This is a genomic window from Clostridium sp. UBA7503 (assembly GCF_002477055.1).
GTDB lineage: Bacteria > Bacillota > Clostridia > Clostridiales > Clostridiaceae > Clostridium_J > Clostridium_J sulfidigenes.
The window spans coordinates 57672-115342 of record NZ_DLNT01000050.1; the positions used below are offsets into that span (position 1 = coordinate 57672).

General features: G+C 29.1%; 53 protein-coding genes (2 of these 53 cut by a window edge). 50 read left to right on the top strand and 3 right to left on the bottom strand.

The features are described 5' to 3' along the window. Both B3630_RS15215 and B3630_RS15220 read left to right on the top strand, forming a co-directional pair. On the top strand, positions 1-467 hold the final stretch of the coding sequence (locus B3630_RS15215) for an ABC-F family ATP-binding cassette domain-containing protein (protein WP_346899624.1). 1459 nt of this gene lie to the left of the window's left edge; 467 of the gene's 1926 nt are visible here — the last part of the coding sequence; the start codon falls outside the window, past its left edge; the stop codon is at positions 465-467. Between the two features lie 41 nt (positions 468-508). Further along, positions 509-2827 carry an ATP-dependent DNA helicase gene (locus B3630_RS15220; RefSeq protein ID WP_346899626.1) on the top strand — a complete coding sequence of 773 codons (2319 nt, stop codon included), beginning with the start codon at positions 509-511 and terminating at the stop codon, positions 2825-2827. An 84-nt stretch (positions 2828-2911) separates the two neighbouring features. Here B3630_RS15220 and rbr read toward each other — a convergent pair whose 3' ends face one another. Beyond that, the gene (rbr, locus tag B3630_RS15225; protein WP_346899628.1) at positions 2912-3451 is read right to left on the bottom strand and encodes a rubrerythrin; all 540 of its coding nucleotides are present in this window, start codon (positions 3449-3451) and stop codon (positions 2912-2914) included. Positions 3452-4651: 1200 nt separating this feature from the next. On the opposite strand from rbr, the gene B3630_RS15230 reads away from it, so the two are divergent. The 22 genes from B3630_RS15230 (at position 4652) to B3630_RS15335 (ending at position 29089) form a co-directional block, all read left to right on the top strand. Further along, complete coding sequence (locus B3630_RS15230; protein ID WP_346899752.1) at positions 4652-5758, top strand: DegT/DnrJ/EryC1/StrS family aminotransferase; 1107 nt, start codon at positions 4652-4654, stop codon at positions 5756-5758. Positions 5759-5825: 67 nt separating this feature from the next. Beyond that, complete coding sequence (locus B3630_RS15235; protein ID WP_346899630.1) at positions 5826-6422, top strand: sugar transferase; 597 nt, start codon at positions 5826-5828, stop codon at positions 6420-6422. Between the two features lie 15 nt (positions 6423-6437). Further along, positions 6438-7124 carry a YveK family protein gene (locus B3630_RS15240; RefSeq protein WP_346899632.1) on the top strand — a complete coding sequence of 229 codons (687 nt, stop codon included), beginning with the start codon at positions 6438-6440 and terminating at the stop codon, positions 7122-7124. Next, positions 7124-7852: a CpsD/CapB family tyrosine-protein kinase gene (locus tag B3630_RS15245; RefSeq protein WP_346899634.1), complete on the top strand. Its 729-nt coding sequence runs from the start codon at positions 7124-7126 to the stop codon at positions 7850-7852. Before B3630_RS15240 ends, B3630_RS15245 begins: the two co-directional genes overlap by 1 nt. Before the next feature lie 87 nt (positions 7853-7939). Beyond that, positions 7940-8617 (top strand): acetyltransferase, encoded by a 678-nt coding sequence (locus B3630_RS15250; protein ID WP_346899636.1) that lies wholly within the window; start codon positions 7940-7942, stop codon positions 8615-8617. Further along, complete coding sequence (locus B3630_RS15255) at positions 8583-9731, top strand: glycosyltransferase family 4 protein (protein WP_346899638.1); 1149 nt, start codon at positions 8583-8585, stop codon at positions 9729-9731. Before B3630_RS15250 ends, B3630_RS15255 begins: the two co-directional genes overlap by 35 nt. A 76-nt stretch (positions 9732-9807) precedes the next feature. After that, the gene (locus tag B3630_RS15260; RefSeq protein ID WP_346899640.1) at positions 9808-10914 is read left to right on the top strand and encodes a glycosyltransferase; all 1107 of its coding nucleotides are present in this window, start codon (positions 9808-9810) and stop codon (positions 10912-10914) included. 57 nt (positions 10915-10971) lie between these two features. Next, positions 10972-11868: a glycosyltransferase family 2 protein gene (locus B3630_RS15265; RefSeq protein ID WP_346899642.1), complete on the top strand. Its 897-nt coding sequence runs from the start codon at positions 10972-10974 to the stop codon at positions 11866-11868. 13 nt (positions 11869-11881) lie between these two features. Next, a complete protein-coding gene (locus tag B3630_RS15270; RefSeq protein WP_346899644.1) occupies positions 11882-12967 on the top strand; it encodes an EpsG family protein in 1086 nt (361 codons plus the stop codon). Positions 12968-12987: 20 nt separating this feature from the next. Continuing rightward, positions 12988-14148, top strand: a complete 1161-nt coding sequence (locus B3630_RS15275) for a glycosyltransferase family 1 protein (protein WP_346899646.1) — start codon at positions 12988-12990, stop codon at positions 14146-14148. After that, complete coding sequence (locus B3630_RS15280; protein WP_346868672.1) at positions 14120-15310, top strand: glycosyltransferase; 1191 nt, start codon at positions 14120-14122, stop codon at positions 15308-15310. Before B3630_RS15275 ends, B3630_RS15280 begins: the two co-directional genes overlap by 29 nt. Positions 15311-15398: 88 nt before the next feature. After that, entirely contained in the window at positions 15399-16511 is a 1113-nt protein-coding gene (locus B3630_RS15285; RefSeq protein ID WP_346868671.1) for a polysaccharide pyruvyl transferase family protein, read from the top strand. 10 nt (positions 16512-16521) lie between these two features. Next, positions 16522-17712 (top strand): glycosyltransferase, encoded by a 1191-nt coding sequence (locus B3630_RS15290; RefSeq protein WP_346899648.1) that lies wholly within the window; start codon positions 16522-16524, stop codon positions 17710-17712. Between the two features lie 50 nt (positions 17713-17762). Beyond that, positions 17763-18953, top strand: coding sequence for a glycosyltransferase (locus B3630_RS15295; RefSeq protein WP_346899650.1), 1191 nt, complete (start codon positions 17763-17765; stop codon positions 18951-18953). 23 nt (positions 18954-18976) lie between these two features. Further along, a complete protein-coding gene (locus B3630_RS15300) occupies positions 18977-20170 on the top strand; it encodes a glycosyltransferase (protein WP_346899652.1) in 1194 nt (397 codons plus the stop codon). A 13-nt stretch (positions 20171-20183) separates the two neighbouring features. Next, on the top strand, positions 20184-21083 hold the full coding sequence (locus B3630_RS15305; protein ID WP_346899654.1) for a glycosyltransferase family 2 protein: 900 nt from the start codon (positions 20184-20186) through the stop codon (positions 21081-21083). Between the two features lie 10 nt (positions 21084-21093). Further along, the gene (locus B3630_RS15310) at positions 21094-22068 is read left to right on the top strand and encodes a glycosyltransferase family 2 protein (RefSeq protein ID WP_346899656.1); all 975 of its coding nucleotides are present in this window, start codon (positions 21094-21096) and stop codon (positions 22066-22068) included. After that, positions 22065-22886: an ABC transporter permease gene (locus B3630_RS15315; RefSeq protein WP_346899658.1), complete on the top strand. Its 822-nt coding sequence runs from the start codon at positions 22065-22067 to the stop codon at positions 22884-22886. The genes B3630_RS15310 and B3630_RS15315 overlap by 4 nt, the downstream gene beginning before the upstream one ends. Positions 22887-22896: 10 nt before the next feature. Continuing rightward, positions 22897-24177, top strand: coding sequence for an ABC transporter ATP-binding protein (locus tag B3630_RS15320; RefSeq protein WP_346899660.1), 1281 nt, complete (start codon positions 22897-22899; stop codon positions 24175-24177). A gap of 102 nt (positions 24178-24279) precedes the next feature. Further along, a complete protein-coding gene (locus B3630_RS15325) occupies positions 24280-25197 on the top strand; it encodes a phosphodiester glycosidase family protein (protein ID WP_346899662.1) in 918 nt (305 codons plus the stop codon). Positions 25198-25380: 183 nt separating this feature from the next. After that, positions 25381-26610 (top strand): nucleotidyltransferase family protein, encoded by a 1230-nt coding sequence (locus tag B3630_RS15330; protein ID WP_346899664.1) that lies wholly within the window; start codon positions 25381-25383, stop codon positions 26608-26610. A 91-nt stretch (positions 26611-26701) separates the two neighbouring features. Beyond that, positions 26702-29089 carry a right-handed parallel beta-helix repeat-containing protein gene (locus B3630_RS15335; RefSeq protein WP_346899666.1) on the top strand — a complete coding sequence of 796 codons (2388 nt, stop codon included), beginning with the start codon at positions 26702-26704 and terminating at the stop codon, positions 29087-29089. A gap of 52 nt (positions 29090-29141) precedes the next feature. On the opposite strand, the gene B3630_RS15340 is transcribed toward B3630_RS15335, so the two are convergent. After that, a complete protein-coding gene (locus tag B3630_RS15340; protein ID WP_346899668.1) occupies positions 29142-29384 on the bottom strand; it encodes a hypothetical protein in 243 nt (80 codons plus the stop codon). A 306-nt stretch (positions 29385-29690) separates the two neighbouring features. On the opposite strand from B3630_RS15340, the gene B3630_RS15345 reads away from it, so the two are divergent. From B3630_RS15345 to B3630_RS15360, 4 genes are all read left to right on the top strand, one after another. Then, positions 29691-29921, top strand: a complete 231-nt coding sequence (locus B3630_RS15345) for a hypothetical protein (RefSeq protein WP_346899670.1) — start codon at positions 29691-29693, stop codon at positions 29919-29921. A 101-nt stretch (positions 29922-30022) separates the two neighbouring features. Next, positions 30023-30964 (top strand): hypothetical protein, encoded by a 942-nt coding sequence (locus B3630_RS15350; protein WP_346899672.1) that lies wholly within the window; start codon positions 30023-30025, stop codon positions 30962-30964. 76 nt (positions 30965-31040) lie between these two features. Then, on the top strand, positions 31041-31367 hold the full coding sequence (locus B3630_RS15355; protein ID WP_346899674.1) for a lasso peptide biosynthesis PqqD family chaperone: 327 nt from the start codon (positions 31041-31043) through the stop codon (positions 31365-31367). Next, complete coding sequence (locus B3630_RS15360; protein WP_346899676.1) at positions 31342-31803, top strand: lasso peptide biosynthesis B2 protein; 462 nt, start codon at positions 31342-31344, stop codon at positions 31801-31803. The genes B3630_RS15355 and B3630_RS15360 overlap by 26 nt, the downstream gene beginning before the upstream one ends. 79 nt (positions 31804-31882) lie before the next feature. Here B3630_RS15360 and B3630_RS15365 read toward each other — a convergent pair whose 3' ends face one another. Continuing rightward, the gene (locus tag B3630_RS15365; protein WP_346899678.1) at positions 31883-33673 is read right to left on the bottom strand and encodes an ABC transporter ATP-binding protein; all 1791 of its coding nucleotides are present in this window, start codon (positions 33671-33673) and stop codon (positions 31883-31885) included. Between the two features lie 236 nt (positions 33674-33909). On the opposite strand from B3630_RS15365, the gene B3630_RS15370 reads away from it, so the two are divergent. The 22 genes from B3630_RS15370 to htpG form a co-directional block, all read left to right on the top strand. Continuing rightward, positions 33910-34584, top strand: a complete 675-nt coding sequence (locus B3630_RS15370) for a hypothetical protein (RefSeq protein WP_346899680.1) — start codon at positions 33910-33912, stop codon at positions 34582-34584. Between the two features lie 19 nt (positions 34585-34603). Further along, positions 34604-35260 (top strand): zinc dependent phospholipase C family protein, encoded by a 657-nt coding sequence (locus B3630_RS15375; RefSeq protein WP_346899682.1) that lies wholly within the window; start codon positions 34604-34606, stop codon positions 35258-35260. A gap of 237 nt (positions 35261-35497) precedes the next feature. Then, complete coding sequence (locus tag B3630_RS15380) at positions 35498-36565, top strand: nitronate monooxygenase (protein ID WP_346899684.1); 1068 nt, start codon at positions 35498-35500, stop codon at positions 36563-36565. 132 nt (positions 36566-36697) lie between these two features. Beyond that, positions 36698-38206: a DUF1846 domain-containing protein gene (locus tag B3630_RS15385; RefSeq protein ID WP_346899686.1), complete on the top strand. Its 1509-nt coding sequence runs from the start codon at positions 36698-36700 to the stop codon at positions 38204-38206. 186 nt (positions 38207-38392) lie between these two features. Continuing rightward, positions 38393-39781 carry an MATE family efflux transporter gene (locus tag B3630_RS15390; protein WP_346899688.1) on the top strand — a complete coding sequence of 463 codons (1389 nt, stop codon included), beginning with the start codon at positions 38393-38395 and terminating at the stop codon, positions 39779-39781. A 182-nt stretch (positions 39782-39963) separates the two neighbouring features. Next, positions 39964-40959, top strand: coding sequence for an asparaginase (locus tag B3630_RS15395; RefSeq protein ID WP_346899690.1), 996 nt, complete (start codon positions 39964-39966; stop codon positions 40957-40959). Between the two features lie 111 nt (positions 40960-41070). Beyond that, a complete protein-coding gene (locus B3630_RS15400) occupies positions 41071-41841 on the top strand; it encodes a copper homeostasis protein CutC (protein WP_346899692.1) in 771 nt (256 codons plus the stop codon). A 150-nt stretch (positions 41842-41991) separates the two neighbouring features. Further along, on the top strand, positions 41992-42795 hold the full coding sequence (locus B3630_RS15405) for a polysaccharide deacetylase family protein (RefSeq protein ID WP_346899694.1): 804 nt from the start codon (positions 41992-41994) through the stop codon (positions 42793-42795). A gap of 222 nt (positions 42796-43017) precedes the next feature. Then, complete coding sequence (locus B3630_RS15410) at positions 43018-43689, top strand: GntR family transcriptional regulator (protein WP_346899696.1); 672 nt, start codon at positions 43018-43020, stop codon at positions 43687-43689. A gap of 239 nt (positions 43690-43928) precedes the next feature. Next, a complete protein-coding gene (gene citD, locus B3630_RS15415) occupies positions 43929-44213 on the top strand; it encodes a citrate lyase acyl carrier protein (protein WP_346868644.1) in 285 nt (94 codons plus the stop codon). A 12-nt stretch (positions 44214-44225) separates the two neighbouring features. Next, complete coding sequence (locus tag B3630_RS15420; RefSeq protein ID WP_346868643.1) at positions 44226-45134, top strand: aldolase/citrate lyase family protein; 909 nt, start codon at positions 44226-44228, stop codon at positions 45132-45134. Then, on the top strand, positions 45127-46677 hold the full coding sequence (citF, locus tag B3630_RS15425) for a citrate lyase subunit alpha (protein WP_346899698.1): 1551 nt from the start codon (positions 45127-45129) through the stop codon (positions 46675-46677). The genes B3630_RS15420 and citF overlap by 8 nt, the downstream gene beginning before the upstream one ends. Before the next feature lie 118 nt (positions 46678-46795). Then, the gene (citS, locus tag B3630_RS15430) at positions 46796-48142 is read left to right on the top strand and encodes a citrate/sodium symporter CitS (protein ID WP_346899700.1); all 1347 of its coding nucleotides are present in this window, start codon (positions 46796-46798) and stop codon (positions 48140-48142) included. Positions 48143-48253: 111 nt separating this feature from the next. After that, the gene (locus B3630_RS15435) at positions 48254-48457 is read left to right on the top strand and encodes a hypothetical protein (protein WP_346868640.1); all 204 of its coding nucleotides are present in this window, start codon (positions 48254-48256) and stop codon (positions 48455-48457) included. 39 nt (positions 48458-48496) lie between these two features. Beyond that, the gene (citC, locus tag B3630_RS15440) at positions 48497-49534 is read left to right on the top strand and encodes a [citrate (pro-3S)-lyase] ligase (RefSeq protein ID WP_346899702.1); all 1038 of its coding nucleotides are present in this window, start codon (positions 48497-48499) and stop codon (positions 49532-49534) included. 122 nt (positions 49535-49656) lie between these two features. Continuing rightward, positions 49657-51036: a triphosphoribosyl-dephospho-CoA synthase CitG gene (gene citG, locus B3630_RS15445; protein WP_346899704.1), complete on the top strand. Its 1380-nt coding sequence runs from the start codon at positions 49657-49659 to the stop codon at positions 51034-51036. 315 nt (positions 51037-51351) lie between these two features. Further along, on the top strand, positions 51352-51828 hold the full coding sequence (locus B3630_RS15450; RefSeq protein WP_346868637.1) for an NAD(P)H-dependent oxidoreductase subunit E: 477 nt from the start codon (positions 51352-51354) through the stop codon (positions 51826-51828). Position 51829: 1 nt separating this feature from the next. Further along, positions 51830-53704, top strand: coding sequence for an NADH-quinone oxidoreductase subunit NuoF (gene nuoF, locus B3630_RS15455; protein ID WP_346899706.1), 1875 nt, complete (start codon positions 51830-51832; stop codon positions 53702-53704). A 4-nt stretch (positions 53705-53708) separates the two neighbouring features. Further along, the gene (locus B3630_RS15460) at positions 53709-55397 is read left to right on the top strand and encodes a [FeFe] hydrogenase, group A (protein WP_346899708.1); all 1689 of its coding nucleotides are present in this window, start codon (positions 53709-53711) and stop codon (positions 55395-55397) included. Positions 55398-55402: 5 nt separating this feature from the next. Then, the gene (locus B3630_RS15465) at positions 55403-55651 is read left to right on the top strand and encodes a (2Fe-2S) ferredoxin domain-containing protein (RefSeq protein WP_035133546.1); all 249 of its coding nucleotides are present in this window, start codon (positions 55403-55405) and stop codon (positions 55649-55651) included. A 231-nt stretch (positions 55652-55882) separates the two neighbouring features. Then, complete coding sequence (locus tag B3630_RS15470; RefSeq protein ID WP_346899710.1) at positions 55883-56305, top strand: hypothetical protein; 423 nt, start codon at positions 55883-55885, stop codon at positions 56303-56305. A gap of 116 nt (positions 56306-56421) precedes the next feature. Beyond that, positions 56422-57671: the 5' portion of a molecular chaperone HtpG gene (gene htpG / locus B3630_RS15475; RefSeq protein ID WP_346899712.1), read on the top strand. 607 nt of this gene lie beyond the right edge of the window; the window shows 1250 of its 1857 coding nt (coding positions 1-1250); it begins with the start codon at positions 56422-56424; the stop codon falls past the right edge of the window.

The window sequence follows — 57671 nt, forward strand, 5'->3', positions numbered from 1 at the left end:
ATGGTACGGTAATAGCCATATCCCACGATAGATACTTCCTAGATAGAATTGCCAATAGAATTTTTAGCTTTGAAGGACAAGGAAAGATTTTAGAGCTTGTAGGAAATTATAGTGATTATAAAGAGTATAGGGATATAAAGGCTGAAGAAGAAGTTGCTACATCAAGTACTAACAAAGAAAAGAAGTATGGTGAAAATAAAAATCGTAAAGAAAAGTCAACTAAATTAAAATTTACATTTAAAGAGCAGAAAGAATTTGATACCATAGATGATGAAATTGAAAAAAAAGAGGAAGCTATTGCCTCAGTAGAGACAGAGATAAACCAATGTGGAAGTGATTTTGTAAAGCTACAACAGTTATTGGAAGATCAAAATAGATTAAAAGATGAATTGAATTTTTTATTAGAAAGATGGGAATATCTAAATGAAATTTTTGAAGAGATGGAAACCCAGAAACAAAATAAGTAAGTCCTAGGTTTAATCATGGATATAACTTTTAGGAGAAGAATATGATAGAAAATAATATGAGAGTATCTGTTAGAAATTTAATAGAATTTATTTATAGACAAGGGGATATTGATGATAGAATAGGGGGTATTGCATCAGCTCAAGAGGGTACTAGGCTTCATAAAGTCATACAAAAGGAACTTAAAGAGCAATGTGATGAATCTGAAGAGAAGACTTATATTAATGAGATGTATTTATCAAAAGAGTTATGCTATAAGGAAATAAATATTATTTTAGAAGGGAGAGCCGACGGTGTTATTATTAGTTCACAGGAAGGTAGTAACACTAGAGTTAAAATAATAGAGATAAAGACTACTATGAAGGATTTACTTACCCTTGAAGAAAATGAGAACTTTCTTCACTGGGCCCAAGGAAAACTATATGGGCATATATATTGTGAAGAAGAAAACCTAAGTGAAATAGATATAGATCTTATATATTGTCACAGAGAAAGTTTGCATACAAAGACTTTTTCAAAAACTTTTTTAAGGGAAGAACTAAAGGGATTTTTCAATGAAGTGATGGGCAGATATACAAGGTGGATTCATCTTCAAAGTAGTTGGATAGAAATAAGAAACAACTCTATTGAGAAGTTAGATTTTCCTTTTAAAAATTATAGGAAGGGTCAAAGGGAACTAGCTGTAAATATATATAGAACTATTAAGGAGAAAAAAGATATTTATATAGAAGCGCCTACAGGGACAGGAAAGACTATTTCAACAATTTTTCCTGCAATAAAGTCTTTCACTATAAATAATTCAGCTAAGCTTATATATCTTACAGCGAAGAATATTACTAAGGGAGTGGCTGAAAATACCTTAGACATATTAAGAGACTCTGGTATGAGGCTTAGAACTTTAACCATTACTGCAAAAGATAAGATTTGTTTTCTTGAGGAAAGAATATGTAATGGCGATGCATGTGAATATGCAAAGGGACATTTTGATCGAGTTAATGACGCCATATTAGCTATGATAGAAAACAATGAAGTTTTTAATCAACAGATTATTGAGGAGTATAGTAGGCAATTTAAGGTATGTCCTTTTGAACTTTCCTTAGATTTAATTGCTTGGTGTGATTTTATAATAGGTGATTATAACTATTTCTTTGATCCTAAAGCTATGATAAAGAGAATGGCCTTTGATGATACACCATATATGTTTCTTATTGATGAGGCACATAATTTAGTAGACCGTGGAAGGGAAATGTATTCTGCTGAGATAAAAGAAAGTGATTTGAAAGAATTAAAAAAAGAATTTAAATATAAAAATAAAAAACTAATAGGTATAATAAATAAAATAATTAAGCTGCTAAAGGAATATACAATAGGTGAAAAGGGCAATATAATAATAGGTGAAGGACCTGGAGAAATGCTAGTTCTTTTCAGGCTTTTTGCAACAGAAGGTGAAAATTACTTGAAAGAACACAATGGTGAAACTATAGATGATATATTTTTAAATGTATATTTTTCCTTCTTAGATTTTATTAGAATTGGAGAGTTATTTTCAGAGGATTTTGTACTATACTGTAATAATGAAGATATAGATATCTGGATAAAAATATTCTGTTTAAACCCAAGCAATGTAATAAAACAGTGTATAAAAGGTAATATAAGTAATATATTTTTTTCAGCCACTTTGTCTCCAATGAATTATTTTAAAAATCTACTAGGTGGAGATGATAAAAGTTACAGCATAAAACTTCAGTCGCCCTTTCCCCGAGAAAATAGAAATTTGATTCTAAAATATGACATTGATACTAGATACAAGTACAGGGATAAAAGTTATTACCCAATCTGTAAATATATCAATGAAACTCTAAATAATCATGAAGGAAACTTTTTAGTATTTTTTCCTTCCTATGAATATATGACAAAAGTATATGAAGTTTACTGTAAGAATTTTAGTGGACATAATATATACTTACAAGAAAGTGTTATGACAGAGGAAGAAAGAGGAGAATTTTTAGAAAGATTTTCTTTGATGGATGTAGATAAAAATAGCAAGGAGAGAACTATTGGTTTTGTAGTTCTAGGAGGGGTATTTTCAGAAGGAATAGATTTAATTGGGGATAGACTTAAGGGAGCAATTATAGTGGGAGTTGGATTGCCTAAAATATCCTTTGAAAGAAAATTAATAGAAGAATATTTTAACGAAATAGGGCAACCAGGATTTCACTATGCGTATACATTTCCAGGGATGAATAAAGTTATACAGGCTATGGGAAGAGTTATTAGAACTGAAGAAGATAAAGGTACCATAATGCTTTTAGATAAGAGGTATAGAAGTGAAATATATCAAAAGTTAATGCCTATAAAATAAGACTTTAATATATATTAAAACATATTAAATAAGGGTATTAAATCCAGAATTAACTCTAGATTCAATACCCTTGTTATTTTAATATTAATAGTTTTTAGCTAATAATTGGAAGTAGCTTTGAGGATGTGAACATACAGGACATGCCTTAGGTGCTTTTTCTCCTTCATAGATGAATCCGCAGTTAGCACACTGCCATACCACTTTTTCTTCTTTTTCAAATACTTTTCCATCTTCAATGTTTTTTAATAAAGCTAAATATCTTTCTTCATGTTCTTTTTCAATTTTAGCTACACCTTCAAATAAGTTTGCAATTTTATCAAAGCCTTCTTCTCTAGCTTCTTTTGCAAAAGTAGCATACATATCAGTCCACTCATAGTTTTCACCAGCAGCTGCATCTTTAAGGTTTTCCATAGTATCACCTATGCCATCATGAAGAAGCTTGAACCATATTTTAGCATGTTCTTTTTCATTATTTGCAGTTTCAGTGAAAAGAGCGGCAATTTGTTCATATCCTTCTTTTTTAGCTTTTGAAGCATAAAAAGTATATTTATTTCTAGCTTGAGATTCTCCTGCGAATGCCGTTGCTAAATTAACTTCTGTTTTAGTTCCTTTTAGATTTCCCATCTTTATTCCCCACTTTCTTTTTTATAACATTACCATTAAAAGTAAGTTATTATTTAATAATTATTATTATCTAACAATTTGAATATAGTGTACCATATAAAAAATGGAATGTAAATAATTATAAATAAATATTAACATTTATTTATAATTTCCGTAATATTTACACTTATATATTATCATTATGAAATTATATATGAATTTTAACAATAGTTAAATGGTACAATTCTAATGAAAATCTCATACTATACAGAGAATCTATATGTATATCTTAATAAAATTATAAGTTATTAATAGAGGAAATGTAGAGGTTACTAATATTATACTAGTTGATAAATTGGATAAAAGATTAGAATTAGTTCCAGAGTGATAGAATATCATTGGTTAATTTTACTTTTTTCAAAATAAGAAAATCTCTAAAACCCTTGAGGCCACAACAAATAGTTAACTATTTATATAGTTTCCTATTAACATATATAAATAGTTTAATATATATCTATTTGTTATATGAAAATATAAATTCTCTCCAAATTCTATCACTTTCATTAAACATAGAGCCTAAAACTAAAGTAGAGAATAGTGCAACAAATAAATTTTATTAGAGTGTGTCATAGCAATGCTAGGCACACTCTTTTACTATATACTAAAACTTTTATTCAATATTATAAAAGTTTTATTGTAACTTTAGGGTGAAAGAAGAATTTTATTATTAAAATAATTAGTTATATAAAGTAGAAGTATGTATAAATAAGTGCATATACATACAAATAAAGTATCATGCAAAAGGGCATTGTTATTTCCTAGGATAAAAAGACGAAGAAAACTAAATGAAACAAATGTAAAAAAGTGGTAATATTGTAATGTAGAACTATATGTTTACTATTTATACAAAAACGATGAATTTAATACGCAAACAAAAATTTTAATCAGATTTTATGGTAATAAAATTTAATATTGATTCGTGGTAAGGAATTTTAATATATAAATTTTAAGGATAATTTAAGAAATTTTTTACATATTATCCTATGAAAGGAGGCGAAGTATATAGTGGAAAATATGAAAAGTAACAAGGATATTATTCAATCAATAAAGTTCAACAAAATAGATGAAAGTAAAGAAATTTTAGAATTAGCAGAGCAAAATAGGTTTAGTGAAATAATTAATGAAGATAGCAGAAGGAAAATATACCTTTCATCGCCACATATGGGTGAAGAAGAGATTAAGTACGTACTTGAGGCTTTTGATACTAATTGGATAGCACCAATGGGCCCTAATGTAGAGAATTTTGAGAATGAGATAGCAAACTTTGTAAAAGTAAAAAAAGGCTTGGCACTAAGTTCTGGAACTTCAGCAATTCATATGGCATTGAAGCTATTAGATGTAAAAAATAATGATTTAGTTTTTTGTTCATCATTAACTTTTGTAGCAAGTTGTAACCCAATAATATATGAAAGAGCTGTTCCAGTATTTATTGATTCAGAACCTGAAAGTTTTAATATGTCTCCCAAAGCATTAAAAAAAGCTTTTGAATATTATGAAGAAAAAAATATGAAGCCTAAAGTGGTAATTGTAGTTCATTTATATGGTCAAAGTGCAGATATGGACCAAATAATAAAAATTTGCAACTTTTATAATGTACCTATTGTAGAAGATGCTGCAGAATCATTAGGTGCGACTTATAAGGGTAAGCAAACTGGAACCATGGGTGAATTTGGAGTATTCTCTTTTAATGGAAATAAGATAATAACTACTTCTGCGGGTGGGATGCTTGTATCAAATGATATGAATTCCATAGAGAAAGCAAGATTTTGGGCAACTCAAGCTAGAGACAAAGCTAGATATTATCAACATTCAGAGCTTGGATATAACTATAGAATGAGTAATATTTTAGCAGGAATTGGTAGAGGTCAACTTAAAATGTTGAATAAACGAATATCTAAGAAAAAAAGTATTTTTGAATTTTATGATAGAAATTTTAGGAGTATTCCATGGATTGATATGGAAGAAATTTGTGACTATGGAACATCAAATTATTGGCTTAGTGTGATGACTTTATCTAAAGGATGCAAAATTAAACCCATAGATATAATAAAAGCATTAGAAAAAGAGAATATAGAATCTAGATATATTTGGAAGCCTATACATCTTCAACCTTATTATAAAGAATTTAACTTTTTTAGTCATAATGATGTAGGTATAAGTGTATGCGAAGATATATTTGAAAGGGGAATTTGTCTTCCATCAGATACAAAAATGACAATTGAAGATCAACAGAGAGTAATAGATGTTATAAAAGGATTATTCAAATAAAATTGGAATTATAGGTAATTTATATTTAAAAATACAGAGATAAAATTTAAGAAAGTTAGAGGAGAATATGTTTATAAAAAGAATATTTGATGTTGTTATTTCAATATTAGGACTTATTATTTTATTACCTATATTAATTATTATAGCACTGATAATAAAGATTAAATTAGGAAAACCAATTTTTTTTATACAAGAGAGGGTAGGAAAGAGGAATAAGATTTTTAAAATGATTAAGTTTAGAACAATGAAAGATATAAGGGATGAAAATGGGAAGGTATTACCAGATGAAAAGAGGCATACAACAATAGGAAAAATATTGAGAGCATTAAGCCTTGATGAAATACCAGAGCTTATAAATGTTATAAAAGGAGATATGAGTTTAGTGGGACCGAGACCTCTTTTAAAAGAGTATTTAAGTTTATACTCACAAGATCAGTTAAAAAGGCATCAGGTTCTACCAGGAATTACGGGGTGGGCACAAATTAATGGTAGAAATGCTATATCATGGACAGAAAAATTCAAATTAGATATATGGTACGTGTATAACTGGTCCTTACGTTTAGATTTGAAAATTTTATTTTTAACCATATATAAAGTTATTAAAAAAGATGGAATAAACCAAGATGATAATATTACCATGGAATACTTTAATGGAAGTAATTAAAGGAGGATGAAATTTGTGGATGAAAAATTGATAAATTTTGATGAAATAATATATTTACTAAAGAAAAAAATTTGGATTTTAGTATTAATGACTGGAGTTATATCATGTGTAGGCGGCTATAAAGCTTCGTTAATGACTACAAGTTATCAAGCTACAGCGAAAATTTATGTTGGTAGAGGAAATAATCTAATGGACTATTATTCTCAAAATGAAATTCAATATTACAATGAATTTATGAATACCTTTAATGAAATAATTAGGGTAGATGATTTTTTAAATGAGACATTGAAAAAATATAAAATTAACAAGACGTCTTGGGAAGTTAAAAATTCATTAGGGTTTTCTGCATCAGAGAATACACCTATATTTACAGTAACATATAATACTAGTGATATGAATGGAGCAGAACAGGTACTAACAGCTATATGTGAAGAGTTTAATGAGCAAGCAAAAACTATAATTCCAGATGCTAAGCCGAGAATTATAGATAGTACTAAAGTGTATCCAATAGTGCCTAATAAAAAGAAGCTAATGCTTATGTACTTTGGAGTGGGTGTAATATTTTCCTTGGGATTAATATTTTTTATAGATTATCTTGATGACACTATTAAGAGCAATTCTAGATTAGAAAAAGTTTTACCAGTACCAGTATTAGGGAATATACCTAAGCACGAAAAAGGATTTAAGGGAGGAAGAGAATAATGTTTATATACAATAAAATGCCACATTCTATATCTGCTGAATCCTATAAATCCATACGCACAAGTTTAAAATATTCATCTGTTGACAACACAATAAAGACCATTGTAATAACTAGTTCTGTACCAGGAGAGGGAAAATCAACAATTGCTGGTAATTTAGCACTTTGTTTAAGTGAAAGTGGAAATAAAGTTTTAATTATAGATTGTGATCTTAGAAAACCATCTTTACATAAAAAATTTAGACTTTCTAATTCAAAGGGAATTACAGATTGTTTAATTGACAAAGATAATTTAAAAGAGTCTATACAAGAATTTACTTCAGAGCTATCAGTAATATTATCAGGTACTATTCCTCCTAATCCTGCAGAAATTTTAGGTTCCAAAACTTTTGAAAGATTTTTAAAAAATATAGGAAGTATCTATGACTATATAATATTAGATACTCCACCGTTACTAGCTGTTACTGATGCTAGCATTCTTGCAGGTAAAGCAGATGCAACAATTATAGTAGTGAAGTATGGTAAAACTAGAGAAAAAGATATTAACTTAGCATATAAAGAGTTAAAAAAGGTAAATGCAAATGTAGTTGGAAGTATACTGAATAGTTGCGACATGAAGAGAACAGATTCTTATTATAAATATTATCCTAAAGAAAAAAAGAGTTTTTTTAGTAAAAAATCAAGAAAAAGAAATTATAAAAAATATAAAACTAAAAAAGTTAATGCTTAAAATGTCAAATTACACATATTAATCTTTGACTTTAAGAATCAATTATCATAAATTTGTTTTATTAAGTGGGAAAAAGAGGAAATTACTATGAAAAAAGTTATCATTATAGGAGCAGGAGGAGTTGGAAGAGAAGTTGCATTAATAATAAATCAAATCAATAGTTTTAAACCAACTTGGAATATAATTGGATTCCTGGATGATAATCCAAGAAATTTAGGGAAAACTTTAAACGGATATAGAATTATAGGAAATATTGAGTTATTAAATTATATTAGTAAAGATATATATGTTGTTATAGCTATTTCAAGCTATAGAGTAAAGAAAGAAATAGTTTCAAAATTAGGGGGGAAATTCAAATTTGCAACTTTAATTCATCCAAGAGTATCCATACATGATTTTATGACTGTAGGAGATGGAACAATAATATATGAAGGAACTATTCTAACAACAGATATTAAAATTGGAGAACATGTAATAATAAGTCCTAAATGTGGTATTGGTCATGATTCTATTATAAAAGATTATGTGTCTTTGTTATGGAACGTAAATGTTTCAGGAGGAGATATTATTGAAGAAGGAGTACTTATGGGATCTTGCTCTACGGTAATTCAAAATTTAAAAGTAGGAAAGGGATCAATAATAGGAGCTGGTTCTGTAGTAGTAAAGGATATTCCAGCTTATAGTACTGCTGTAGGAGTTCCTGCAAGGGTCATAAGGGAAGAGGAGGTTTATGAAAAAGATATTATATATAACAACAGTAAGTAGAACAATTAATGCATTTTTAATTCCACATATAGAAATGTTAATAGATAAAGGACATGTTGTTGATTGCGCATGCTTTATAGATAAGCCTATAGACAAGAGATTAGTATCTAAAGGAGTTAAAGTATATAATATACCCTTTTGTAGAAAGCCTTTAGGTTTAAGAAATCTAAAAGCTTTTTGGAGATTAAAATTCATACAAAAGAAAAATGAATATGATGTTGTCCATGTTCATACGCCTATAGCAGCATTATATGGGAGAATATTAAAAGTTTGGTTTCCTAAAATAAAAATTATATATACAGCTCACGGCTATCACTTTTATAAAGGTGCACCTAAGATAGCATGGTGTATGTTTTATCCTATGGAAAAGCTTATGGCTAGATTTACAGATGTAATAATAAATATTAATAATGAAGACTATGAAATAACTAAAAATAAATTAAAGCCTAAAATGTGTTACTTAATTAATGGAGTGGGTATTGATTTAGAGGATATTATAGATACCAAGCTAAAAGGAGAAGATTTAAATGTACGGGAACTCAGTTTTGATAAAGATGATTTTATAATACTTATGATAGCAGAATTAAATCATAATAAAAACCAACTTCAGCTTATAAAGGCATTGGAACTTATAAAAGATAAGTATCCAAAGATTAAGGCAATTAGTGTAGGAGAAGGATATAAGTTGAAAGAATTAAAAGAGGAGTTAATAAAAAGGGGGATAGAAAAAAATATAAGTTTTTTAGGATATAGAGAAAACATAAATGAGCTTATAAAAATTTCAGATATAGGGATATTACTGTCCTATAGAGAAGGATTGCCTAAAAGTATAATGGAGTTTATGGCGCATGGGAAAAAAGTTATAGGTACTAATATAAGAGGAATAAGAGATATTATAGAAAATAAAAATATAGGTAAGTTAGTAGAAGTGGGAGATTATGAAGATACTGCAAGGGCTATAGAGGAATATTATCTAGAAGGAGATAGAAGCTTTAATACGCCTAAGGAAATAGAAAAATATGATGTGAATAATGTAATAAGTGAGCTGGAATATATATATGATGCTTTGGATTTACAAGAGTATTATTTACCTGAAAAAAACATAAATATATAAATATATAAATAATTAGATACTACTAGACTTTAACAAGTAGCAATAGAAAGACATGTTATCGAAGGGATGTAAGAATATGAAAAGGTGTCTCCATATATTACCAATGAATAAGCTAAGTGGAGCTGAAAAAATGGTACTACTAATTTGTAAAAACTTAACTAATTATGAGTCCATAGTCGTATGTGGTGGTGACAAGCTAAAAAAAATTTTTGAGGATAATAACATAAACAGTTATTCCTTAAATTTTTCTAAGAAAGATATTTTAAAAAATATAAAGTATCTTAAAAATATTATAAGGGGTAATAATATAAAAATAGTTCATGCCCATGATAATAATGCTTCAATACATGCTTACTTAGTAAAGAGTATATATAGGGTCGATATAAGGGTAATATCTCATATTCATAGTTGTTATCCATGGATAAATAGTAATGGATTAAATAGAAGTATTGATAAGGTATTAAGACCAAAATATGATTACAATATCACTTGTGGTAAGGTTGTATATGATTTTTATAAAGAAAATACAAACTATCTTAAAATGGCTAAAATATCAATATTATCTAATGCTATGGATGTGGAAGAAATAATAGATTTTAGAAGTAATAAAAGTGAGTGGATAGCTACAAAATATAATATTCCACAGAATAGAAAAGTAATAGGATTTGTAGGTAGATTAGATGAAGAGAAGGGACTTATTCCTTTTGTAAAAGAATTTGATAAATATAAGAAAAAATTTATAGATACAAAAATTTTCATAATTGGAAGCGGATCGCAACAAGAGGAAATTAAGTTTATGGTAAAGGAATTAGAATTGGAAGAGTTTTTTATATTTACAGGATTCCAAGAAAATATATATGATTTTTTCCCTATCATAGATGTGTTTTTTCTACCTTCACTATACGAAGGTCTTCCAATGGTAATACTGGAAGCTATGGCATTTGGAATACCTGTTGTAGCTATGAATGTAGGAAGTATAAGTGAAGTTATAAACTCTCATAGAGGAAGACTCATAAAGCCAGGAGATTATAGAAGCTTTATGGATGAACTAATAAATTTGAAAGAGGATAATCAATTAAGAATTAATCTTGGAAATAATGGACGTGAATTTATAAAAGGAAACTATAATATAAAAAATTACTGTAAAAAAATTGAGAAAGTCTATGATAGTATTAGTAAGTGATTTATTTGAAAATAAAAGTAGATATAGAAAAAGTATAATTTAGGACGGAGGATATTAATGAAACCAATTTTAACAGTTTTTACTCCAACTTATAATAGAAAAGAACTCATATATAAGTGTTATGAAAGTTTGAGAAGACAGACAAATAAAAATTTTAAATGGTTGGTAGTAGATGATGGATCAACAGATGATACTAAAGAGCTGATTATAAATTGGAAAGAGGAAACAGACTTTCAAATAGATTATATATATAAAAAAAATGGAGGTATGCATAGTGCTCATAATACTGCCTATGAAAATATTGATACAGAGTTAAATATATGTATAGATTCAGATGATTATATGACAGAGGATGGAGTAGAAAAAATTATAAAGGCTTGGAATGAAAGAAAGGCAGAAAATATAGCAGGAATTGCAGCTCTTGATTTATATGAAACTGGTGAGATAATAGGAACGAAGTTTCCAGAAGGATTAAGGGAAGCTACTTTATTTGATATATATCATAAATATGGTATTAAAGGAGATAAAAAACTTATATATAGGACTGAGCTTACAAAAAAATATCCATATCCTGAATTTGAAGATGAGAAATATGTAGGACTAGCTTATAAGTGTCATAAACTAGATGAAAAGTACAAACTAGCTTTGGTTAATGAACCTGTTTGTATTGTAGAATACATGGAAGATGGGTCTACGAAGAATATGCTTAGACAATACAGAAATAATCCTAAAGGATGGTGCTTCTATAGGATAGAAAACTTAAAGATACCTAATACATCTTTGTTATACAGATTTAAAGAATGTGTTCATTATGTATCTAGTAGTTTAATTGTAAAGGATAAGAATTTTTTAAGTAAGGTTCCATACAAAGGGATTATGTTAGCAGCCATTCCATTGGGATATATTTTATATAGTTATATAATCTTTAGAACTAGAGATATAAGAAACTTATAGAAAGGAGAAGAAAATGGGAATATATTATGCTACATTAGCTTCAACTTTTATATTATCCTTACTCGCTAGAATGGCTAATGATAAAAAGTACAAGCTTATAGCTATCTTTTGGATTTCTCTTGTAGTTTCGGTTTTAGTATTATTTTCAGGGCTAAGATCTGGTATTGGAGATACAGGTATGTATAAGCACACATATGATCTTTTAGTAGAAAATCCTAATTTTTCTAAAGCTAATGGCGACTATGGGTTTGTCCTATTAAATTTAATTTTAATTCAATTTTCTAATAATCCACAAACTATTGTATTTGTAGTAGCTTTAATGACTCAACTATGTAATGTCTATACATTAAACAAGTATAGGAGTTACATAGAATTAGAAATATTTATGTATATAGCAGCAGGTTATTTTACCGTTACCATGAATGGAATGAGACAATGTTTGGCAGCAGCTCTTTTATTTCTATGTGTAAAGTTTATCATAGATGGTAGCTTTAAAAAATACTTATTTAGTGTACTTATAATTTCAACTATTCATCAATCAGTTCTATTTATGATTCCAATATATTTTATAGCAAGATTAAAACCTTGGTCAAAGAAGATATACATGATAATTGGAATTGCTGTATTAGGAATTCTTTTTTATGAGGTGCTAAGCAGTTACTTGTTTAAGATTATAGAAAATACTAATTATGGATATTATTCTGATTTTGACGAAGGAGGATCGAGTATAATGAGAACCCTTGTAAACATGGTTCCAATTATATTTGCATATTTAAAAAGAAATGAACTAAAAGAAAAGTGGCCACAGAGCAATGTATTTGTTAATATGGCTCTTTTAAATTGCATATTTGTAGCCTTTGGTATGTCAAATTGGATATTTAATAGATTTTCATTATATTTACAATTTTATAATTTTATACTATTACCATATATAATACGTAATTGTCTAGAGGGTAAGCAAAGACGAACAATATATTTAGCATTCATAGTGTGTTATCTAATCTTCTTTTATAGAGAGCAAGTAATAGGACTTAATATGCAATATAAGAGTGTTTTAGATATAAAATCTATTTTCTATTACGCTCCCAATCATAGATGAAAAGTAAGGAGAGATGAGAAATGGAAAGAAATAAGGTGCTTCACATTGTAGGTGGAATGGACGTGGGTGGTACCGAAACTATGCTTATGAATTTATATAGAAAGGTTTATAAGGAAATTCAATTTGACTTTGTTTCTTATTACCATAAGGAAGGCTATTATGACGAAGAAATTAGAAAATTAGGTGGAAGAATAATAAAGTTAGATCCTCCAAGCGAAGTAGGTGTTATAAAATCAGTAATAAATTTAATGAAGATTATAAAGAATGAAGATGAGTATAGTGCTGTTCATGCTCATACTTTATTTAATTGTGGAGTGGGAGTATTGGCTGCAAAACTAGCTGGAGTAAAGATAAGAATATCTCATGCCCATACTACTAAGGATTATAGTAAAAGTCTAATAAAAAGATTATACATATCCATAATGAAGGGGTTAATAAAGGGGTTTTCCACAAACTTTTTGTCATGTAGCGATGCAGCTGGTGAGTACTTATTTGGATACAGTACACTTAAATATGATAGATACTGTAAATTACCTAATTATATTGATTATGAAAGATTTATTAATAATGAAGGTAGTAGTTATATAAGAAAAAAATTAGAAATAAATAATGATGATATTTTAATTGGTAATGTAGGAAGATTTATTCATGCAAAAAATCATAATTTTTTAATTGATTTAATGTCAAACTTAGTGAGAATAAATCCTAAATTTAAATGTATTTTAATTGGTGACGGAGATTTAAGGGGTATTATAGAAGAAAAGATTAAAAAATTAAACTTAGGCAACAACATACATCTGTTAGGTATTAGAGATGATGTGAATAATATACTTAAGGAAATAGATTTATTTATATTACCATCAACCTATGAGGGATTAGGACTTGTACTTTTAGAAGCACAAGCTTCAGGAGTACCATGTTTAACATCTACGGCTATTCAGCCAGAAGCAGATTTACAGCTAGGTCTACTTAAGAGATTGAATCTTGAAGCAAGTATAGAAATCTGGAGTAATACAGTAATTAAAATGTTAGAACAATCTAAGGTTGATAAGCTGTTAATAAAAAGAACATTTGAGTTTCAAGGATATAAAATTCAGGATATTAAAGGTAAACTATATAAAGTATATGGAATAGAATTAGAAGGGGATAAATATGAAGAATGTGCTAATAGCATCCTTTGATATGGAAGTTGGGGGAGTAGAGAGAAGTCTTATAAATATGCTAGAAAGCTTTGATTATAACAATTATAATGTAGATTTGATGTTATATAGACATAAAGGAGATTTTATGAAGTTATTAAGAGGCAAATTTAACATTCTAGATGAGATAGAAGAATATACAACCTTTCGAAAATCCATATTAGAGATATTTAAGGATAAAAAAATTAGTTTAGGATTAGCACGTATTAAAGCTAGAATGGATGCTGCTAAATATGCTAAAAAAAATGCTTTAGAAGAATCTGGACATATACAGATGCAGAGGATGTGGCAGTATTCATTGAAATATCTACCTTGTTTAAATAAACAGTATGATGTGGCTATAAGCTACTTATGGCCGCATTATTTTGTAGCTAACAATGTAAAGGCTAAAAAAAAGATAGCCTGGATTCATACGGATTATTCCTGTATTGATACTGATGTTATAGAGGATATAGAGCATTGGAATAAATTTGATTCTATAGTAGCTGTATCGGAAGAATGTAAAAATTCCTTTTTAAAGAAATATAACAAACTAAATAATAAGGTGGTGGTAATGGAGAATATAGTATCTTCAGAGTTTATAAGAGCCATGGCTGTAGAAGAAGTGGAAGATGATATAAGTAAAGAAAAAGGTTTTAAGCTTTTATCAGTAGCTAGATTGTCAATGGCAAAGGGAATAGATAATGGAGTTAGAGCTTTAAGAATATTGCATGATAAAGGTTTTACAGATATAAAGTGGTATGTAGTTGGGTATGGGGGAGATGAGGGGATGATAAGAAAGTTAATAAAAGAGAATCATCTTGAGAAAGATTTTATAATACTAGGAAAAAAAATCAATCCCTATCCCTATATGAAAGGTTGTGATTTATATGTACAGCCATCAAGGTATGAAGGACGAGCTGTAACTGTTACTGAGGCTCAAATACTAGGAAAGGCTGTAATCATTACTAATTATCCTACGGCTAAAAGTCAGCTAAGAGATGGAGTTGATGGATTAATATGTGATCAATCAGTAGAAGGAATATCTGCTGGAATAGAAAATATTTACAATAACATACATTTAAAAAAAGAAATGGAAGAATGTTGTAGAAAGAGTAACTATGATAATATGGAGGAATTAGGAAAGGTGTATAAGCTATTTTAAGAAAGGGAGAAGATATGGAGCCGCTAGTAATGAGTTTGCTAAAAAGTAAAATATTATTTACTATTAATAAAAGATAAGGAATAAAATTATGAAGGTGTGTACAATAACTTGTCATGATGTATATAATCATGGAGCTTCGCTACAAGCATATGCATTAATGGCATATTTAAAGTTGATTGGAAATGATGTAGAAATCATAGATTATAAACCAGATTATTTAAGTGGACATTATAAGTTAATTTCAATAGATAACCCTAAGTGGAACAGAAATTATATAACAAAATTTATTTATATAATTTTAAAATTACCATTTAAATTAGCATTGTTAAAAAGGAAGAAAGCCTTTGATACTTTTAAAAATAAATTTATGTCATTATCAAAATATAGATATGCATGTAATATACAACTAAAAAATAATATTCCTAAAGCAGATGTTTATTTATGTGGAAGTGATCAAATATGGAATTGTCTACGGGATAATGGAAAAGATTCCACTTTTTATTTGGATTTTGTACCAGATTCAAAAATAAGAGCCTCCTATGCAGCGAGTTTTGCAACAGAAACTATTGATAATAAATACAAGAATTTTGTAAGAGAAAATCTACTAAAATTAGATAGAATATCGGTAAGAGAAAAGAGTGGGAAAAAAATCATTAATGAATTAGAGTTAAAAAAGGTTGAAGTGGTAGTTGATCCTGTATTTTTAGTAGATAGAAAAATGTGGGATGATATTGGTAATAGAGAGTTTAAAGATAAATATTTATTAGTTTATGATTTTGATAATAATCCAATAATAAAGAAATTAGCATTGGAAATTTCATATTATAAGGGATGTAAGATATATACTATAAGTCACTATAGAGGGTCATATGAGGATAAAAACTTCAAATTCAGTGGACCAGAAACTTTTGTATCTTTAGTGAGAAATGCAGAATTTGTAATATCAAACTCGTTTCATGCAGTAGCCTTTTCTTTAATATATAAGAAACCTATGGCGATTGTTAGAAGGTTAGAGAATATAAATACAAGGATGAGAGATTTGTTAATTGATCTAAATTTAGAACATAGATATATTGAAAATGATTATATTTTGGATAAATTGTTAGAGGATATAGATTATGCTAAAGTGGATAAAATTTTAAACACAAAAATTATTTCTTCAAAAAATTATATAAATGAAGTTTTGTCAATTAAAAAGTAGGTGATTAATAGTGAAAAAAGATATATTATTTGTAATTAATTCCTTAACAATCGGAGGTTCAGAAAAAAGTTTAGTTTCTCTTTTAAATGTAATTGATTATTCAAAATATAGAGTAGATTTGTTAATGCTAAGAAAGGGAGAATCATTAGACAAGTATGTTCCAAATGAAGTTAATATATTAGATATTCCCAATTTTTATATATACTTAAACAATGAAAATTACGATAAAACAATAGTTAAGGGATTATTATATAGAATGTGTCGTATAAAATCATCTATAGACATACGATTAAATAAATTAGAAAGTAAAAAAACTAAAAATAATCAACAAATATTTTATATAAATCAGAAGAATATATTAAAAAGGATTGAAAAGAAATATGATATAGCAATTGCCTTTGCACAAGGATTTCCAACTTATTTTGTGGTGGATAAGGTAGATGCAGATAATAAAATAGCTTGGATAAATTGTGATTACAAAGCTACTACTTATAATAAAGAGTTAGATAAAATATTTTATGATAAAATTCACAAAATAGTTGCAGTTTCTGAGTCATCAAAAGATTCAATTATAAATGTAAACAAAAATTATACAAATAAAATAGTGGTAATTAAAGATATAGTTAATCCAGATATAATTGTAAATATGGCAATGGAAAAAATTAAAGAAATTGATTCTAATGAAGTTAATATATTAACTGTAGGTAGATTAGTTATAGGATATAAGGGATATGATATAGCAATAAAAACTGCTGATTTACTAAGAAATAGTGGTTATAAGTTTAAATGGTATGTTGTTGGAGATGGACAAGATAAAGAGAAGTTGCAAGATTTAGTTAAAGTATATGACCTTGAAAAATATTTTATATTATTAGGATCTCGTGATAACCCATATCCTTACATGAAAAAGTGTGATATATACGTTCAACCATCAAGAAATGAGGGCTTTGGATTAACTGTTATAGAAGCAAAAATTTTGAAAAAACCAATTGTGTGTACTAATTTTAATACTGCTAACGAATTAATCAAAAACGGGGAAGATGGTTTAATCGTAGAACAAAATGAAGTACAGCTATTAAATGGGATAAAAAGATATTTAGATGATAACAGTTTCAGAGATAATATTCTTAGAAATCTTAAATCAGAAAATGAATATAATACAATGAATGAAATATATAAAATTTATGAATTGTTTAAATAGTAACTAGATATATGAATTAATAAATATATTACTATTGTGGATGTGATTAAATGTATAAAATAATATTTATGGTTATTAATATGAACATAGGTGGCACAGAAAAAGCACTGCTATCAATGATCAGAGAAATGGATAGAACTAAATGGGATATTACTATTCTTATGTTAGAAGAGTATGGTGGATTTTTAAATGAAATACCAGGTTGGGTTAATGTTAAGTATGTAGATGAATATAAGAGTTTAAAATCATATTTTATTGAGCCACACTTATCTGCGTTAAAGAAAAACATAAAAAACCATAAATATGTGGAGAGTATTATTATTGCAATCTTATATTTAATCATTAAAATTACTGGTAACCTTAGCTATTATTATAGGTATATCTTTAAAAATATAAAAACTTTAGATAATAACTATGATATTGCAGTAGCTTATGCAGGACCTATGGACTTTATAACATATTTTGTTGCAAATAAAATAAAGTCAGAAAAAAAAGTACAATGGATACACTTTGATATAGAAAAAATACATTTTAATAAAAGATTAACATCTAAATTATATAAAAGTTTTGATAAAATTTTTGTGGTATCCAAAGATGGTATAGGTAAATTTATAAAGAATTTTCCTAAGTTAAAGGATAATACTCAAGTATTTTATAATATTTTAGATCATCAGAAGATAAAAAGTTTGGCTGATAATGGAGAATCTTTTAACGATGATTTTCACGGAATTAGGATTCTTACAGTAGGAAGATTAAGCAAAGAAAAAGGACAAGATTTAACAATACCTGTTTTAGCAAGATTAAAAAGTGAAGGATATAAACTAAGGTGGTATTGTGTTGGAGAAGGCAGAGCTAGAAGTGAGTATGAAAAAAATATAAATGAATTGAAAATTGAAAAGGATTATGTACTATTAGGATCAAGATTAAATCCTTATCCATATATGAAAGATTGTGATATATATGTGCAATCATCAAGACATGAAGGCTATTGTATAACTTTAGCTGAAGCTAGGTGCTTTAATAATCCAATTATAACAACTAACTTTACTGGAGCAAATGAGCAAATAATTAATGAAGAAAATGGAATTATAGTTAGTGAAGATGCTGATTCCATATATTTAGGGATTAAAAAGCTATTAGACAATAATGGCTTATATGAGGCAATTAAAAACAACCTTAGTAGTAAAATTATAAATACAACAGCAGAAATTGAAAAAATTAGTAGAGTAATTATGAGCTGAAAAATGACAGGAGGATAGGAGTAATGCCAGTGAAAAAAGTTCTATTTATGTTAAGCAGTATGAATATTGGTGGAGTTGAAAAGTCCTTACTTTCACTATTATCAGTTATACCAAAGGATAAATATAATATTACTATCTTACTACTTGAGAAAAAAGGAGGTTTTTTAGAATATCTTCCGCAGTGGGTAAAAATCGAAGAAACTAATTGGTTTCAAGATATTAAACCAATTCTTATGGATTCACCTTATGAGACTATAAAAAGTTATATTAAGAAGAGAAAGTATCATAAAATAATTGGATTTTCTTATTCATATTTTAGGAGTAAAAAATCAAATGATAGATATATATATTATAAAAACGTACTAAAGAGTATTCCTATGAATATGAAAGAATATGATGTAGCAATAGCCTATGCAGGTCTAACTGAGATAATAGATGTTTATATAACGCATAAGGTTAAAGCAAAACTAAAAATCTCCTGGGTACATTTTGATATTTCACATCATGCGATAAATAAAAAATTATATACAAAGTTATATAAAAGGTTTAATAATATATTTGTTGTATCTAAGAATGGAGAGAGAATTTTAAATAAGCAGTTTCCGGTTACATCAATTAAATCACAGGTGTTTAACAATTTAATTTCACATGAATTAATTAAAGACATGGCTCAAGAAAAAATAGATTTTGACAATGATTTTAGGGGAATAAGAATTTTGACTGTAGGAAGATTATCTAAAGAAAAGGGGCAAGATATAGCAATAAGAGTATTATATAAATTGAAAAAACAAGGGCATAAGGTTAAATGGTATTGCATTGGAGAAGGTAAGGATAGAGATGAGTATGAGAAGCTTATAGAAAATCTAAATCTGAGAGATGATTTTATTTTATTAGGAGAAACTCTAAATCCTTATCCCTACATAAAGACTTCAGATATTTATGTTCAGCCTTCAAGGCATGAAGGCTACTGTATAACCATAGCAGAGGCGAAATGTTTAAATAAGCCCATAGTTACTACAAATTTTATTGTCGCTAATGAACAGATTGAAGATGGACAGAATGGATTAATTGTGGAGTGTAATGTAGATAAAATATGCGATAAAATTAAATTTCTTATTGATAATCCACAAGTTAGTGAAAATTTTTCAAAAGCCTTATGTAAGGATAAGATAGATACAACATGTGAGATTGTTAAATTATATAACTATATTAATTGAAAGGAAAAATTATATGAATCCTAAAATAAGTATAATAGTGCCTGTATATAATGTTGAAAAGTATATTCATAAATGTGTTGATTCTATATTAAATCAAATTTTTAAGGACTTTGAACTTATTCTTATAGATGATGGATCAACAGATAGTTCTGGTAAGATATGTGATGAGTATGGTGAATTAGATGAAAGAGTTATAGTGATTCATAAAGAGAATGGAGGACAGTCAACGGCAAGAAACGCAGGTATAAATATTGCAAGAGGTGAATATATAGGATTTGTTGATAGTGATGATTGGATAGAAGTTAATATGTATAAGATTCTTTATGATACATGTGTATATAATGATGCTGATATGTGTTTAACCGGTGTAAATGAGGTAGATGAAGGTGGAATTGTAAGATATAAGTATATTCCTAAAGATATAATTTTCAGTGATATTTTAAAAAGAGCACATCCATGGAATAAATTATTTAGAAAAGAGCTATTTTTAAATAATAACTTATTATTTTATGAAGGCAAGTATTATGAAGATTTAGAGTTAATACCTAAGTTATATTTAAAATCTAGTAAAGTGAGTGTGGCAAAGGATATAGGATATAATTATTTGCGTAGGTCAGATTCAACAACTGGTAGTAAAGACGAGAAGATATTAGATTTACTTTGGGGATACATTAGAATAAAAGATTACATTATAGAAGAAGATTTAAGTATTGATTATAGATATGAATTTGATAATGGGGTAATCTATTTAAAAAGTTTTTATATGGATATACTCTATAGGTATCCTGTAAAATTCTTATTAAAGAATTTTACAAAAATAAAAAGAAGTTTAAGAAAACTAACTGTTTTTGATTATAAAGATATATTTAAATTTATAATAAATTATATTAAGTTTAAATTTAACAATTTTTAGGTGGGTATGTATGTGTAAAATAAGTATTATAGTACCAATATATAAAGTAGAAAAATATATAAATAGATGTATTAATTCAATTCTTAATCAAAGATTTAAAGATTTTGAACTGATACTTGTAGATGATGGCTCACCAGACAATTGTGGTGAAATATGCGATGATTATGCTACAAAGGATAAAAGGATAAGAGTTATACACAAAAATAATGAAGGGCTTTCTTCAGCAAGAAATTCAGGGCTAAATATAGCAAAGGGTGAATATATAGGTTTTGTAGATAGTGATGATTACATACATCCCAATATGTATGATATATTGTATGATACTATAATTGATTATCAGGCTGATATTGCAGTTTGTGACTATGAAATTGTGAATAATAAGAGTATAGAAAAGTATGAAGTTTCTAAAATGTTAAATATAAATAAATTTAATAATATTGAAGCATTAAATGAGATGTATAAGGAGAATGGAGTTAAGTTTGTTACAGCTTGGAATAAGTTATATCATAAAAACATATTTAAAAATATAAGATATCCTTATGGTAAAATACATGAGGATGAATTTGTAATTCATAAAGTATTATTTAATAGTAAAAATATTGTATATATTAACTATCCCTTGTATTATTATTATCAAAATGATGAGGGAATTACAAAGAGTAAATTTACATTAAAAAATTTTGATGCAGCATATGCATATAAAGATAGAATGAAATTCTTTAAAGAAATAAGAAATATTAACTTATATAATAAAGCTCAGTATACGTTCGTTTTAAATTTTTTTAATTGCTATAAAAAAGCATTTAATCTATTGAATATGGATAATAAACATATAAGAATATATAAAAAATTATTTGCGTCAGAATTATTATATTTATTAAAATGTCCTTTATTTAATTTTAAAGAAAAATGTTTATGGGTACTATTTTGTATAAATTCAAATTTGTATAATAAGTACTTACAATTAAAGGAGGAAATACTATGAATGAGGTAATTTTAATAACAGATAAACAATCTCATAAAAAGAGATTGAAAGAACTGTGGAAATATAGAGAAGTTATAACATTCCTATCATGGAAGGATATTATAGTTAGATATAAACAAACTGCATTAGGGGTACTTTGGGCTATTTTTCAACCAATATTTTCAATGATAATTATGACCTTTGTATTCGGAGGATTAGCAAATATGCCCTCAGAGAATGGAGTTCCTTATGCAATTATGGTGTATTCAGCGCTTTTACCATGGAATTTCTTTTCTGTAGCGTTTAATGGTGTATCTAATAGTCTAGTTAATAATGGTCATATGATTAAAAAAATATATTTTCCAAGGCTCACTTTACCTATATCTTCTGTGGTTACAGCTTTTATAGATTTTGTTATTTCATTACTAGTTTTATTAATTATAATGATTTTTACTGGATACTTACCTCCAATAAAAATATTATTATTTCCATGTTTTATTATTTTAGCTTTTATAATAGCCTTAGGTTTTGGCTTATTTTTTTCCACACTTAATGTAAAATATAGAGATATAAGATATATAGTTCCAGTAATATTGCAATTTGGTATGTATTTGTCTCCAGTTGCATATACAAGTTCAGTGATACCAACCAATCTAAGATTAATATATTCCATTAATCCATTAGTTGGTGTAATTGAAGGATTTAGATGGTGCATTATACCATCAGCAAGGATATATGTTCCAGCATTAATTTTTTCAATTGCTATTGCATTAATAGGATTAACATTAGGAGTAAAATTTTTTATAAAGTTTGAAGACACATTTGCAGATGTAATATAGGAGGATTTATATGGGTCAGGAAGTTTTAAGGGTTGATGGTATTGGCAAAAAATATAGGTTGTTATCTAATCAAGAGAAAAATGATACTTTTATAGCTGTTCTTTTAAACTCTATTAAAGGAGCATTTAGTAAGAAAAATAAAATATCATCTGGTAATGAATTTTGGGCATTGAAGGATATTAATTTTACTGTTAATAAAGGTGAAAGAATTGGAATAATTGGACATAACGGAGCTGGAAAATCTACTATTTTAAAAATTTTTTCTAGAATTACACTTCCAACGGAGGGGGAAATTAAAATAAAAGGGAGAATTTCTTCTCTTTTAGAAATTGGAACAGGTTTCAATCAAGAATTAACAGGAAGAGAAAATATTTATTTAAATGGGTCTATCTTAGGTATGAAAAAGAAAGAGATAGAAGCTAAGTTTAAGGATATAGTAGAGTTTTCAGAAATAGGTGAATTTCTTGATACACCAGTAAAAAGATATTCAAGTGGAATGAATGTAAAGCTTGCATTTGCAGTAGCAGCTCACCTTGATCCAGATATTCTTATAGTTGATGAAGTATTAGCAGTAGGGGACATGAGATTTCAAGAAAAGTGTCTCGGAAAGATGGAGGATATAGCATATGGGGGAAGAACAATACTTTATGTAAGTCATAGTATGAGGACGATACAACAGCTTTGTAGTAGAGTAATAGTTTTAGACCATGGGAAAATTATCTTTGATGGTGATGTAGATGATGGAATAAAGGTTTATATGAATAATAATTTTAATACTACCCCATTAATGAATCTTGAAAACCAAAAAAGGCAATCCCACATTATGCAAAGTGCAACTATTATAAGTACCCAAATACTTAATAATAAAGATTGTATATTTACTTCTAAAGAATCTATTGCCTTTAAAATGAAATGGAAAGCTGGTAAAGATTTGTTTAATTTAAGACTGAGGGTTGAAGTCTTATTTTCAGATAATACACCAGTTGGTGTAAGCTATTCCAAGCCATTTGTAAATGCAAAGTCAGGTATCATGTATGATGATATATTTAATTTGGATACGAGTACACTTGCACCTGGAAAATATAGTACTATATTACTATTAACACAAATGAATGAATATGGTTCATATATCGACGTTGATAGAGTAGAAAAAGCATTGAATTTTGAAATCATACCTGAAGAAAGTGAAATAGAAAAAATAGCTTGGACTCATCGTTGGTGGGGGCATGTATCATTACCAGAGGTTAAGAAAATTAGTAATATAAATGAAAAAATGATTAAAATAATATAAGTAAAGGACTAATTAGTTTTAAATTAATTGGTCCTTTTGTTTATAATTAATAATAACTGCACATATTTATATTAGTGTATAAGTAATACAAGGGGGGATATTATGAATGAGAGGAACTCAAAATTATTAAGTAACTTAGCTGTTGGAAAAATTATTATAATAATATTATCTGCTATTTTAATGGGTATAGTAATATTTTTAGTTGCTAGTTTATATAATTATACTGCATTAAATAGTGAAGTTATTTCCAAGGTAGAGAATGATGAATTTCCATTTGATACCTATGTTAAAATAGATAATGAAACAGGGATTAGGAAGTATGGGTCACCTACAATGATGATCATAGTTGAACCTATAGTAAAAGTTAATCCAAATCTTAGATATTGGATTACCACAGTAAAAATAAAAAATCAAAGTCAACTTAATTCTGCCTTTTCAGGAGATATTTTCTCCTTAAATATAAAAGAAAAAACATCTTCTATAGCCAACAGACATAATGCTATTCTTGCTATTAATGGTGCCGCTTGTGGATTTAATACATCAGGATATGTAATTAGAGATGAAGTAGTATACAGAGGTAATGATCTAGATTGTGCGCCATTGGTTATAGATAAGGAAGGAAACTTTAAAATATATGAGTACGGAAAGAAGACTGCAGAAGAATTATTGAGTTTGGGTGCAAGACATACCTATGACTTTGGTCCAGATCTAATTAAAGACGGTAACATTGTTGAATATGGAGATACATGGTATAAGGGAGATGTGCAACCACGTACAGCTATTGGTCAAAAAGGACCATTGGAATATGTAATAATTGTTGTTGATGGAAGAAGTACTAAGTCACAAGGCATGAGTTGTTATGATTTAGCCATTGAATTTCAAAAGTTAGGTTGTAACTTTGCGTATAACCTAGATGGCGGAGGATCCTCTACTCTATATTTTAATGGTGAAGTTATAAATGAACCTTCAGATTTCAATGGAGAGAGAAATATTTCAGATATATTATATTTCATAAATTAAATTTAGAGTTATTCAACTAAGGTTGGGTAACTTTTTTGAAGAAAATATCTTACTATAGAAAATGAAATTATTTACATAATATTCAAATATGTTACAATTATTATGTGATATATATATTAACATAAATTTAAAGTAAATGTGAGTTATAAAGGTTGTAAATTTAATATAGTTAGGAGTATAGTTATGGATAGTACACAGAGTCAATTCATAGAATTATTGTCTCATTCAATCAGGGGAAAAACAACGTATAAATTATCTGAAAACCTTAATTGGGATAAAATATTAACTATAGCCCAATTACATAAAGTGGAGGGAATAATTTATTCTTCTTTAAGTAAAAAAAATCTAATTTCACAGCTAGATTGTGAAGAACTAAAAAAGCTTCAGATATCAGTATTTCATACTGGAACAAACCAGCTGAGAAATATATATAATATATCTAAAATATTTAATAGGTTTAATGACGAAGCAATTCCTGTAATTGTATTAAAGGGTCTAGTGGTAAGGAATTTTTATCCCCATCCAGAACAAAGGGATATGAATGATGCAGATATATTAGTTCATGAAGAAGATTTAGAAAAAGTTAAATGTATTTTATTAGACTTGGGTTATAGCCAATTAGAGGATCATGTTGCATCTCATCATATAGTATTTTATCATTATACTTTTCCTATTATAGAAGTACACTGGCATATTGTTAAGAGAGATGGATTTAGTAGTGATCTTAATAAATTTGAAGAAGACGTATGGAATAATTCTATAAAAGTTAATGTAGGTGACTCAGAAGTAAAATCTCTTTGCTATGAAGATTTAGCTTTACACTTATGTATGCATATGGCATCTCATTTAGCTGCCAATGGATTTGGGTTAAGGCAGCTTTGTGACTTAGTATTATTGGTAGAGAATAAAGGAAATGAAATTTCATGGGCAAGCTTTCTATATAAATCTAAGGAATATGGTTTTGAAAAGTTTAACATTATAATTTTTTTATTATGTAATAGATTATTTCACATGAAAGTTCCTAATGAATTAATAAATATTAAATTAGATCAAGAAAAATATATTAATTTGCTCATATATGAAATTTTAAAGGGTGGAGTTTATGGAAAAAAGGATGTGGTAAATTCCTTTAGTAATCAAATTGCTTTTAACTATGAATGTAAAGATATTAATGCCACTTTAGGAACCATAAAGAGATACATACGTTTTATGTTCCCTAGGGTAGAATATATGTCAGAAAAATATAATTATGCTAAGAGATATAAAATATTAATCCCTATAGCATGGTTTCACCATTTAATAGCAGGTTTGTTTAGAAAAGAATATTCCTTCATTGATAAGAGTAAGTTTATAATAAAGGGAGCCTCTATTTCTGTAAAGAAAAATAGATTACTTAAATGGATGGAAATATAGGGTATGGAATTATATCACTAATCCTAATAATTGAATATTATATTATAGGACAAGTCTATAATATAAATTAAAGTCCAAAGGGAGAAGAGATATGAGTAGTACAGTTACTATAGAATATAGAGATAATGAGACTAAGGCATTAATATACTCCAAAGATATTTATGAAAATGTAAAGACGGGATTATATATATACAAATCTAAAGATATCAATGGATATACTCCAATAAAAAGCACTATCTTTTTATTTGTGATTTTCTTCAGAAAAAATTATACTATAACATTTTATTATAATAAGAAGGATATACCAGAGCCTGTCTATGGATGTATAGAAATTAACTATATAAATATTGATACAAATGAAAAATTAATACCTTCTATTAATATAGAGAATATTGATATGGGAGAATATAGTTATGAAGCAAAGCCAATAGAAGGTTATGACCTAATTACCGATAGTAAAGTGAAAGTAATATTAACTATAGAAAATGCGAATGTAATTATAGATTTCAAGTATAGGAAGAAGGAAATTACTGAATATATTCTTGATTTGAAATATTTTAATATTAAAAATGATGGAACTTCACCTATAGAAACATCTAAAGGTATTAATAAAGCCTTAGAATTCATGTCCTCATCACTAAAGTATAAAAAGATAATCTTTCCAAAAGGTATTTATTTAATAGATGAAAATAATCCAATAGTAATTAAATTAAAAGATATAACTATAGATTTAAATGGTTCTACTCTAAAAATTAACAGTAATGCACTAGAAAAATATTCTATTGTTAGCTTTGAAGATGGAGCAGAAAACCTAATATTTACAAATGGAATTTTGGAAGGAGATAAAGAAACCCATGATTATATTACAGTACCAGGAACTCATGAGTGGGGATGTGGATTAGTAGTAAATGGTGGAGGAAATTGTACTATAGATAATATTGTAGTGATTAATGTGCCAGGTTATGGGATTACTACTAGTAGCGGTAACAACAAAAATAGGTATGATACTGTTTATGTCAAAGATATTCAGATTGGAGATATAAATTTAAAGGGAGAAATTATTGAAAGTAACTTTTTTTCTAGGACTAAAGCTTATAACATTTCAGCTTGTAACGGAAAATTTGAGTTTGGATATACTTTAGGATATCAAGGGTATCCTTATATAAAGCAAACCCAATATATATCTTATTTTTATGATAAAAATAATCAGTTTATTTCTTCAGAGAAGTGCCTTCAGTTTAGAAAAGTCACTATACCAGATGGAGCAGTCTATGTGAGATTTGTATTTCCGCAGATAGATATAGCTAGTAATTTAGGCTATGTAGGTTGGATTAGTAATTTTAAGCCTCCTACTAATATAATTTTAAGGAATTGCACTATTTCAAATAATAGAAGTTTAGGAATTGCATTTTGTGGAGGTCAACAATGGACTATAGAAAATAATATTTTTGAAAATAATGGAGGTCAAGCACCTGGTTATGCTATTGACTTTGAAGATGGATGGGACCTAATGCAGGATATTAAAGTTGAAAATAATAAATTTATGGGAAATAAATCAGGAGATATAGTTACTTGTGCAGGAGATAATATTATATTTGAAGGAAATGAATTCACAGGAATGGTATATATGTGGGGAAGAACAACTAATTATAAATTTGTTAAAAATATATTTAAATCCAATTCTGTAACCTATGAATATACAAATAAAATTGAAAGTAAAGAAAATCAGTTCATAAATAGTAGTTTAAAATTGCAACCGAGAAACACAACAGTAATTGAAAGACCTTATGTTTATGGAGAAACTTTTATAAATAGCAGTATTGATAGAATGACTGAGGAAGATATAATTTTCAACTCAATAATTACTAGTGATGGAACTATAAATGTGAGAATTATTGGGAATTTAAAAGATTGCAGTTTAAAAATTAAACAATGCTATTTAAGCGCTCATCTTAATAGTTGTATTATTGAAGATAGTGTTTTAACAGTATTATTAAATGCTTCAATGAGTGAATGTATCATTTCAAAATCTATAGTAAGGACCCATGGAAATACAGGAACTATTACCTTTAATAAATGTAAGATAAGAGATTGTAGCATTCTTACTCAAACATGGGGAAGTCCAACAGTATTAGAGATTAAGAATAATATTATAGAAATGAGTCCTTCATCTGATGATTTTATAAAACTGTCAGCTGGAAAAATGAAAAATCTTATATTTAATAATAATGAAGTTAATAATAGCAGTAGTAATTCTGTTTTTAATATGTTTGATACCACCTACAGTAATCCTAATGGAAAAGCTATATTAAGAGAAAATGTATTTAATCAAAATTCATCACTGTATATTTTTAATGGAACTACCATAAAAAAAGGATTATTTGAATTTAATGATATTGATAACATTATTAATAGAAATACAAAAATGCTAAATCCAATTTATTCAAATAATCAACATTTTCTAGTTAATAATGAATAAAAAAATATAGATAAGAAGGCATCATATGCTTTCTTATCTATATTTTTTTAACTCATGATGTTGGATTCTGAGGAATTGGTTGCACTTTTTTTGTACATTTTCCATATCCAGTACAAAGGTCTAAGCTAAGTAGTTCATAATATTTACAATCTCTTTCCCAGGTTAATGGACAATCATTGCCTGCACCAGAAGGATTTTTACATGCACCTATAAGTGGATTCCAAAATGTGGGGTTTGTATCTTTAGTTTCTGCAATACCTAAATTAGTTAATTCTGGTTTATTCCAAGTTTTCATCTTTTCACCTCCTACTAAAATATATTACTATAAAAGTAAATAAATGTAAATTGTTTATATAAATAATTATGATAGATGTTAAAGAATAATGCCAGTTTTGTTAATTAAAAAGTAAGAGTTCATTGAATACATTATATAAAGTAATCAGAAAAAAGTATGTATGAATAATAAATTTCATGCAAATATTTTTAATTTAGGTTTAAATAATAAACTCGTCTATTGAATCTTAAATAATGTAATGGTAAAATAATACATATAAAACAAAATATGAATTTAAAGTGGCATTTAAATAGAAAAAGGAAAGGAATGAAAAAAGATTGGAAGAAACCAATATTATCACAATTAGATTGTAATGATACAAATGAAACTGAATATATTGATTTTTGTAATTGGCAAGAATCAATGAGTATTAAATTTAACAATGAAGATTACACTAATCCTAATATTCAACCGGTTGACCATTCAGATTGGGTGTGGTGTTATAAGCATAATAGATGGCATCCTAAGAATCATGGAAGTGCACCAAAACAATCATAATTTTTGACCAATATACCTATATCAAAATAAAGATTGATATAGGTATATTGATTTAAGAAAATATTAGAAATATAGAATGTCAGAAAGGAATCAATGAAATTATGTATATAAATGAAAAATATTTCTATAGAGTATATGGACTTAATATAGATTCTAATATAGAAGTTCTGGAATTCCCTAAAAGAAATGGAGATTTTAAAGATAAAGACATTGTAACTATATTATATGGACAAACTCCAAATAACATTTTAGAAGAAATTAAAGAGGGAAAAAGTATTCATATAACAAAGGATCATGTTTGGTTTCATATAGACCATGTGGCTACGTATTATATTGAAAATGGAAATACTGTTATAGTAGATCCCTGTGAAGATTGTGATAAAAGTCTTATGAAAGTTTATATAATGGGAAGTGTCTTGGGTTTTCTCCTACTTCAAAGGGAGTCAACAGCTATCCATGGAGGCGCCGTTGTCATAAATGGAAAGGCTATTATATTTACAGGAGAAAGGGGGGCTGGAAAGTCAACATTGACTACAGCTCTTGTAAAAAGAGGCTATAAATTTGTATCAGATGATGTAGCTGCATTAAGTTTTGATAATAGAATAGTCATTGAACCAGGCTTTCCTTACCATAAACTATGTTTCGATGCTTTAGAGAATATGTATTATGTTAAAGAGTCTTATCCTTGTTTTCATGCTGATGGAAAGATAAAGTATATAGTTCCAGATTTTCATGGGTTTTCTAAAGAAAAGTTTCCATTAACAGCAATTTGCGAGCTTAGTATGGATGAGATTGATAATGTGAGAGTGGAAGAGATAAGGGGAGGAGAAAAGCTTAATAAGATTATTAAAAATATATATAGAACTGAATATATAGGATTTATGGGAGGTATGACTCCTAAGTATTTTAAAAATTGTATAGAAATATCTAAAAAAGCTAAGTTTTATAGAATTACAAGGCCTAGGGATAAATACACAGTGGATGCTCAAATAGAAATTATTGAGGGGATATTTAAAGAGAGAAAAGGGTTTGTGGCTATGTAATTCCGTGTACAGAGTATGTATATTTTAAATTAGCATTATAGATAAGTATATTATTATATTTGAGAGGATGAGAGATATGGAGATTAAAAAACTTAAAGTTAAATCTGCTAAAATTAATGGCAACCTGGAGATGACACTAAATTCTAAGATTACAAGAAATTCTGATATTGATGCTACAGATTTAGATGGTGAAGTGGTTATGATGAATTTAGAAAAAGGTCAATATTTTATGATGAATCAGGTTGGAAGTAGAATATGGGAGATTATTAAAGAGCCTTCTACTGTTAATAATATTATTAACATATTGCTTGGAGAGTTTCAGGTTGAAAAGAATCAGTGTAAAGAAAACGTAGTAGAATTTTTAGGAAAACTTAAAAATGCAGAGCTTATCAGTATTAACTAGAAAGATTAGAACCTTTGCTATTTTAGATGGTAGTAATAAGTTAAGATTTCTAGAAGCTTATATATATACAGGAATTTATAGGATTTTAATAATCTTTGTACCTTTTAATAAACTTAGGAAGAGGATGGGTAATATAAAAGAAGAGTCGCCTGGTGAGGTAGATATAAATTCATATAGAATAGCGAGAGACATAAGGTGGGCAGTTATTAATGCTTCACGATATACGCCATGGGAAAGTAAGTGCCTTATTAAAGCCCTTACTGCACAAAGAATGATGAGAGGAAAGGGAGTACCAACTACAATTTATCTAGGGGTTAAAAAGAATGAAAAAAATGAGATGGTAGCACATGCATGGATACGATGTGGGTCTTACTTTATTACAGGTGGAGAAAATAGAAGTGGATATGCAGTGGTAGCTAAATTTTCAACTTTGTGATGCAAAAAATGAATTAGCGTAAAATATGAGTAAAGCCATCTATGAAATCCTAAAAAAGATTTCATAGATGGCTTATTTGTTAATTTACTGCTGTTTCTAGTATAACTTTATTCTCAATCTCTTTCAGAGTTCCTTTTTCGAGTTTTAAAATTCTATCACAGATAGATAATGCAGAAGGTGTATGGGTTATTATAATACAGGTTGGTTTATGGTCTAGTTCTTTTATTGATTTAAGGACATTGAGTTCTGTATCAATATCTAAAGATGAAGTTACCTCATCTAGGACTAAAATTGGTCTTTTTCTTAGGAGAGCTCTTGCTATGGCTAGCCTTTGAGCTTGCCCTTCTGAAACTCCACTACCTTTTTCACCTATTAAGGTATGAAAGTTATCTTCTAATTTACTTATAAACTTCAAGGCACAGGCTGCATTTGCGGCTTCTTCAATGTCATCTGTATTAGCATCATCTTTACCGTAGCGAAGGTTATCCTCTATGGTTCCAGAAAAGAGAGTGTTTCCTTGAGGCACATAAGAGATAAGTTCCCTATGATTCCTATTTAAAACTATTTCATCACTATTTCTTGTGTTATAGCCTCCTAGGATAATTTCTCCTTCATCACAGTGAATAAGTGATAGTAAAAGTCTTATTAGGGTTGTTTTACCTTCTCCAGAGGGACCGATTAAGGCTACAATTTCTCCAGGAGCTATGTTAAAGGTTACATTATTTATTACAGGGCTTCCTTCCTTATAACTAAAGGATACATTTTTAAATTTAATATAGGGAGACTTAAATGATTCAGGAATGCTTGGGATATTGACATCTTCAAGAGCGATTTCTTCAATTTCCATAAGTCTTTCAGCAGCTGAGATACACCCTATAAGGGCCGGGAAAGTGTTAGCAAGTCCAGAAATAGGACCTTGAATATTACTGTAGAGTTGTATCATAGCGGTAAAAGTTCCATAGGTTCCTAATCCCTTTGAAATATTTAAAGCACCCCAGCAAAATATATAGAAATAAGCAATGGTAGAACAAAATCCCATGGACATTCCTGAGAGAACACTAAGTTTAGTATTTTTCATAGCTAACTCATATTTGTTTTTTTGTATTAGATGAAGTTTATCTACATTAAGTTTCTCCATACAAAAGGTTTTAACTATCATTAAGTTTTGAATAGATTCTTGAATGAAAGAGCGATATTTTATATCTTCTTCTTGTATTTCTTTATATAGTTTTTTTAGCTTTCTACCAAAAGATCTACTAATTAAAAGCAATATAGGACCTACTATTACTGCTACAATTGCTACGGATGGAGCAAAATAAATTAGAGTAGAAAAGGAAGCTATGAAGGTTACTAGCAAAGATATAATGCTAGGAATAGTACCTAATATTGTTGAAGATATTGTTCCTACATCCGATGTGATTCTAGTAAGCAGGCTAACACTGTGAAATTTTGATTGTTCAATCCATTCACTATAAGTAAGATGTTTATAAAGCTTACTTTGCATACCTTGATTGAGTTTAGTAGATGCCCTAGTACTCATAAATGAGGTAATAGGAGATATGAGCATTTTTCCAAACATTATAGTGGCCATTACAATGAGCCATTGAATAACCGTTGAAGTTTTACCACTAATAGCAGCATCTATAAGAGATTTTGATATTATAGCATTATAGACTCCAATTAAAGATAAAACAGAATTGATTATTATTGTAGAAATAAAAAAAGGAATAATAGGTTTACATTGAGAATTAATCCATTTCATTTTTGCCCAGAGATTTCTAAAATCTTCTTTTGATTCCAATTTTATATATTTATTTAATTTACTTATTTTAATGTATTTAAGATATATATCCTTTATTGAATTATTCATATAGTCCTCCTATAGATTTTATTTTTATATTAAAGAATTAAATATACTTCAATAGGTAACATATAAAATATGTATATAAATGTAATAATATGGTAACACAATTAAGCTAGATTTTCAACTTGTGAAAAGTTTCTGAAAAATAAAAATTTATTATAGATAAATGAAATTGAATACGTTATAATGTTTATTAAATAGCAAATTTAAAAAGATACAGTAGAAAAGGGGAGAATAATCAAATGAAATTAGGGGATTACTTATGGGGAGGCTTATTATTTTTATGGGCTGCAGTTTTAATGGTTCCAACAACTAGAGAAGTATTTATGACTATGACACAAGCATATCCATATATAAGTGGCTTTTTTAAATTCTTTGTTTTAGCTACCATGGGAGACATGTTAGGAGCTAGAATTTTACATGGACAGTGGCAAAAGACTAAAGGACTAATTTTTAAAGCAATTATATGGGGAATAATTGGAATGATGATAACTTTAGCCTTTACACTATATTCAGAAGGAGTGTTAGCTGCACAATATATAGGAAGATTACCTTTCCATGGCTCAAAGTTTGGACATGCATTTTTAACAAGTACTATGATGAATGTTACTTTTGCACCCTTTATGTTTTTATTTCATAAATTTAGTGATTTATATATCGATGTTAAATATAGAGGGCTTAAAAAGGTAACTATAAATGATTTGGTTAAAGAAGTTGATTTTAATATACTCATAGGGTTTAGTATGTTAAAAACAATTCCATTTTTCTGGATTCCATGTCATACCATTGTATTTTTAATGCCACCACAGTATAGAGTAGTTGCTTCGGCTTTCTTATCAATAGCTTTAGGACTTATGATGGCTATAGCCAAAAAGTCTAAAAGAACTATTGTTAATGAACAAGAGGTCATAGGATAGTACAAGAAGGAGGGGTTTAATGGCAACTTGGATAGCTCATCTTAGAATTGCAGAAAATATATTGAAAAATATGGATGATTTAGATGCTACAGCATTTATACTTGGAAATGTTGGTCCGGATTCTGGAGTTCCTAATGAAGATTGGAGTAGTTTCAATCCACCAAAAACAATTACACATTGGATTAATGAAGAAAATAATATAGATTCGGAGAGATTTTTTCATAAGTATATAAAAAATAATTTCATGGAATATTCAAAATATGCTTATGTCCTTGGATATTATATACACTTGCTTACAGATATTGAATGGTCTAAGTTTTTTAATGAAAAAAAGAAAAATGCTTTATATAATAAAAAATTAAAAGAAGATGCAAGTTTTATTTGGACCATAAAAAAAGATTGGTATGGATTAGATTTTTTATACTTAGAAAAAAATTCTAACTTTATTTTTCATACTATATTTAAAAATATAGAACAGGTACCAGATTATATAGACTATTTTCCTAAAGGGGCTTTAATGAAGCAAGTTAAGTATATAACAGAATATTATTTAGGAGATAATGAAGAGACTAAGGAAAATTTTATATATCTTAATGAAGAGGAAATGGATAAGTTTATTGATGAGACTTCTAAAAAGATATTTAGTATTTTAAAAGAAAAAATTGAATACAAATAAAGTAAGGTATATAAGTGATAAGAACTATACATATGATTTTATGTATAGTTCTTTTATTTTTGTATTCCTTTATGAATATAAGATCGGATTTTTTATGAAGAATGAGTTAATTATATATATTCAGTAAGGATACTTATTGCATCAATTATTAAAATGGCTTATAATAAAAATAAACTTTGATTATCAAAGTATTTGAAATTCAAAGTAAAATATCTTAATTTGAAAGGTAGTGTTTTTATGAATATAAAAGGTCTTAAGATAGGAAATATATATGTACCTATGCCTATAATTCAAGGTGGAATGGGGATAGGAGTTTCTAGATCAAAACTTGCATCAGCAGTAACTAATGAAGGAGGAATCGGAGTTATATCTGCAGCGCAAGTAGGATATGATGAAAAGGACTTTGAAAGTAATAATTTGGCGGCTAACATTAGAGCTTTAAAAAACCAAATTTTATTAGCAAAAAAAGCTACTGAAGGAGGAGTTATAGGAGTTAATATAATGGTTGCTATGAATAATTATAAAGAGCATGTTAAGGCAGCCATAGAAGGTGGTGCGGATATTATTATTTCAGGAGCTGGAATACCAATAGAATTACCAAAATTAATCAAAGGTTTTTCAGTAAAGATTGCACCAATAGTATCTTCTTTAAAGTCAGCCAAAGTTATTATGAAGCTTTGGGATAGACATGATAAAATGGCACCTGACATGGTTATAGTTGAAGGACCAAGAGCAGGAGGACATTTAGGATTTAAAAAGGAAAATATAAATATGACTGAAGAAGCCTTCGATAAAGAAGTAGTAGATATAATTAATGAAACTAAAATTTATGGAGAAAAGTATAATAAGGAGATTCCAGTAGTAGTGGCTGGAGGTATATATGATGGAAAAGACATAGCTAAATACTTAAAACTAGGTGCAGATGGAGTTCAAATGGCAACTAGATTTGTAGCAACAGTAGAATGTGATGCATCAGAAAATTTTAAGAAGGCTTATGTTGATTCAAAAGAAGAGGATATAGTTATAGTAGATAGTCCTGTAGGGTTACCAGGAAGAGCTATATGGAATTCCTTTGTAGAGGATACTTTTAAAGGAAAATTGAAGGTGCAAAAATGCTATAGATGTATATCTCACTGTAATCCAAAAGAAACTCCTTATTGCATTAGTGAAGCACTAATAAATGGTGTTAAGGGAAATATGGATGAAGCTTTAGTATTTTGTGGAGACAATGCCCATAGAATAAAAAGTATAGTTGCAGTAAAGGAATTAATGGAGGAGTTAAAAGCACAAATTTTAAAAGCATAAAATTTAGAAATAAATTATAAAGATCAAATTTAGAATTAACAAAAAAATTAAAAATTTTCAATTTAGGTTTTACTAATGATGAAAATATGTAATAATAATATGTATGTTTTATTATTAGGATGAGGTGTAAAGATGAAAATTGGATTTGATCACGAAAAATATCTGGAAGAACAATCAAAATATATTTTAGAGAGAGTTAATAATTATGATAAACTTTATCTAGAGTTTGGGGGAAAACTTTTATTTGATATGCATGCTAAAAGAGTTTTGCCAGGCTTTGATGAAAATGCAAAAATAAAGTTACTTCATAAGCTTAAAGAAAAGGCAGAAATAATTATCTGTGTATATGCCGGTGATATTGAAAGAAATAAGATAAGAGGCGATTTTGGAATTACATATGACATGGATGTACTAAGATTAATTGATGATCTTAGAGGATATGATTTACAGGTAAATAGTGTGGTTATAACTCGATATAGTGGTCAACCAGCTACTAATATTTTTATAAATAAATTAGAACGTAGAGGTATTAAAGTTTATAAGCATGAAGCTATTAAAGGTTATCCTACAGAGGTTGATACTATAGTAAGTGATGAGGGCTATGGAAGGAATCCATATATAGAAACTACTAAGCCTATAGTCGTAGTAACAGCACCAGGACCAGGAAGCGGAAAATTAGCTACTTGTTTAAATCAATTATACCATGAGAATAAAAGAGGAAATGCTGTTGGATATTCTAAATTCGAAACTTTCCCTGTATGGAATGTGCCTTTGAAACATCCTTTAAATATTGCCTATGAAGCAGCTACTGTTGATCTTAAAGATGTAAATATGATAGACTCTTTTCACTTTGATGCATACAATGAGGTTGCAGTGAACTATAATAGAGACATTGAGATGTTCCCAGTTATAAAGAGGATTATTGAGAAGATAACTGGAAAAGAATCTATATATAAATCACCAACAGATATGGGAGTTAATAGAGTAGGATTTGGAATTACTGATGATGAAATTGTTAAGGAAGCTTCTATACAGGAGATAATTAGAAGATACTTTAAAACTAGTGTTGAATATAAAAAAGGATATGTAGATGCAGAGGTTTTCCAAAGAATTAAAATAATTATGGAAAGTTTAAATCTTAAACCAGAGGATAGAAAAGTAGTCATTCCTGCTAGAGAATATTCTAGTAAGCTTAAATTAGAAGCAAATAAAAATGATGCTTGTCCTGTAGTATCCTTAGAACTTGAAGATGGTACTGTTTTAACAGGTAGAAGTTCAGAGCTAATGGATGCATCTTCAGCGGCTATTTTAAATGCAGTAAAGTACCTAGCTAACATATCTGATGAGATTCATTTAATTTCACCAGTGGTATTAGAACCTATAAAAAGTTTGAAAACCAATGCTTTAGGAAGTAATAATACATCTTTAAATTCAGAAGAAATACTGATTGCCCTTAGCATTTGTGCTGCTACTAATCCTATGGCTCAAGTTGCTTTAGAAAAGCTTATAAAGCTTAAAGGGTGTCAAGCTCACTCTACTACTATCCTAAGTACTGGTGACGAGCAAATATTTAGAAAACTGGGAATAGATGTTACTTGTGATGCTGAGTATCCTTCACAAAATTTATTTTATAATATGTAAAGTAATATAAATAAAAATAAATGAGCAGTGTATATGATGATGAATTTAAAATCATAAAATATACACTGTTTTATTTAGCAAAAAATATATTTCGACATCCTAAATTTTTTATAGAAATTTATAGTATCTATCGTATATAATATATATTGTAGTAATAAGAAATTTAAATATGATTTAGGAGGGAACATGGTTAAGAATAAAAGAAGTTTTATTTTAAATGATAATTTATACAAAGTAATAGGTGTCTTAGCAATTCCTATTATGATAAATAATTTAATACAAACACTATATAATTTAGTTGATGGACTATGGGTAAGTAAAATTGGATCAGTAGAATTTGCAGCTACAGGATTTGTTTGGCCAGTTAATTTTTTATTTATATCTATCGGAATGGGTTTATCTATAGCAGGTACATCTATCATTTCTCAGTTTATAGGAGCTGATAAATATGAAGAGGCTAATAAGTATGCAAGTCAGCTTTTGGTAGTATCTTTTTTATCTTCAATACTATTTGCTATAGTAGGATATATAATATCTCCCTTTGTTGTAAGAGTAATGGGGGGGACAGGTGAATTAGCAAGAAATAGTATAATATATCTAAGAATTACTTTTTTAGATATGCCTTTTATGTTTTTGTTTTTTAACTTTAACTCCATAATGAATGCACAAGGAAATACAGTATTTCCAACTGTCCTTAGTGCAATTAGTGCAGTTCTTAATATGATTTTAGATCCAATATTTATATTTACATTTAATATGGGAATCGCAGGAGCAGCTATAGCAACTCTATTGTCAAAGGTTGTTTTGTCAATAGCTGGAATTTATGTCTTAATGAGAAAATCATCTAAGGTAAGACCTTCTTTTAAGAATTTTAGATTTGATAGAGAAATAATTAAGAAGATCATATCAGTTGCCCTTCCATCATCTATTGGACAATCTGGTTCAGCCTTAGGATTTATGGCTTTAAATGGTTTTATAGTATCCTATGGCACAGCTACACTAGCAGCTTTTGCTATGGTAAATAGAATTACATCTCTTGTAATTCAACCAGCCATGGGAATTGGAGCAGCCCTTACGTCTATTATAGGTCAAAATCTAGGGTGTAACCAACTTAAGAGAGCCAAGGAAGCCTTTGTAAAAGCTATAAAGCTTACCATAGGTTTTTCTGTCTTAGGGTTAATTGTATTATTAGCTTTTGATAAACAAATTATAGGTTTCTTTATGCAGTCTAAGGACGATATGATGGTAATTTCAGAGGGGATAACATATTTGCAATATATAGCATGGTCTATGCCACTTATGGGTATATTTAGTGTATTGCAAGGGGTGTTTCAGGGATCAGGTCATACTAGATATTCTATGGAGATGGAAGTTGGGAGACTTTGGTTTGTCAGACTCCCTATGATATTACTATTTAAAAATTTTACAAATATAGGTTCTGTAGGCATATGGTTTTCTATGAGTTTTAGTAATCTAATAATATGCATTTTTGGATATATAATGTATCGCAAAGGAGACTGGGAGAAAAATATAATTCATCATAAGGATTGTAGGGAATTGAAAGAGGCAAATTAAAGAAACCTATGGGATGAAATCAGAATTAATGTTAAAATATACACATGGGATAAATAATTATCCTATGTGTATTTAATATATATTATTGTTTTATACTTGTCTATATTATTGATAGTGTTTTAGAGGTTAATCACTTTCATAAAAATTTGTGCATTGAGCGCATCGAAAGGATGAATGTTATTATGGATGAGATTTTAGTTGAAGAATATAGGGGAGAACTTTTAGAATGTGTACATAGAGGATATGTATGTTGTGTAAATGAAGATGGACGGGTTATTTACTCTATAGGTGATCCTGAATTTGTAACTTATATGAGATCATCAGCAAAACCAATACAAGCTATTCCATTAATAAAGAGAGGTATTGATATAAAGTATAATCTTAGTGATAAAGAAATCACAGTTATGACTGGCTCTCATAGGGCAGAATCATTTCATGTTACGGCATTAGAATCTATAATGGATAAAGTCCAGATAACTGAAGAAGAACTTATATGTTTACCTACATATCCATTATCAATGAATGCTAAAGAAGAAATATTAAAAAATGGTGGAGAAAAGAGACGAATTTATCACAACTGTTCAGGAAAACATATGGGAATTTTAACTTTATGCACTGATATGAATTGTGATAAAAGGGAATATTGGAATATTAATAGTCCAGCACAACAGGAAATTCTTTCTTATATTTCAATGATATCTGAATATCCAAGAGAATATATAAAAATTGGTACAGATGGATGTGGAGTTCCTGTATTTGCAATGCCTATGAAAAATTTAGCCATGGCTTATATGAAGATGGCATGTCCTTACACTATTGGGGATGAGTTAACACGAGATGCTGTAATAAAGATTACTAAATTAATGAATGAAAATTATGAGATGGTTTCCGGTACTGATTTAATATGCTCATTACTATTAATGGATAATAATATAGTGGCAAAGGGTGGAGCAAAAGGAGTATATTGTTTTGGACTTAGAGATGAAAGACTTGGATTTTCAATTAAGATAATAGATGGATCAGAAGAGGAATGGCCGCTAATTGTAGCGTCTATATTAGAGCAGATTAATTATAAAAATAAAGATACTATAGATAGACTAAAAAGGGTATTTCCAAGGGTTATTGTTAATGATAATAATAAAGAAGTAGGAGAAAGTATTGTAAGATTTAAGTTATAGCAGATCGACCTATTTTTAATATTAAGTTTACTTAGATAGTTATATATTAATTTGTAATTATATTTAGGAAGTAGATTACATATTAAAAGGTTAGTATGGGGGTAATTGATAATGAAAGAAAAGGTTTTAGTTGAGATATGTTGTGGTTCACTAGAAGATGTTATAATAGCTAAAAAAGCTGGAGCTCATAGGGTAGAGTTAAATTCAAATATGTTTTTTGGGGGGATAACCCCATCAATAGGTACTATTGAAGAAGCTAAAAAATCAGTAGATATTCCTATTATGGTAATGATAAGACCGAGAGGAGCTGGATTTTGTTATTCTGAATATGAAATTAAAACCATGGAACGAGATATGAAAGCAGCAATTAAAGCTGGTGCTGATGGCATAGTATTTGGAGCATTACGGGAAGATGGTACTCTTGATGTAGAATTATGCAAAAGATTTATGGACATTATAGGAGATAGAGAAGCTGTATTCCATCGTGCCTTTGATGTAGTGAAAGACCCCTTTAAAGTATTGGATACCTTAGTTGATTTAGGTGTAAAAAGAATTCTTACTAAGGGACAAAAAAACACAGTAGAAGATGGAGCAGAACTTTTAAAAGAGTTGATAAAGTATAGTAAGGGGAAAATTGAAATACTTCCAGGGGGGATAAGACCTCATAATGTAAAATGGATGATCGAAAATATGAAGTTTAATCAGCTTCATGTAGCCTCTTTTACTAGAAGAAAAGATCATTCAACCCAATGCAATCCAGAAGTTTACTTTGGAAGTCCTTTAAATCCAAAAGAGATTGATTATGATATAGCTAATTACGAGTACTTAAAAGAAATGTGTGAGAATATAAAAACTATTACTAAAGCTAATTGTATAAAATAGATAAAAATTATTTTTAACAAAGGTTGTTTCATAATAAATCTGAGACAACCTCTTTTTGCTAATTTAACCTTTAAAATAATAGTATACATTTATAAATAAGAGCACAATATATATTAAGATAATTAACTATTTATATAAGGAGGATTAGTAATGAAGAAATTAAAATATTCTTCTGTGGTTGTGCTTATACTTATATGTATATTTTGTACTTTTAATTTAGCTTTAGCTGAAGACGATAGAGAATCTACTGACAAGGAATATTTAAAAAAAATAGTATATCTAACTTTTGATGATGGACCTACCAATAATACTTTAAAAATACTAAAGATTTTAGAAGAAGAAAATGTAAAAGCTACATTTTTTGTTATAGGAGAACTAGCTAAAGAAAATTCTGATATACTAAAGCAAGTTGAAGAACAAGGGCATGAAATATGTATACATACTTATAATCATAAGAACTGCATCTATTCAAGTAAGGAAGAATATTTGGAGGATTATAATAAAGCTAATAAAGCTATCACAGAGGTTCTTGGTCATGAACCTTCAAAATTCATGAGAATGCCTGGAGGGTCTAGCACTACCATTGGAGATAAGGGAACTGTTAGAGCTATTAGAAATGAATTATGTGATGAGGGATTGTACTATGTGGATTGGAATATATCTATTGAGGATGCTCTTTCTACAAATGTACCTGTAGAAAAACTTTTATCTACCTTTAAAAAGGAGCTTAAAAAAACTTTTATAGATCCAAATACTGCTATAGTACTCATGCATGATGGTGCCTCAAATTCTACTACACCTAAGGCGCTTCCTTATATAATAAAATATTTTAAGGATAATGACTATGAATTTAAGAATTTTGGAGATATATCTGAAGAAGAATTATCTCACCTTTTAAATCAAAGACAGATTAATAAATATAATCAACCAAAGCAAACGGATGCTTCAAATTAAAAATCTAATCCTTTAAAAATGATAATTACTTTATATGCATAAGTATTATACTTGACCTAATTTGACAAAGAGTTAAAGGTATGTAATATTTATGTATATAATTAATATTTTTGTATAGTTAAAATATTAATTGGAATGACTTTATTTGTAATGAAAATTTATAATTAAAATAAAGCATATGTAGTATAGTCACAAATTATTTTATTAAGGATGTAGATATTTATGAGTAGTATTTTAAAGAATTTAGATGAGGGAAAAGAAAAATCTATAAGAGAAATAGTTCTTAAAGAGCTTCGAACAGCTATTTTTACAGGAGATATAAACCCAGGAGATAGATTGGTAGAAAATAATATTGCTACAGCTATGGGGGTAAGTAGAACCCCGGTTAGAGAGGCATTAAGGCAGTTAGAAAGTGAAGGCTTGGCTGTGAATATCCCTAGAAAAGGAACTATAGTCAAGGGGATTTGTATTGAGGATGCTATAGAGATATATGATATTCGTGAAGTTTTAGAGGGCCTTGCAGTAAGGGGAGCATGTATGCATATCTCTCGAATTGAAATAAGAGAATTGAGAGAAATTATAGAAAATATGAAAAAACTTATTGATACTAATGAAGAAAAGGAATATGTAGAAGTTCACAATAGATTTAATAAAATAATTTTAGATGCTTGTCATAATAAAAGGCTAATATCACAAATGGAATACATATATGAATACTTACAGAGCCTAAGAAAGATTAGTTTAATGACAAAAGAAAGGAAATTAGATGCACTTAAAGAGCATATAGAAATTATAGATGCTATAGAAGTTGGAGATGAGCAACTTGCCGAAGAAAGAGCAAGAGCTCATGTTACACGTGCTAAGAAATCTTTTCAAAATGCAGTGGTTAAATAGTAGTTTATAAACGATTACCTATAAAACAAAAAGAATTGTTAATACTAAAATTGTATTAACAATTCTTTTTTTTATGCTTTATAGCAAGTTTAAAGTTATAAAATTTTAAAAAACATTCAATTTTCTATTGATTTTCACAAATAAATTGTATACACTATAAACAAGATGTATACAAAAAGTATTTAAAGTATGAAAAGGGATACAAAGTTATTGAATATTTTTAATCAGGAGGCGTAAATATGGAACTTAAAACAGTAGCTAGTGCTGGCACATTGGAATCCAGTGATATTCAAATTATAATTGAACCCTCAACTGCTGGAATAGAAATTACTCTAGAAAGTACTGTTAAAGCACAATTTGGAGAGGAAATAGAAGCAGTTATTAAAGAAACTCTTAAATCCTTGGAGGTAGAAAATGTAAAGGTGTTTGCTAATGATAAAGGTGCAATCAACCCTGTAATAAAAAGTAGAGTTCAGACTGCGGTTCATAGATCGGCTGAAAAGAAGGAATATAAATGGATGTAAGGGGAGATTAAGATGAAACTAAGACGTTCGATGCTATTTGTTCCTGGAAATAATCCAGGAATTATAAGAGATGTACACATATACAAACCTGATTCAGTAATGTTTGACTTAGAAGATGCAATTGCTATATCAGAAAAGGATTCTGCAAGATTTTTAGTTCACAATATGTTAAAAAATCTAGGAGATTACTATAAAGAACTAGGTATAGAAACAGTGGTTCGTATCAATGGTTTAGATACGGATTTTTGGCAAGAAGATTTAGCGGCAATAGTTACAGGGGGGGTTGAAGTTGTAAGAATTCCTAAAACTGAAACTGTAGAAGATGTTATGACTGTAGATAGAGAAATAGAAAAAATAGAGAAGGCTTGTGGAAGAGAAATTGGTTCTACAAAGATAATGGTAGCCATTGAATCGGCTTTGGGAGTTATGCATGCCTTTGAAATAGCAAAATCTCCAACTAAAAGGTTAATAGGTATGGCTTTAAGTGGTGAGGATTTTGTAACTAGCATGAAGACAACAAGAACTCCAGAGGGAGATGAGCTTTATGTGGCAAGAGGAATGATTGCTATGGCAGGTAGAGCTTGTGGACTTGAAGTGTTAGATACAGTTTATTCAGATGTAAATAACGATGAAGGATTCCTAAAAGAAGCTAATCTTATTAAGAGAATGGGATTTGGCGGTAAGTCATTAATTCATCCAAGACAAGTGGAGCTTATACACAGTGTATATACTCCTAGTGAAAAAGAAATAGTTAAAGCTAAAAAGATAGTCGACGCTACAGCGGAAGCTTTACGTGAAAATAAGGGAGTATTCACTGTAGACGGTAAAATGGTAGATAAACCAATTATAGAGAGAGCTCAAAGAGTTTTAGAACTTGCTAAAGCAGCGGGGGTTTTGGTTGGAGGTGAAGATAATGAGTAATAGAGTAAGCAAAGAATTATTAAACAGCATACCGGGATATGAGAATAGAATGATTTATGAAACTCCGTTTATTAATCAACCAAAGGGAACTATAGTTGAAAGTGATAGTGAAAATTTAAAAGAGCAAGTAAAGAGAACTAAAGTAGTAGAATCTATAAAAGTTGCTATAGAAAAATGTGAAATTAAAGATGGTATGACCATTTCTTTTCACCATCACTTTAGAGCTGGAGATACGCTTTTAATGATGGTAGTAGATACATTAGCAGAAATGGGTATTAAAAATTTAAGAGTAGCATCAAGTTCTTTAACAAGTGCTCATGATGGACTTGTAGCACATATAGAAAATGGTGTTGTAAATAGAATTGAAAGCAGTGGTCTTAGAGGAAAACTTGCAGCTGCAATATCTGAAGGAATTCTAGGTGAGCATCCAGCAGTTATTCGTTCTCATGGCGGAAGAGCTAGAGCTATTGTAGAAGGAGATTTAAAAATAGATGTAGCATTTATAGCAGCTCCATCTGCTGACTGCATGGGAAATGCCAATGGTGTAAAAGGAAAATCCATATGTGGATCTTTGGGATATGCAAAGGTAGATGCAGAGTATGCTAATAAGGTAGTTGTAGTAACAGATACTTTAGTTGATTATCCCAACTTCCCACAGAGCATTTCTCAAACTAAAGTTGACTATGTAGTTGTAGTTGATGAAATTGGTGATTCAAAGGGGATAATGTCTGGAGCAACTAGATTTACATCAAATCCTAAAGAGCTTTTAATGGCAAAAAGAGTACTTGATGTAATGCTTGCATCAGGAAGATTTGTAGATGGATTTTCTATGCAAACAGGTAGTGGTGGAGCGTCTCTAGCAGTTACTCGTTTTGTTAAAGAAGAATTAAAGAAAAGAGATATTAAATTAAGTTATGCCCTAGGTGGAATTACAGGACCTATGGTAGACCTTTTAGAAGAGGGGCTTTGCGATACATTATTTGATGTCCAATGCTTTGATTTAAAGGCTGCAGAGTCCATTGGGAAAAATGAAAGACATATAGAAGTTAGTGCAGATTTTTATGCTAATCCATTTAATAAATCAGCTGCAGTTAACAAATTAGATTTTGTTGTCCTAAGTGCATTAGAGATAGATACTGATTTTAATGTTAATGTTATTTCTGGCTCAGATGGAGTTATTAGAGCAGCATCAGGTGGACATAGTGACACGGCAGCTAATGCTGAAATATCAATTTTAGTAGCACCTCTTACAAGAGGAAGAATTGCAACTATAATTGAAAAAGTAACTACTATTGTTACTCCAGGTAGTACAGTAGATGTAGTTGTTACAGATTATGGTGTAACTGTAAATCCAAGAAGACAAGATTTAATCAACAAGTTTAAGAAGGCATGCCTTCCATTAATAACTATGGAAGAATTAAGAAAAATTGCTGTTAAGCTAATAGGCATTCCTAAGGAATTAAAGTTCTCTGATAATGTAGTAGCAGTAATAGAATACAGAGATGGAAGTATTATAGACGTAGTTAAAAAGCTTAAAAAGTAATCTAAATATAATCTCTTATTTGAAAGGTTTAAATATATATCTTGTTAACTCTATTAGGACTTATTAAAAGTAAGGCCTAGTAATGAAATTATACAATTTATTTTTAGGAGGATTAATTATGCCAGAAAATCTTATTGAAGAAAAAAAAGGTCCCTTTAAAGTATACGGCATGCCGTGGTACATTTTTGCAGGAGTTGCAGTAGTAGTTTTCTTTGCAGCAATTAAGGGATTTTTACCTAAAAACTCTGTAGGTGCCTTTGCACTATTATACTCAGTAGGTATCCTATTTGCTATGATTGGAGATAGAATTCCAATATGGAAAGAGTATGTTGGAGGAGGTCCAATCCTTGCTTTCCTAGGATCTGCAGCATTAGTTTACTATGGGATAATACCAGAAGCTAGTGTTGAAGCTGTAAAAATATTCATGGATACTGCAGATTTCTTAGACTTATTTATAGCAGTACTTATAACAGGGTCAATATTATCAGTTAATAGGAAATTACTAATGAAAGCTTTCCTTGGATATATTCCAGCCATATTAGGTGGAGTAATTGTAGCTTTTGTACTAGGAGCTTTAGGTGGAGCTATGTTTGGTATTCCTATGTCAGAAATAGCAACTAAGTATGTACTTCCAATAATGGGTGGTGGAACTGGAGCAGGAGCAATTCCAATGAGTGAAATTTACTCAAGTGTTACTGGAGGAGACCCTGCAGCATGGTTATCCTTTGCGCTATCAATTCTTACAATAGCTAATATTATAGCTATAATAGCAGCGTCAGTATTAAATAAATTTGGTGAAACTAAAGCTGGAGCTAAATTTAATGGACATGGTGAATTAATAAGAAATGCAGAAGATATATCTAAATTAGAAGAAACAAGAGTAGTTAAAGTTACAGCTAGAGAAGTTGCAGCAGGACTAATTCTTGCATGTGCATTTTATGTACTTGGAAATATTTTATCAAAAACTTTAATTATACCAGAATTTACGTTGATGGGAATCAATGTTAAAATTGATATTCATAGGTTTGCGTGGATGGTTATTTTAGTAGCTATAGCTAATGTAGCTAATATAATTCCATTAGAATTAAAAGAGGGCGCTAAAAAGCTTCAAGGATTTTTCTCTAAACAATTCTTACTAGTAGTAATGGTTGGAGTTGGTATAGCTATGACAGATCTTGGGGAGCTTATAGCAGCATTCAATATTGCTAACGTTGTTATAGCAGGTTTAATAGTTACAGGAGCAATTCTTGGATCAGGAATTGTAGGATGGTTAGTAGGATTCTATCCAATAGAAACAGCAATTTCAGCCGGGTTATGTATGGCAAACCGTGGAGGATCAGGAGACGTTGCGGTTCTTACAGCAGCAAAACGTATGGATTTAATGTCATTTGCGCAAATTTCTTCTCGTCTTGGTGGAGGAATAATGCTTATATTAGCAAGTATAGCCTTTGGTATATTCTTTTAAAATCAGATTTTGAAAATAAATATAAAAAGAGTGTTGCTGTCAACACTCTTTTTATATTATGATACAATGTAAGTATCCTAATAGTTAGAAACTTATAATGGAGTGAAAAATATGAGTAAAAAGAAAAATAGAAAAACAAATAAAGAAATCTTACAAGAAGCTCATGCAGAGGGAATGTTTAATGAAGCAGAAGAAATAGCTAAAGGAAAAAAGAAATATGAATTTAAAAGTGGCTTTGATGCTGTGTTTTCAGTAATTATTGTAATTATTGCATTACTAATAATATCCTTTGTAAGAAGATACTTTAACTTATAAAATTAAGATAGGATATAATTTATTAAATGAGGTGAAGAAATGTATTATAACACTCAAAAAATAAATCTTAATTCTAAAATAGAAGTAAATAGGGTTGAGGAATTTTTAAAGGGATTTGCCCTTAAATATGAAGATGTAGATTATACTTTAATAATAGAGGAAAAGGGAGAAATAATAGCTACTTGTTCTAAGAAAAATAATATCGTTAAATGTTTTGCTGTAAGTGAGGATCATCAAGGGCAAGGTATATCCAATATACTTATTACTGATATCACTAATAAACTCTTTGAAGAAGGCATATACCATAACTTTATTTTTACTAAGCCCTCTAATAATTTTCTGTTTCAAGGACTTGGATATAAGGTGATTGTTGATACAGATAAAGTTAGCTTATTGGAAGCAGGAAATAAAAATATCTATAGTGAGTTGAAAAATATAAAGGAGAGTTATGAGTTAAAGGAAGAAGAACAATATGCTGCATTAATTATGAACTGTAATCCTTTTACACTAGGCCATAAATATATAGTTGAGAAGGCAGCTATGGAAAATAGAAATGTTATAATTTTTGTAGTAGAAGAAGAGAAGTCCTCTTTTCCATTCCAAATTAGATTTCAACTTATAAAAGAGGGAGTTAAGGAATTTAATAATGTAACTGTAATACCTGGTGGAAATTATATTATATCATCAGCTACTTTTCCAAATTATTTTTTAAGAAAAGATGACGACATTCTAAAAGAATACACTAAAATAGATGGAAATGTCTTTGGTAAATATTTTTGTAAGGAGCTAAATATAACTAAAAGATATGTAGGAAGTGAACCTTACTGCAATGTTACTAATACTTATAATGAAACTTTAGAAGACGTATTGCCTAAGTACGGTGTGGAAGTTGAAGTTATAGAGAGATGTGAGATAGAAAATAAAGCTATAAGCGCGTCTAGAGTTAGAGAATTACTTAAAGAAGATAAACTAGAAGAAGTGAGGGAGCTAGTACCATTAACTACCTATGAATTTTTAACAAGCAGTCTAGGAAAAGATATCATAGAGAAGCTTAAACTTAGAGATTTGCCTCATTAAAATAACAAATATTTTCTTAGGTGAAAATTGAAAATTAATTAATATGCAATAGAAACATTAAATTTATCATAGTAAGGAAGGGGAAAAGTGATAGGATAATTATTGCCTATCCTTACATTAATATGGACTATACAGAAATAGATGAATTTTTAAATCATAGAGAAAAGAGAGTATTACATCAAGAACAACTTCTGAGAAATACATCTGGGGGAATTACTCTTGCAACTGTAAGAGTAAACTATCCTGGTATAAAAAAATCTAATTACATTACAGATAAAATTGCCAAGATAGTTTGTGAGGATATATATTTATTTCATAATAAAAATATAATTTGTGAAGAAGTATATAAGAATAAAGAAGGAGTTATAGGTCATTTCATCTTTAATACTGATAACATTGAAGTAAAAAAGAAACTTATATATATGGAAGAAAATCATATATTAGGTAGATGTGTAGATATAGATATATATTATCTTGATGATAGTGATCCATTGATGCCGTCATTGCGTGGAGTATCTAGAAGTGACATAGGTCTAGAACCTAGAAAATGTTTTTTATGTGAAGAAGAAGCTAGAGTATGTTCTAGAAGTCAAAAGCATAGTATAGAGATGATAAAAGAGTATTTTATTGATAAGTATGAAGAATATACTTGTTATTTAGCTAAAAGAGATAAATTATCTTATGGGATATCTCAACTAGCACTAAAATCAATGATTACAGAGGTATCAACTATGCCTTCTTATGGATTAGTTTCACCTGTTACAAGTGGGTCCCATAAAGATATGGATTACTATACATTTTTAGATAGTAGTTTTGCTATAGCACCCTTTATAAAAGAAATGGTAGAAGTAGGCTATAGCTATGAAACTCCAAAAAATATTTTTAAAGCTATTAGAATTATTGGAATAAAATGTGAAGATACTATGTTTAAAGTTACTAAAGGAGTAAATACTCATAAAGGCATGATATTTTTAATAGGAGTAGTGGCTACTGCGCTAGGTAAAGCTCTTTATGAGAAATTATCCTTTAATAAAGTTCAGATTATACTAAAGGATATGTGTGAAAATATATTGGATGATTTTAAAGATTTGCATAAAAAGAAAGAATTAACTCATGGAGAGGCTTTATATTTAAAATATGGCGTTGCTGGAATTAGAGGTGAAATTAAAAAAGGTCTTGAAAATATTTTCCAGGAAATAATACCCAAATATAAAAATTCTAATCTAAAAGGAAATGATTTGTATTCTGAAACATTACTTATGCTGATTAGTAAAGTAGAGGATAGTACCATTGTACATAGACAAAATATAGAAAAACTTCGTGAAGTTCAAAGATGCGCCTATGAAATTTTAAACTTAGGGGGTTTCAATAGCGAAGAAGGAATTAAAGCAGCCCATCACTTTGAAAAGCAGTGTATAGATGAAAATGTGAGTCCTGGGGGATCAGCGGACTTATTGGCATTAGTTATATTTTTGACAGAGTCTGAAAGGTTTTTTTCATAAACTTTACATCGTTACAGATGTAAAGTTTTAAAGTAGATATATTTAATTAACACAGGATGTTGAATATATCTACTTTATTTTATAAATTTTTCAAAAACACCCATGCATTATAGAGAATTTATAATAATGATATATAGAAATTAATGTAAAATTAAAGTAAATATAAAAAAATGTAAGAATAATAGTTTATATAGTTAATATAATATATAGAAATCAATTAAAAAAATAATTATTATTTTGTATTGAAATATTTGAAAATTCAGTATAAAATGTAATAGTGATAATAATTTAACAAGCATTGTAGGGGGGAAAACAATGAAAACATCCTTTAATTATGAAGAACTAGATGTTATATTAAAAAATCATGGATATAACCCTAGTAGTATAATTGCTATATTGCAAGACACTCAGGAGATATATAGATATCTTCCAGAGGAAATATTTCCATATTTCTCTAAAAAATTAGGTGTTAGTGAAGCAAAAATTTACAGCGTAGCTACATTCTATGAAAATTTTTCTTTAGAACCTAAAGGAAAATATGTAATAAAAATATGTGATGGAACAGCATGTCATGTAAGAAAATCTATACCAATATTAGAAAAATTAAGAAGTGAATTGGACCTTTCAGAGAATAAGGTTACTACTAATGATTTAATGTTTACTGTGGAAACGGTTTCATGTCTCGGAGCGTGTGGTTTAGCACCAGCGTTAACTGTTAATGATAAGGTTTATGGAGCCATGACTCCTGAAAAGTCATTAGAACTTTTAAGTAAGCTTAAGGAGGAGAAATAATATGCTTCTTAATAGAGAGGATTTAATTAATATAAGAAATACCTATAAAGAAAGCTTTCACAACGAAAAGGTAAAAATCCTTGTATGTGGAGGTACTGGTTGTATAGCAGGTGGTTCACTGGAAATATACGATGAACTTGTAAGACTAATGAAGGCAAAAGATATAATATGTGAGGTAAGATTAGAAAAAGAATCTCATGAAAAATCTGTGGGAATTAAAAAAAGTGGTTGCCATGGGTTCTGCGAGATGGGACCTTTAGTAAGAATTGAACCATGGGGATATTTATACATAAAAGTTAAGCCACAGGATTGTGAAGAAATTATAGATAAGACTATTGTTTTAGGTCAATGTGTAGATAGATTGGCTTATGAAAAAGATGGTAAGGTTTACAAAACTCAAGATGAAATACCTTTCTATAAAAAACAAACTAGATTGGCATTAGAACATTGTGGTCATATTGATTCTACATCTATAGAAGAATATTTTGCTATAGGTGGATATTCTGCTTTAGAAAAAGTACTGTTTGATATGACTTCAGATGAAATTATAAAAGAAATTGATGATTCTAATTTAAGAGGCCGTGGTGGCGGTGGATTCCCAACTGGGCGTAAGTGGGGTCAGGTAAAACGTCAACCTGAGGGTGAGAAGTACATTGTATGTAATGGTGATGAGGGAGATCCAGGTGCCTTTATGGATAGAAGCATAATGGAAGGAGACCCACATAGAGTTATAGAGGGAATGATGATTGCAGCAGTAGCCTGTGGAGCACAGGAAGGATACATATATGTACGTGCAGAATATCCTCTTGCTGTTAGCAGATTAAAGAATGCTATAGAAGAAGCTAAAAAGTATGGAATATTAGGTGAGAACATTCTTGGTACAGGTTTTAGCATGGATATAAAAATCAATAAAGGAGCAGGTGCTTTTGTATGTGGAGAAGGAAGTGCACTAACAGCTTCTATTGAGGGAAAAAGAGGTATGCCTAGAGTTAAGCCACCAAGAACTGTAGAACAAGGATTATTTGGAAAACCAACAGTGCTTAATAACGTAGAAACCTTTGCTAATGTACCTATAGTAATTGAAAAGGGAGCAAATTGGTATAAAACTATGGGCCCAGAAAATAACAATGGAACAAAAGCCTTTGCATTAACAGGAAACATTGAAAATACAGGGCTTATTGAAGTTCCAATGGGTACAACCTTAAGAGAAATAATATTTGATATCGGCGGAGGAATAAGAGGAGGAGCAGAGTTTAAAGCTGTTCAAATTGGTGGTCCTTCAGGTGGTTGTTTAACAAAAGAACATTTAGATTTACCACTAGATTTTGATTCTTTAAAGAAAGCTGGAGCTATGATAGGTTCTGGTGGGTTAGTTGTAATGGATGAAAATACTTGTATGGTAGAAGTAGCTAGATTCTTTATGAACTTTACTCAAAATGAGTCTTGTGGTAAGTGTATACCATGTCGTGAAGGAACTAAGAGAATGCTTGAAATATTAGAGAGAATTGTAGCAGGTAAAGGTGAAATTGAAGATATTGATTTATTACTAGAACTTGCAGATACAATATCTTCTACAGCTTTATGTGGATTAGGAAAAACTGCAGCATTCCCAGTAGTAAGTACAATAAAGAATTTCCGTAGTGAGTATGAAGCACATATTATTGATAAGAAATGTCCAACCAAGACATGTCAAAAACTTAAGACTATATATATAGATGCAGACCTTTGCAAGGGTTGTTCAAAATGTTCAAGAATTTGTCCAGTAGGTGCCATTTCAGGTAAGGTTAAAGAACCTTTTGTAATTGATAAAAATAAATGTATTAAATGTGGTGCCTGTATTGAAGCTTGTGCCTTTAAAGCTATAAAGGAGGATTAATAGAATGAATGAACAATTTATGATTATAGATAACATCCCAGTGGAAATAAAGGGAGAAAAAAATATTTTAGAGGTAATTAGAAAAGCAGGAATAGACTTACCAACTTTATGCTACTACTCAGAGCTTTCTGTATATGGAGCTTGCCGTATGTGTATGGTAGAAAATAAGTGGGGTGGAATTGAAGCTGCATGTTCTACACCACCAAAAGCTGGTATGCAGATATATACTAATACACCTAGATTAAGAAAATATAGAAAGAATATATTAGAATTATTACTTTCAAATCATTGTAGAGATTGCACTACCTGTGAAAAAAATGGACATTGTAAACTACAGGAGTTAGCACATCGCTTTGGAATAAGAAAAGTAAGATTTGACAATACAGCAGAAAAAAGCGAATTAGATACATCATCTTTATGTATAGTAAGAGATAAGAGTAAATGCATACTTTGTGGTGACTGTGTAAGAATGTGTAATGAAATTCAAAATGTAGGTGCTATTGACTTTATAAAAAGAGGAGCAGAGATGAGTGTAGGTACAGTTTTTGACAAACCTATAGTAGAATCAAACTGTGTAGGTTGTGGTCAGTGTGCAGCAGTATGTCCTACAGGAGCTATAGTAGTAAAAGATGATACACAAAGACTATGGAAAGATTTAAGTGATAAAAATACTAAGGTAGTAGTGCAAATAGCTCCAGCAGTAAGAGTTGGAATAAGTGAGGAGCTTGGACAAAAAGATGGAGAAAATGTAATGGGCAAAATCGTTGGAGCTTTAAAGAGAATGGGTTTTGATGAAGTATTCGATACATCTACTGGAGCTGACCTTACAGTTCTGGAAGAAACCGGAGAATTCATTTCAAGATTAGAAAATAATGAAAGACTTCCTTTATTTACTTCTTGTTGTCCAGCTTGGGTTAATTATGTAGAAAAAACTTACCCAGAGATGATGGATAATATCTCAACATGTAAATCTCCTATGCAGATGTTTGGTTCTGTTTTAAAAGAGCACTATAGCCATTCTAGTAAAAGAATAGTCAATGTAGCAATAATGCCTTGTACAGCTAAGAAATTTGAAGCTGATAGAGATGAATTTAAAGTTGATGGAGTTAAGGATATAGACTATGTTATAACTACTCAAGAGCTTATAGCTATGATAAAGGAAGCTGGAATTATATTTTCAGAGATAGAACCAGAAGCTGTAGACATGCCATTTGGTGTTAGTAGTGGAGCAGGAGTTATATTTGGAGTTACAGGTGGAGTTACAGAGGCTGTTTTAAGAAGGGTTTTAGATGATAAATCTGTATCTACACTAAGAACTATAGCATTTAATGGAGTAAGGGGAATGTCTGGGGTAAAGGAAACTAGTATTACAGTAAATGACAAGGAATTAAAAATTGCTGTAGTTAGTGGTCTTAAAAATGCTGATGACCTTGTGAAAAAGATAAAATTAGGAGAAGCACATTATGATTTTATTGAAGTAATGGCTTGCCCAGGTGGATGTGTAGGTGGAGCAGGACAACCATTTACTATGTTCGAAGGAAAGCAAAAGCGAGGAGAAGGTTTATATGCAGCAGATAAGATGAGTAGCCTTAAACGCTCAGAAGAAAATCCAGTAATGATGTCTCTTTATTCAGGATTATTAAATGGAAAAGTTCATAAGTTATTACATGTGAATTATAATAGAGGGGAGTAAACGCTGTGGTAAACTTAAGTGTTTGTATAGGTAGCGCCTGTCATGTGAAGGGATCTTATAATGTTATAAATGCTTTTCAACAGAGCATTGAAGAATATAATCTATCAGATAAAGTAGATTTAAAGGCAGTATTTTGTTTAGGTCATTGTTCTGATGCTGTATCTGTAAAAATTGATGATGGAGAAGTATTCAGTGTATCAGGTTTAACGGCAAAGAGTTTCTTTAAAAAAGAAGTATTACCAAGAGTAAAATAAGGTCATAAAACAAGCTAAATGTTAAATTAATATTGAGCCTACACTTATAATAAAGTGTAGGCTCGGTATTTTGTAAGTTTTAGTGAGCTATTTTTGAGAAGAAGCTCTTTTTATTCATAGTAAATAAGTAGAATTTCTAAAAAATCTATACAGTTGTTAATTAAAATCTATATATGTGATATAATGATGTGCATGTAAAACTTAAGAATTAATTAACAGGAGCTGATATAAATGTATGTATTATTTGGTGAAAATGTAATTCATAATGATGAGATGAAAGAAATAATAGAAAGTAAAACTGATTTTAAAGTAATTAAGGATATGACAAAGGGAACTAAAAGAGAAGATGTTCATGCCTTTTGCTTAAGTGTGAAAATCTCAATCTTAAATGAGATTATAGAAGAAGAATATGATGATTTTAATTTAAGTGAAATGAAAGAGGACGATGTTTTTGATGAATATCTCAGCTTAGCAGAAGAGATGGCATTAGATATGGAAGAGTTTATTCCAGAGGAAGCTATTATCGATGCAAAGGCTTATAAATGGGATCAATCAGATAAAGATATAAAAGTTATTGTTATCATTGGAAATGACCAATTAGAAGAAAGAAAATTGAGAGATGTAATGAAAAGATTACTAACTCAAGCAGAGTAAATGTGATATTTTTACAAAAAATTCACAATATATTCTTTATTTTATATAAAATTAGGTATAAAATATTTTATACGGTTGAGTATAAAATTTATTATTTTTGTTTGGAGGAGATATATATGCTTAAAGAGAATGGAAACATTTCAATTCATACTGAAAATATAATGCCGATTATAAAAAAATGGCTATACTCTGATAAGGATATATTTATAAGGGAACTTATCAGTAATGGTTGCGACGCTATTAATAAATTAGAAAGACTAGCGACCTTTGGAGAAGCAGCTGTGGAGGAGTCTAAATACGAAGTTACCGTGTCCTTAAATAAAGATGAAAAAACAATTAAGTTTATAGATAACGGTATAGGAATGACTTCAGATGAAGTGAAAAAATATATTAATCAAGTAGCTTTCTCAGGAGCCGAGGAATTTTTATCTAAGTATAAAGATAAAATTGATGAAGGAAAAGGGATAATTGGCCATTTCGGATTAGGGTTTTATTCATCTTTTATGGTATCAGAAAAAGTTGAAATTGATACTTTATCTTATAAGGACGGCGAAGAGGCTGTTAAGTGGATTTGTGAAGGTGGTACAGAATATGAAATTGAATCCTCTGAAAGAACTTCCAGAGGAACAACTGTTACTCTTTATATAAGTGAAGATAGCAATGAATTCTTAGATTATTACAAATTAAGGCAAATTATAAAAAAACATTGTAACTTCTTCCCTGTTGAGATTTATCTAATAGATGAGAATGAGAAGAAAGATGATAAGGATTCAGAGAAGGATATAGAAAAAGCTCCTTTAAATGATACAAAACCATTATGGATGAAAGCTCCAAAGGATTGTACAGATGAAGAGTATAAAGAGTTCTATAGAAAAGTCTTCAATGAATATAATGACCCTCTATTTTGGATTCACATGAATGTAGACTATCCATTTAATTTAAAAGGAATATTGTACTTCCCTAAATTAAAACATGAATTTGAAGCTACAGAAGGAGAAGTGAAACTTTATAATAAACAAGTTTTTGTGGCAGATAATATAAAAGAAGTTATTCCTGAATTCCTACTTTTATTAAAAGGTGTTATTGATTGCGAAGACATTCCTTTAAATGTATCAAGAAGTTTTCTACAAAAGGACAATAATGTATCAAAGGTTTCTAGACACATTGTAAATAAAGTGGCTGATAAACTTACATCTCTATTTAAAAATCACAGAGATGAGTACAATGACTTTTGGAAAGATATAAATATATTTATTAAATATGGTTGTCTAAGAGATGAAAAATTCTATGAAAAGGTTAAAGATATACTGATTTTCAAAACTACTAATGGAGGCCATTTAACATTAAAACAATATCTAGAAAACAA

Bases quoted from the DNA above. Each gene is read 5' to 3' on its own strand.
- rbr (WP_346899628.1), bottom strand. From the start codon at position 3,451: ATGGGAAATCTAAAAGGAACTAAAACAGAAGTTAATTTAGCAACGGCA.
- B3630_RS15220 (WP_346899626.1), top strand. From the start codon at position 509: ATGATAGAAAATAATATGAGAGTATCTGTTAGAAATTTAATAGAATTT.
- B3630_RS15375 (WP_346899682.1), top strand. From the start codon at position 34,604: ATGGCAACTTGGATAGCTCATCTTAGAATTGCAGAAAATATATTGAAA.
- B3630_RS15320 (WP_346899660.1), top strand. From the start codon at position 22,897: ATGGGTCAGGAAGTTTTAAGGGTTGATGGTATTGGCAAAAAATATAGG.
- B3630_RS15355 (WP_346899674.1), top strand. From the start codon at position 31,041: ATGGAGATTAAAAAACTTAAAGTTAAATCTGCTAAAATTAATGGCAAC.
- B3630_RS15235 (WP_346899630.1), top strand. From the start codon at position 5,826: ATGTTTATAAAAAGAATATTTGATGTTGTTATTTCAATATTAGGACTT.
- B3630_RS15265 (WP_346899642.1), top strand. From the start codon at position 10,972: ATGAAACCAATTTTAACAGTTTTTACTCCAACTTATAATAGAAAAGAA.
- B3630_RS15285 (WP_346868671.1), top strand. From the start codon at position 15,399: ATGAAGGTGTGTACAATAACTTGTCATGATGTATATAATCATGGAGCT.
- citD (WP_346868644.1), top strand. From the start codon at position 43,929: ATGGAACTTAAAACAGTAGCTAGTGCTGGCACATTGGAATCCAGTGAT.
- B3630_RS15230 (WP_346899752.1), top strand. From the start codon at position 4,652: ATGGGTGAAGAAGAGATTAAGTACGTACTTGAGGCTTTTGATACTAAT.
- B3630_RS15300 (WP_346899652.1), top strand. From the start codon at position 18,977: ATGCCAGTGAAAAAAGTTCTATTTATGTTAAGCAGTATGAATATTGGT.
- B3630_RS15295 (WP_346899650.1), top strand. From the start codon at position 17,763: ATGTATAAAATAATATTTATGGTTATTAATATGAACATAGGTGGCACA.
- B3630_RS15325 (WP_346899662.1), top strand. From the start codon at position 24,280: ATGAATGAGAGGAACTCAAAATTATTAAGTAACTTAGCTGTTGGAAAA.
- B3630_RS15255 (WP_346899638.1), top strand. From the start codon at position 8,583: ATGAAAAAGATATTATATATAACAACAGTAAGTAGAACAATTAATGCA.
- B3630_RS15275 (WP_346899646.1), top strand. From the start codon at position 12,988: ATGGAAAGAAATAAGGTGCTTCACATTGTAGGTGGAATGGACGTGGGT.
- B3630_RS15395 (WP_346899690.1), top strand. From the start codon at position 39,964: ATGGATGAGATTTTAGTTGAAGAATATAGGGGAGAACTTTTAGAATGT.
- B3630_RS15260 (WP_346899640.1), top strand. From the start codon at position 9,808: ATGAAAAGGTGTCTCCATATATTACCAATGAATAAGCTAAGTGGAGCT.
- B3630_RS15400 (WP_346899692.1), top strand. From the start codon at position 41,071: ATGAAAGAAAAGGTTTTAGTTGAGATATGTTGTGGTTCACTAGAAGAT.
- nuoF (WP_346899706.1), top strand. From the start codon at position 51,830: ATGCTTCTTAATAGAGAGGATTTAATTAATATAAGAAATACCTATAAA.
- B3630_RS15410 (WP_346899696.1), top strand. From the start codon at position 43,018: ATGAGTAGTATTTTAAAGAATTTAGATGAGGGAAAAGAAAAATCTATA.
- B3630_RS15315 (WP_346899658.1), top strand. From the start codon at position 22,065: ATGAATGAGGTAATTTTAATAACAGATAAACAATCTCATAAAAAGAGA.
- B3630_RS15360 (WP_346899676.1), top strand. From the start codon at position 31,342: ATGCAGAGCTTATCAGTATTAACTAGAAAGATTAGAACCTTTGCTATT.
- B3630_RS15365 (WP_346899678.1), bottom strand. From the start codon at position 33,673: ATGAATAATTCAATAAAGGATATATATCTTAAATACATTAAAATAAGT.
- citS (WP_346899700.1), top strand. From the start codon at position 46,796: ATGCCAGAAAATCTTATTGAAGAAAAAAAAGGTCCCTTTAAAGTATAC.
- B3630_RS15340 (WP_346899668.1), bottom strand. From the start codon at position 29,384: ATGAAAACTTGGAATAAACCAGAATTAACTAATTTAGGTATTGCAGAA.
- B3630_RS15450 (WP_346868637.1), top strand. From the start codon at position 51,352: ATGAAAACATCCTTTAATTATGAAGAACTAGATGTTATATTAAAAAAT.
- citF (WP_346899698.1), top strand. From the start codon at position 45,127: ATGAGTAATAGAGTAAGCAAAGAATTATTAAACAGCATACCGGGATAT.
- B3630_RS15245 (WP_346899634.1), top strand. From the start codon at position 7,124: ATGTTTATATACAATAAAATGCCACATTCTATATCTGCTGAATCCTAT.
- B3630_RS15405 (WP_346899694.1), top strand. From the start codon at position 41,992: ATGAAGAAATTAAAATATTCTTCTGTGGTTGTGCTTATACTTATATGT.
- B3630_RS15470 (WP_346899710.1), top strand. From the start codon at position 55,883: ATGTATGTATTATTTGGTGAAAATGTAATTCATAATGATGAGATGAAA.
- B3630_RS15370 (WP_346899680.1), top strand. From the start codon at position 33,910: ATGAAATTAGGGGATTACTTATGGGGAGGCTTATTATTTTTATGGGCT.
- B3630_RS15460 (WP_346899708.1), top strand. From the start codon at position 53,709: ATGAATGAACAATTTATGATTATAGATAACATCCCAGTGGAAATAAAG.
- B3630_RS15420 (WP_346868643.1), top strand. From the start codon at position 44,226: ATGAAACTAAGACGTTCGATGCTATTTGTTCCTGGAAATAATCCAGGA.
- citG (WP_346899704.1), top strand. From the start codon at position 49,657: ATGGACTATACAGAAATAGATGAATTTTTAAATCATAGAGAAAAGAGA.
- B3630_RS15305 (WP_346899654.1), top strand. From the start codon at position 20,184: ATGAATCCTAAAATAAGTATAATAGTGCCTGTATATAATGTTGAAAAG.
- B3630_RS15270 (WP_346899644.1), top strand. From the start codon at position 11,882: ATGGGAATATATTATGCTACATTAGCTTCAACTTTTATATTATCCTTA.
- B3630_RS15385 (WP_346899686.1), top strand. From the start codon at position 36,698: ATGAAAATTGGATTTGATCACGAAAAATATCTGGAAGAACAATCAAAA.
- B3630_RS15380 (WP_346899684.1), top strand. From the start codon at position 35,498: ATGAATATAAAAGGTCTTAAGATAGGAAATATATATGTACCTATGCCT.
- B3630_RS15390 (WP_346899688.1), top strand. From the start codon at position 38,393: ATGGTTAAGAATAAAAGAAGTTTTATTTTAAATGATAATTTATACAAA.
- B3630_RS15435 (WP_346868640.1), top strand. From the start codon at position 48,254: ATGAGTAAAAAGAAAAATAGAAAAACAAATAAAGAAATCTTACAAGAA.
- B3630_RS15310 (WP_346899656.1), top strand. From the start codon at position 21,094: ATGTGTAAAATAAGTATTATAGTACCAATATATAAAGTAGAAAAATAT.
- B3630_RS15330 (WP_346899664.1), top strand. From the start codon at position 25,381: ATGGATAGTACACAGAGTCAATTCATAGAATTATTGTCTCATTCAATC.
- B3630_RS15280 (WP_346868672.1), top strand. From the start codon at position 14,120: ATGAAGAATGTGCTAATAGCATCCTTTGATATGGAAGTTGGGGGAGTA.
- B3630_RS15335 (WP_346899666.1), top strand. From the start codon at position 26,702: ATGAGTAGTACAGTTACTATAGAATATAGAGATAATGAGACTAAGGCA.
- citC (WP_346899702.1), top strand. From the start codon at position 48,497: ATGTATTATAACACTCAAAAAATAAATCTTAATTCTAAAATAGAAGTA.
- B3630_RS15345 (WP_346899670.1), top strand. From the start codon at position 29,691: ATGAAAAAAGATTGGAAGAAACCAATATTATCACAATTAGATTGTAAT.
- B3630_RS15350 (WP_346899672.1), top strand. From the start codon at position 30,023: ATGTATATAAATGAAAAATATTTCTATAGAGTATATGGACTTAATATA.
- B3630_RS15250 (WP_346899636.1), top strand. From the start codon at position 7,940: ATGAAAAAAGTTATCATTATAGGAGCAGGAGGAGTTGGAAGAGAAGTT.